The 57,671-nt window shown below is 73.4% G+C and carries 43 protein-coding genes and 1 pseudogene (1 of these 44 running past the window's edge); 22 read left to right on the top strand and 22 right to left on the bottom strand.

What is annotated here, in order from left to right; translation table 11 throughout:
* On the top strand, nt 1–2,820 hold the 3' portion of the coding sequence (locus PV410_RS14495) for a S8 family serine peptidase (protein ID WP_500324584.1). It extends 948 nt beyond the left edge of the window; only the last 2,820 of its 3,768 coding nucleotides appear in the window; its start codon lies off the left edge, out of view; its stop codon occupies nt 2,818–2,820.
* Nucleotides 2,821–3,014: 194 nt separating this feature from the next.
* Nucleotides 3,015–3,806, top strand: coding sequence for a hypothetical protein (locus PV410_RS14490; RefSeq protein WP_500324583.1), 792 nt, complete (start codon nt 3,015–3,017; stop codon nt 3,804–3,806).
* Nucleotides 3,807–3,882: 76 nt separating this feature from the next.
* Here the strand turns inward: PV410_RS14490 and PV410_RS14485 are convergent, their stop codons facing one another.
* Complete coding sequence (locus tag PV410_RS14485; RefSeq protein ID WP_500324581.1) at nt 3,883–6,888, bottom strand: S8 family peptidase; 3,006 nt, start codon at nt 6,886–6,888, stop codon at nt 3,883–3,885.
* Nucleotides 6,889–7,094: 206 nt separating this feature from the next.
* Here PV410_RS14485 and PV410_RS14480 point away from each other — a divergent pair, with 206 nt between their 5' ends.
* A complete protein-coding gene (locus PV410_RS14480) occupies nt 7,095–8,081 on the top strand; it encodes a LuxR C-terminal-related transcriptional regulator (RefSeq protein ID WP_500324579.1) in 987 nt (328 codons plus the stop codon).
* An 84-nt stretch (nt 8,082–8,165) separates the two neighbouring features.
* On the top strand, nt 8,166–8,795 hold the full coding sequence (locus PV410_RS14475; protein WP_500324578.1) for a hypothetical protein: 630 nt from the start codon (nt 8,166–8,168) through the stop codon (nt 8,793–8,795).
* A gap of 97 nt (nt 8,796–8,892) precedes the next feature.
* On the opposite strand, the gene PV410_RS14470 is transcribed toward PV410_RS14475, so the two are convergent.
* From PV410_RS14470 to PV410_RS14440, 7 genes are all read right to left on the bottom strand, one after another.
* A complete protein-coding gene (locus PV410_RS14470) occupies nt 8,893–11,073 on the bottom strand; it encodes an alpha-galactosidase (RefSeq protein WP_500324577.1) in 2,181 nt (726 codons plus the stop codon).
* Nucleotides 11,074–11,163: 90 nt separating this feature from the next.
* A complete protein-coding gene (locus PV410_RS14465) occupies nt 11,164–12,516 on the bottom strand; it encodes an ABC transporter substrate-binding protein (RefSeq protein ID WP_500324575.1) in 1,353 nt (450 codons plus the stop codon).
* Nucleotides 12,513–13,526, bottom strand: a complete 1,014-nt coding sequence (locus PV410_RS14460; protein ID WP_500324573.1) for an acetylxylan esterase — start codon at nt 13,524–13,526, stop codon at nt 12,513–12,515. Before PV410_RS14460 ends, PV410_RS14465 begins: the two co-directional genes overlap by 4 nt.
* On the bottom strand, nt 13,520–15,943 hold the full coding sequence (locus PV410_RS14455) for a glycosyl hydrolase family 95 catalytic domain-containing protein (RefSeq protein ID WP_500324571.1): 2,424 nt from the start codon (nt 15,941–15,943) through the stop codon (nt 13,520–13,522). Before PV410_RS14455 ends, PV410_RS14460 begins: the two co-directional genes overlap by 7 nt.
* 28 nt (nt 15,944–15,971) lie before the next feature.
* On the bottom strand, nt 15,972–16,898 hold the full coding sequence (locus PV410_RS14450) for a carbohydrate ABC transporter permease (protein ID WP_500324569.1): 927 nt from the start codon (nt 16,896–16,898) through the stop codon (nt 15,972–15,974).
* A gap of 12 nt (nt 16,899–16,910) precedes the next feature.
* Nucleotides 16,911–17,954, bottom strand: a complete 1,044-nt coding sequence (locus tag PV410_RS14445) for a carbohydrate ABC transporter permease (RefSeq protein ID WP_500324567.1) — start codon at nt 17,952–17,954, stop codon at nt 16,911–16,913.
* Between the two features lie 71 nt (nt 17,955–18,025).
* Nucleotides 18,026–20,101, bottom strand: a complete 2,076-nt coding sequence (locus tag PV410_RS14440) for an alpha-galactosidase D (RefSeq protein ID WP_500324905.1) — start codon at nt 20,099–20,101, stop codon at nt 18,026–18,028.
* Nucleotides 20,102–20,523: 422 nt separating this feature from the next.
* Between PV410_RS14440 and PV410_RS14435 the strand changes: the two genes are divergently transcribed.
* From PV410_RS14435 to PV410_RS14425, 3 genes are all read left to right on the top strand, one after another.
* The gene (locus tag PV410_RS14435; RefSeq protein WP_500324565.1) at nt 20,524–21,678 is read left to right on the top strand and encodes an ROK family protein; all 1,155 of its coding nucleotides are present in this window, start codon (nt 20,524–20,526) and stop codon (nt 21,676–21,678) included.
* 46 nt (nt 21,679–21,724) lie between these two features.
* A complete protein-coding gene (locus tag PV410_RS14430) occupies nt 21,725–22,813 on the top strand; it encodes a mandelate racemase/muconate lactonizing enzyme family protein (RefSeq protein WP_500324563.1) in 1,089 nt (362 codons plus the stop codon).
* A gap of 596 nt (nt 22,814–23,409) precedes the next feature.
* Nucleotides 23,410–24,042: a hypothetical protein gene (locus tag PV410_RS14425; RefSeq protein ID WP_500324561.1), complete on the top strand. Its 633-nt coding sequence runs from the start codon at nt 23,410–23,412 to the stop codon at nt 24,040–24,042.
* Nucleotides 24,043–24,072: 30 nt separating this feature from the next.
* Here the strand turns inward: PV410_RS14425 and PV410_RS14420 are convergent.
* Nucleotides 24,073–24,891: pseudogene (locus PV410_RS14420) on the bottom strand (DMT family transporter); the annotation flags it as partial.
* Nucleotides 24,892–25,032: 141 nt separating this feature from the next.
* Between PV410_RS14420 and PV410_RS14415 the strand changes: the two are divergent.
* Nucleotides 25,033–25,956 (top strand): LysR family transcriptional regulator, encoded by a 924-nt coding sequence (locus PV410_RS14415; RefSeq protein WP_500324560.1) that lies wholly within the window; start codon nt 25,033–25,035, stop codon nt 25,954–25,956.
* 7 nt (nt 25,957–25,963) lie between these two features.
* Here the strand turns inward: PV410_RS14415 and PV410_RS14410 are convergent, their stop codons facing one another.
* Nucleotides 25,964–26,656 (bottom strand): hypothetical protein, encoded by a 693-nt coding sequence (locus tag PV410_RS14410; protein WP_500324558.1) that lies wholly within the window; start codon nt 26,654–26,656, stop codon nt 25,964–25,966.
* Between PV410_RS14410 and PV410_RS14405 the strand changes: the two genes are divergently transcribed.
* From PV410_RS14405 to PV410_RS14390, 4 genes are all read left to right on the top strand, one after another.
* Nucleotides 26,655–27,299, top strand: coding sequence for a phosphotransferase (locus tag PV410_RS14405; protein ID WP_500324557.1), 645 nt, complete (start codon nt 26,655–26,657; stop codon nt 27,297–27,299). The two genes, PV410_RS14410 and PV410_RS14405, sit on opposite strands and share 2 nt — an antisense overlap.
* The gene (locus PV410_RS14400; RefSeq protein WP_500324555.1) at nt 27,263–27,637 is read left to right on the top strand and encodes a roadblock/LC7 domain-containing protein; all 375 of its coding nucleotides are present in this window, start codon (nt 27,263–27,265) and stop codon (nt 27,635–27,637) included. The genes PV410_RS14405 and PV410_RS14400 overlap by 37 nt, the downstream gene beginning before the upstream one ends.
* A 199-nt stretch (nt 27,638–27,836) precedes the next feature.
* Nucleotides 27,837–28,211, top strand: a complete 375-nt coding sequence (locus tag PV410_RS14395) for an ArsR/SmtB family transcription factor (protein ID WP_500324553.1) — start codon at nt 27,837–27,839, stop codon at nt 28,209–28,211.
* A gap of 45 nt (nt 28,212–28,256) precedes the next feature.
* Nucleotides 28,257–29,543: an ATP-binding protein gene (locus PV410_RS14390; RefSeq protein WP_500324551.1), complete on the top strand. Its 1,287-nt coding sequence runs from the start codon at nt 28,257–28,259 to the stop codon at nt 29,541–29,543.
* 211 nt (nt 29,544–29,754) lie between these two features.
* On the opposite strand, the gene PV410_RS14385 is transcribed toward PV410_RS14390, so the two are convergent.
* From PV410_RS14385 to PV410_RS14365, 5 genes are all read right to left on the bottom strand, one after another.
* The gene (locus PV410_RS14385; protein ID WP_500324549.1) at nt 29,755–31,593 is read right to left on the bottom strand and encodes an alpha-galactosidase D; all 1,839 of its coding nucleotides are present in this window, start codon (nt 31,591–31,593) and stop codon (nt 29,755–29,757) included.
* A 69-nt stretch (nt 31,594–31,662) separates the two neighbouring features.
* On the bottom strand, nt 31,663–32,589 hold the full coding sequence (locus PV410_RS14380; protein ID WP_500324547.1) for a carbohydrate ABC transporter permease: 927 nt from the start codon (nt 32,587–32,589) through the stop codon (nt 31,663–31,665).
* Nucleotides 32,586–33,554 (bottom strand): carbohydrate ABC transporter permease, encoded by a 969-nt coding sequence (locus tag PV410_RS14375; RefSeq protein WP_500324545.1) that lies wholly within the window; start codon nt 33,552–33,554, stop codon nt 32,586–32,588. The genes PV410_RS14380 and PV410_RS14375 overlap by 4 nt, the downstream gene beginning before the upstream one ends.
* Nucleotides 33,555–33,574: 20 nt before the next feature.
* A complete protein-coding gene (locus tag PV410_RS14370) occupies nt 33,575–34,888 on the bottom strand; it encodes an ABC transporter substrate-binding protein (RefSeq protein WP_500324543.1) in 1,314 nt (437 codons plus the stop codon).
* 8 nt (nt 34,889–34,896) lie between these two features.
* Entirely contained in the window at nt 34,897–36,072 is a 1,176-nt protein-coding gene (locus tag PV410_RS14365) for an ROK family transcriptional regulator (protein WP_500324541.1), read from the bottom strand.
* Between the two features lie 179 nt (nt 36,073–36,251).
* Between PV410_RS14365 and PV410_RS14360 the strand changes: the two genes are divergently transcribed.
* From PV410_RS14360 to PV410_RS14350, 3 genes are all read left to right on the top strand, one after another.
* Nucleotides 36,252–38,390, top strand: a complete 2,139-nt coding sequence (locus tag PV410_RS14360) for an alpha-galactosidase (RefSeq protein ID WP_500324539.1) — start codon at nt 36,252–36,254, stop codon at nt 38,388–38,390.
* Nucleotides 38,391–38,587: 197 nt separating this feature from the next.
* Complete coding sequence (locus tag PV410_RS14355) at nt 38,588–42,526, top strand: S8 family serine peptidase (RefSeq protein ID WP_500324538.1); 3,939 nt, start codon at nt 38,588–38,590, stop codon at nt 42,524–42,526.
* A gap of 240 nt (nt 42,527–42,766) precedes the next feature.
* Nucleotides 42,767–42,970, top strand: coding sequence for a cold-shock protein (locus tag PV410_RS14350; protein ID WP_326570877.1), 204 nt, complete (start codon nt 42,767–42,769; stop codon nt 42,968–42,970).
* Between the two features lie 78 nt (nt 42,971–43,048).
* Here the strand turns inward: PV410_RS14350 and PV410_RS14345 are convergent, their stop codons facing one another.
* On the bottom strand, nt 43,049–45,046 hold the full coding sequence (locus PV410_RS14345; protein ID WP_500324536.1) for an AfsR/SARP family transcriptional regulator: 1,998 nt from the start codon (nt 45,044–45,046) through the stop codon (nt 43,049–43,051).
* 136 nt (nt 45,047–45,182) lie between these two features.
* On the opposite strand from PV410_RS14345, the gene PV410_RS14340 reads away from it, so the two are divergent.
* Nucleotides 45,183–46,061 (top strand): alpha/beta fold hydrolase, encoded by an 879-nt coding sequence (locus PV410_RS14340; protein ID WP_500324534.1) that lies wholly within the window; start codon nt 45,183–45,185, stop codon nt 46,059–46,061.
* A gap of 102 nt (nt 46,062–46,163) precedes the next feature.
* On the top strand, nt 46,164–46,787 hold the full coding sequence (locus tag PV410_RS14335) for a DsbA family oxidoreductase (RefSeq protein ID WP_500324532.1): 624 nt from the start codon (nt 46,164–46,166) through the stop codon (nt 46,785–46,787).
* A gap of 20 nt (nt 46,788–46,807) precedes the next feature.
* Here PV410_RS14335 and PV410_RS14330 read toward each other — a convergent pair whose 3' ends face one another.
* The 6 genes from PV410_RS14330 to PV410_RS14305 form a co-directional block, all read right to left on the bottom strand.
* Nucleotides 46,808–46,996, bottom strand: a complete 189-nt coding sequence (locus PV410_RS14330; protein ID WP_500324530.1) for a bleomycin resistance protein — start codon at nt 46,994–46,996, stop codon at nt 46,808–46,810.
* A 724-nt stretch (nt 46,997–47,720) separates the two neighbouring features.
* Nucleotides 47,721–48,149 carry a MarR family winged helix-turn-helix transcriptional regulator gene (locus tag PV410_RS14325; protein WP_500324528.1) on the bottom strand — a complete coding sequence of 143 codons (429 nt, stop codon included), beginning with the start codon at nt 48,147–48,149 and terminating at the stop codon, nt 47,721–47,723.
* A gap of 30 nt (nt 48,150–48,179) precedes the next feature.
* Entirely contained in the window at nt 48,180–50,024 is a 1,845-nt protein-coding gene (gene asnB / locus PV410_RS14320; RefSeq protein WP_500324526.1) for an asparagine synthase (glutamine-hydrolyzing), read from the bottom strand.
* A 150-nt stretch (nt 50,025–50,174) separates the two neighbouring features.
* Nucleotides 50,175–50,909 (bottom strand): polysaccharide deacetylase family protein, encoded by a 735-nt coding sequence (locus tag PV410_RS14315; RefSeq protein WP_500324524.1) that lies wholly within the window; start codon nt 50,907–50,909, stop codon nt 50,175–50,177.
* The gene (locus PV410_RS14310; protein ID WP_500324522.1) at nt 50,906–51,844 is read right to left on the bottom strand and encodes a DMT family transporter; all 939 of its coding nucleotides are present in this window, start codon (nt 51,842–51,844) and stop codon (nt 50,906–50,908) included. Before PV410_RS14310 ends, PV410_RS14315 begins: the two co-directional genes overlap by 4 nt.
* 4 nt (nt 51,845–51,848) lie before the next feature.
* Complete coding sequence (locus tag PV410_RS14305) at nt 51,849–52,682, bottom strand: SDR family NAD(P)-dependent oxidoreductase (RefSeq protein ID WP_500324520.1); 834 nt, start codon at nt 52,680–52,682, stop codon at nt 51,849–51,851.
* Between the two features lie 314 nt (nt 52,683–52,996).
* On the opposite strand from PV410_RS14305, the gene PV410_RS14300 reads away from it, so the two are divergent.
* The 5 genes from PV410_RS14300 (at nt 52,997) to PV410_RS14280 (ending at nt 57,456) form a co-directional block, all read left to right on the top strand.
* A complete protein-coding gene (locus PV410_RS14300; RefSeq protein WP_500324518.1) occupies nt 52,997–54,130 on the top strand; it encodes an MGDG synthase family glycosyltransferase in 1,134 nt (377 codons plus the stop codon).
* A 4-nt stretch (nt 54,131–54,134) separates the two neighbouring features.
* Complete coding sequence (locus PV410_RS14295) at nt 54,135–55,277, top strand: permease (RefSeq protein ID WP_500324516.1); 1,143 nt, start codon at nt 54,135–54,137, stop codon at nt 55,275–55,277.
* A gap of 75 nt (nt 55,278–55,352) precedes the next feature.
* Nucleotides 55,353–55,754 carry a helix-turn-helix domain-containing protein gene (locus PV410_RS14290; RefSeq protein WP_500324514.1) on the top strand — a complete coding sequence of 134 codons (402 nt, stop codon included), beginning with the start codon at nt 55,353–55,355 and terminating at the stop codon, nt 55,752–55,754.
* Between the two features lie 77 nt (nt 55,755–55,831).
* Nucleotides 55,832–56,242 (top strand): VOC family protein, encoded by a 411-nt coding sequence (locus PV410_RS14285; protein WP_500324512.1) that lies wholly within the window; start codon nt 55,832–55,834, stop codon nt 56,240–56,242.
* 143 nt (nt 56,243–56,385) lie between these two features.
* Nucleotides 56,386–57,456, top strand: coding sequence for a trypsin-like serine peptidase (locus PV410_RS14280; RefSeq protein ID WP_500324510.1), 1,071 nt, complete (start codon nt 56,386–56,388; stop codon nt 57,454–57,456).
* Nucleotides 57,457–57,671 lie beyond the last annotated feature (215 nt).

Below are 57,671 nucleotides of genomic sequence, written 5' to 3'. Positions count from 1 at the left end.
GTCCTCAGCAACGCGGGCAGCGGTTCCGACTCCTGGATCATCAGCGGCATGGAGTGGGCCGCCCGCGAGGCCAAGGCCCGCGTGGTCAGCATGAGCCTCGGCAGCGACCAGCCCACCGACGGCACCGACCCGATGAGCCAGGCGGTCAACGAACTCAGCGCCGAGACGGGCGCGTTGTTCACCATAGCCGCCGGCAACGCCGGCCCGTACGAGGGCACCGTGGCCGCGCCCGGCGCCGCCGACGCCGCGCTCACCGTCGGCGCCGTCGACTCCTCCGACGCCATCGCCGACTTCTCCAGTCGCGGCCCCCGTTTCCGGGACGACGCAATGAAGCCGGAGATCACCGCCCCCGGTGTCGACATCCTGGCGGCCCGCTCCCAGTGGGCGCCCTTCGGGACCGGCTCGTACGCCACCCTCAGCGGCACCTCGATGGCCACCCCGCACGTCGCGGGCGTCGCCGCCCTGGTGGCGGCGGAGCACCCGGACTGGAACGGGGCCCGGATCAAGGACGCCCTGGTCTCCACGTCCGTCGCGACCCCGGACATCCCCGCGGACTCGGGCGGCAACGGACGCGTGGACGCGGTGGCCGCCACCGGCGCCACGCTCGTGGCCACCGCCACGGCCGACGCCGGCATCCACCCCCCGGGCGGGGCGTCCGGCGGGACCGTGACCCGTACCGTGGAGTGGGCCAACTCCGCTGACACCGCGGTCACCGTGACCCCGCGCGTGGACGCGCCGGGGGCACCCGAGGGCCTGTTCACCGTGACGGACCGTCAGCTCACCGTGCCCGCCCACGGCACCGCCTCCACCACCGTGACCACCACGCTCGACAAGGCCCCCGCGGGATCCCGCTTCACCGGGCACGTGGAGGGCGTCGTCGACGGCAAGACCGCCACGCGCACCCTGCTCGCGGTCAGCACCCGGGACGAGTACCACCACCTGCGCGTGCACGTCACCGACCGCGCCGGCGACCCGCTGGTCGGCCTGGTGATGTACCAGCGCAAGGGCGACGAGTTCGCGCAGGCCCTCTACACCGACCTCGACGGCGTGCTGGACACCGTCGTCCCGCCGGGCACGTACACCGTCTGGACCTGGGGCGCCGTCCGCGGCGTCCACGGCGAGTCCTCCTTCGGCCGGGCGCTGCTGGCCCGCACCGGCGTCGTGGTGGCGGACGCCGACACCGATGCGACGCTGGACGGGACGAAGCTGCGCAGGACCCAGGTCGTCACGCCGAAGACGTCCACGGACAGCGACATCCGCATGGACTTCAGCCAGTCCTTCAAGGACGGCTCCCCGGCGATCACCGACACCGCGACCGTCGGCGACGGCTTCGACAGCGTGTGGGCGCTGCCCATGCCGAAGGCCTCCGGGGGCGACCTGGCGTACACGGTGCGCTGGCGCATGCAGCAGCCGCTGCTGGCCCTGTCCTCCGGCGACCAGGTCTTCGACGACCTGTGGCTCCAGCCCGGTTCCGGGCGCCCGGCCGAGGGCGCCAAGACCCTGCCCGCCGTGTTCGCGGGCAACGGCACGGCGGCGGAGTACGCGGCCGCCGACGCCAAGGGCAAGGTGGCGGTGGTCCGCTTCGTGGCGGACGACGACGACCGGGTCGCCGCCGCGGCGGCCGACGACCAGTTCACCGCCGCGCAGAAGGCCGGCGTCGCGCTGCTCGTCGTGGTGAACGACCAGAACGGCCGGCTGCGGGAGCCCGTCCGCCGCACCGACCTGGTCATCGCGGGCGTCTCCCGGACCGAGGGCGAGACCCTGATCGGCCGTATCCAGGACAGCCGTACCGGCTCGGTGCCGATGCGCGTCGTCGGCCACGCCGAGACGGACTACCTGTACGACCTGGTGCACACCTGGCACGGCACGATCCCGCAGACGCAGACCTACGCGCCCGCCGAGCACCGACTGGCCAGGGTCGACGTCGGCTTCCGCAACGAACCCGGCACGGAGGTCGACGAGTTCCGCTACGACATCCAGCCCTACCTCGGGGTCAAGGTCGGCGGCACCCGGCTGTCGACGGCGGGCGCCGAGCGCACCGACTGGGTCACCCCGGCCGGTGAGGCGACCTGGATGGAGGAGGCCGCCAACGGCATCCGCTCCATCCAGTTCTCCGGACTGGTCGACTACCCGGCGGGACGCACCACCGACGTCCAGTGGTTCGGCCCCGTCGAGCACCCGCGCCTCAACGAGAGCCAGTGGCTGCCCCGGCGCAGCGGTGACGCGCTCGACGTGACCATCCCGGCCTGGGGCGACGGCGGCCGCGACCACGCGGGTGTGGTCGGGCCGGGCACCACCTCCCAGGTGAACGAGCTCTACCGGGGCGGCGATCTGGTCACCCGCACCGAGGGCGGCTGGCTGGGCGGGGACGTCCCGGCGGCCTCGGGCCGGTACCGGCTGGTGACGTCCACCGAGCGGACGGAGGGGTACCCGTACTCCACCGCGACCCGCACCGAGTGGGGCTTCACCTCCGCGACGCCGCGCACGGACGACCCGCAGGTGCTCCCGCTGCTGCAGCTCGACTACGGGATCCGCACCGACGCGGCCGGCGCCGCGCGACGCGACGCCGAGCTCACGGTCAGCGCTTCCCCGCTGCCGGGTGCGTCGGCCGGGCGGGTCAGCACCGACGCGGTGGAGGTCTCGTACGACGACGGCCGGACGTGGCACAAGCTCGCGCTGCGCGGCGCGGACGACGGCGCCGCCCGGGTCCGTCTGGACGCGCCGCGGCGGGCCGAGTTCCTGTCGCTGCGCGTGCGTGCCTCGGACAAGCGGGGCGACACGGTGACGCAGACGGTGATCCGGGCGACCGGTCTGGCCTGATCCGCGTCCGCACGAAGCGCGGCCGGTCCCTCCGCACGGAGGGGCCGGCCGCGTCGCCGTTGCCCCGGAGCCCCCCTCGTTGCCCTGACCCGGCAGGCCGGCGCGTCCGACGCTGCCGGCTGCGGGCCTGGGCGGCCTTCGGCACGACATGATCGGATGGGCGCGCGGGGGTCGCACGGGGGTGGGGAGACACAGTGGGATCGGCGGAACAGAAGTCACCAGCCGCGATATGGCTGCTGATCGCCGTGACGGCGCTGGCCGTCGGGGTGGCGATGGTCTTCCTGACGCGCGGTGCGCTGGTGCGGGAGCGGGAGTTCCGTGCGGCGCCGCCGTGCGCGTCCGCACCCGTCAAGGTGTCGGACTGCCGGTGGGAGCAACAGTTCACCGTGCGGTCGGTGGACACGCACAGCGGCAAGCGGGAGTCGCCCGAGGCGGAGTTGTCGCTGCCGTCCGGCAAGCCGTGGCACCTGACCTTCCGTTGGCCCGGTCCCGTGCTGTCGCAGTTGGAGCCGGGCGACAAGGTCGTCGGCCTGATCTGGCGGGGGCAGGTCGTCGGGGTACGGAATGCCGCGGGGACGTGGCAGGAGACGAGCGACGGGCCTCTGGAGTGGCCCGAGGACCGCCTCGGCGGCGCGCTCGCCGGCCTCTCGTTCGGCCTGGTGGGGCTCGTCGGGGCGCTGTGGTCGCTGTTCGCGCCGGGGCCGCGTCACGCGAACGCGGCGAAGGCCGTGCGGTGGCACGGCGTCGCCATGGGCGTCACGGCGATCGTGACGCTGTGGGTGCAGGCGGCCAACGACTGGCCGATGTGGTCGATCCCGGCGATCTGGGGACCGCTGGCGCTGGCGCTGCTGGCCTCCGCGGTGGCCTTCGCCGTGGCGGGGCTCCGCGGCGGACTCCACGACGACGCCCCCTCCGCCGCTCGCTCGCGCCGGAAGCCGAAGGGCCTGCCGGGCGGGCCCTTCGGGCCGGGGGCCGTACGTCCTTGATCCGGCCGCCCGGAACGGACCGGTGCCGGCCGGCCCCCTCGTGACGAGGGGGCCGGCGCCGTCGCGTGCGGTCCCGTCAGCCGATGGTGACGAGGGTTCCCGCCGCGTTGGGGTAGCCGATGTAACCGGTGGCGGGACGGTCGGCGGGGACGCCCTTCCACGAGGCGGTCAGCGTCAGCGGGACGCCGGGCTTCGTGGCGAGGTGCTCCGGGGTCACCGTGAAGGTGCCGGCCGTCGTCGGGCTGTCCGGGCCGATCAGGTTGGCCTGGAAGGAGAAGGGGATCTCCGTCAGCTCCGGCTGGCTGCCCAGCGTCACGACGATGGCCAGGTAGGTGCCCGCCTTCATGCTCGGCAGGCTCACCACCGGCCTGGTCTGGTCGAGCGCCAGGTCCCCCACGACGTAAGGCGTCTGGCCGTCGCCCGGGTCGTACGCGAGCAGCAGGGACAGCTTGGCCTCGGGATGGTCCGGGGTCACGAAGAACTGCCCGGCCTGGGTGCCCTCAGGCACCGTGAACGTGAAGTCCTGCTCGGGCTTGTCCGTGGACACCGTGTTGTGGACCGGGGTGGCCGCGACGGGTCCGCGCGGGGTCACCGGGAGGGACGTCGTGCCGGGGGTCACCTGGAAGGAGACGCTGCCGCTGCCGGCGGGACCCGTCACCTGCGCCGGGGCCAGCAGGCTCCACGGGGTGAGGACGACCGGGCTGCGCACGGCGGTGCGGCCGTGCCGCCAGGTGAGGTCGCCGGTCACCGTCTCGCCGGACCTTCCCGTCGTCAGCTGGAAGGTGACGGTGAAGGTGGCCTTCTGCCCGGCCTTGCGGAAGTGCAGCACGGACGGGTGCACGGTGGCCTTGACCCCGGGCACCGAGACGGAGGCCCGGTACGTACCCGGGTCCACGGCGGTGACGGTCCGGGTCACCGTCTGGGAGCCGACCATCTGACCGACGGCGATCGTCGGGTAGTTGAGGTCGCTGGGGTCGACGGCCCTCACACCGCTGCCGGTGTCGACACCGAGCCCCTCCAGGTAGGCGAGCCAGTCCTTCTCCGTGGAGTCGTAGACCAGGCCCGGCTCGAACATGCCGGCCGGCCGCACCTCACCGGCGCCCTGCGCGAACAGGTCGGTGTTCTTCGCGCCGGTCGCCGTCTTCGTGTCGACGGCGGTCGTCATCATGGCGGACTTCACCGCCATCGGGGACCACGTGGGGTGCTCGGCGAGGTAGAGCGCCGCGAGGCCGGCGATGTGCGGGGTCGCCATCGAGGTGCCGGTCATGAAGTCGTAGTCGTGGCCGAAGTTGGAGGCGGGCGCCACGGCCGCGAGGATGCCGACGCCCGGGGCGGCGATGTCGGGCTTGAGCAGGTCGCCGTTGTTCGTGGTCGACGGCCCGCGCGAGGAGAACGGCGCGATCTGCGGGTACGGCTGGCCGGTCGTGCCGCCCGGGAGCAGGCTCACCTCGGCCCCGGTGGTGGCGGCGTACGCCCGGACGTCGGTGGCACCGGGGGTGTTGAGGTGCACCGTGGGCACCGCGTGCAGGTCGCCGTCGGTGTCGAGGTCGCTGACGTTGACCAGGACCATGCCGACGCCGCCGGCCCGCTGCACCTCGTGGGACTTGTCGACGCGCGGGTTGACCCCCCGGTCGCAGACCACGATCGCGCCGGCGGCCTTCGCCGGGTCGAGGGTGCCGTCCTGGCACAGGGCGGCGTCGGTCGTCGAGGCACCGGGGTTCTTCACCTTCTCGGCCAGTACGAGGGGCTTCGGGCCGAGCGGGGAGTCCACGGTGGTGCTTCCGCCGACGTAGGTGTCGCCGTTGCCGAGGCGCACGGTGGCCTCGTAGGGCGCCAGGGTGCTCGCGGCCACCGTGGTCGTCCACGGGGCGACGTTGTCGGCGGAGGAGACCTCGGGACCGGAGTTGCCGGCCGCGGTGGCGACGAAGACGCCCGCGGCCGCGGCGGTGCGGAAGGCCGCCTGGACCGGGGAGTCCGGCGCGGTCTCGACGATCGAGCCCGCGGAGTAGTTGAGGACGTCGACGCCGTCGGCGACCGCCTGGTCGACGGCCGCGACGATGTCGGAGGTCATGCCGCCGCTGTCGCCGGCCGCCTTGCCGGTCCAGAACGCCTTGTAGACGGCGATCGTGGCGGCCGGCGCGACGCCGGAGACCTCGCCGAGCCGGCGCCCCTCGACCGTGACGTCGACGCCGCTGTTGCCCGCCGCGGTGGACGCGGTGTGCGTGCCGTGGCCCTCGCCGTCCCGTGCGGAGACGTAGTCCGCGCGGCGCTCCGGTGGCACGCGGGCCAGCCATGCGTCGCCGAACCAACGGGCGCTGATCAGCTTGCCGTTGCAGGCACCGACGGTGAACTCCTCCCCGGCCTGGCAGGTTCCGGTGAAGGTGCCGCCGTCCGCCTTCCGCATGACAACCTTGTCGCCCTTGCGGTAGGGGCGGTACGGGTCCTTGGCGGTGGGCCGCGCGGTGCCCAGCGGTGCGGCCGTGAAGGAGCGGCTCTCGGGCCAGATGCCGGTGTCGATGTCGCCGACGACGACACCGCGGCCGGCCTTCTTGGCGCCACCGAGGGCGGACCACAGCCCGTGCCGCCCGGTGAGCCCGAGGAAGTCCTGGGAGTTGCGGTCGTCGGAGACCTTGTTGAGGGTGTCGGGCGCGACCGACAGCACGCCGGGGGCCTTGGAGAGTTCCGCCACCTGCGCGGCGGACAGATCGGCGGTGAACCCGTTGGTGACCACCGCGTACTGGCGCTTGATCCTCGCGCCCACCGAGGCGGCCGTGGCGCGCTGGGCCTCGGTGAGGTGCGCGCGGTAGCGCACGGCGTCCGCGTCGGCCAGGTCGACCTTGGCGCCCGGCGCCGGGGCGGTGCCGGGTATGCCGTCGACTCCGCCCCGGTAGGCCGCGATCGGCCGGTCGGCGAGGGTGACGATGTAGCGGCCGGCGGCGAGGTGGCCCGCCACGGGGACCGGCCTGGGACCGGCGGCGGGAGCGGTGGGAGCGGCCTGGGAGGGCACGGCGGACGAAAGGGCCAGTGCGACGGCGGTGGCCGCCACCAGGGCGGCCGGTCTGGTGCGTGACTTCGAGGTCACTTTCGGTCCTCCAGAGGGAAGAGGCCAGGGACATCACTGCGCGTCCGGGCGCGGCGGGGTGCACGGGGCCGATGCGGGACCGCCGCTCCGCGGTACGGGTGTTGGCAACGATTCAAAAGTGAACGGCCCACGGCGGGTTGATGTCCAGATAATCTTGTGGCGTCTTCGGACAGCTGGCGGACCACGCCACCACGAGGAGCGCGTACGTGCTGCAGGCCCTGGGTATCAGCCGGTTCGACGAGGAGGTCTACCGCGCCTTCCTGGCCCGGGCGGACCTCGGTCCCACGGAGTACGCAAGAACCGCCGGGGTCCCTCCGGACCGCGTCCGTCGCGCCGTGGCCCGGCTGGCCGGGCTCGGTCTGCTGCGCCGTGACGGCAGCGGCGGGTACCGCCCCGTGGGTCCCGCCACCGCGCTCACCGCCCTGCTCGACCAGCGGCGGCTGGAGGCCGAGGCGGCCTTCACCGGGCTGCGGTCGGTCGTCGACGACCTCACCGAGGAGTACCGGGCCGGACGGCTGCGCAGCGATCCGGGCAGCCTGGTGGAGGTGCTGTCGGGACGCGACGTGGTCGCGCCGCGCATCGACGAGCTCAACCGCTCGGTCAGCACGCACATCTGGGTCCTCGACAAGCCGCCGTACCTGGACCGCGCGGACGGGCTCCCCCACACCAACGAGGCCGAGAAGGCGTCGACCGCCGCCTGGGCCCGCCGCGGCGTCGACGTCCGCTCGGTCTACTGCCCGGAGTCCATGGAGCGGCCCGGCCGTTTCGAGACGGTGCTGGAGATGGCGGCGCTCGGCGAGCAGGCCCGGATCCTGCCCAGCCTCCCTTTCAAGCTGCACATCATCGACCGCCGGGTGGCCCTCGTCCCTCTGGTCGGCGGGGTCTACGACAGCCTCGCCGTGGTGCACCCCTCGGGTCTGCTGGATGCCCTCATCGAGCTGTACGAGGCGTACTGGGAGCGGGCCGAGCCGATCGGCGCACCGGCACCGGCGGCCGGCGAGGAGGGCCCCACCCCGGAGGAGGTCGCCTTGCTGACGATGCTCCGTGCCGGGCTCAAGGACCAGGCGATCGCCCGTCAGCTGGGGCTGAGCACACGGACGGCGACGCGCCGCATCGCCGCGCTCATGGCACGGCTGGATGCGACGACGCGTTTCCAGGCCGGGGTGGAGGCCGGCGCCCGTGGCTGGATCTGATCCTTCCTGGCGACACATCGCACCGAACCGATCACAAGCGGCCAAGTGCACGCGGAGCGGGCCGAGTCGGGTCACCATCGGTCCATGAACGCATCCGCGACCGCCGCCCTCACCCCGCTCCCCGACGGGGTCTGGTCCACCCTGTCCACCGCCCGCGAGGCGTACCGCGCCGCGGTCCCGGCCGCGTACGACGAGGTGCTGACGGAGGTCACGGAGCGCGCCCGGGACACCGGCAGCCTGGGCAAGACCGACATCGCCGCGCTGGTGGTGTGGAAGCGGCTGCAGGCGAGCACCGCGTGGGTGGTCGAGCTGATGAACCTGCGCGACGCGGAGGTCCGGGCCGTCACCGCCGAGGCCGTGCACGCGGTCCGCGACCAGGACGCCCCGCGCGGCGCGGCCGCCCGCCGCGGCCGCAAGGCCCTGCTCGGCCTGCCCGGCTGCCGCCACGGCGACGCGCTGGCCTCGGCGCTGCTCACGGCCGCCGCGCCGGACCGGATGGCCGTCTACGACCGCCGCGCGCAGTTCGGCCTGGAGCGGCTGGGCTACCAGCTGACGCCGGCGCCCGGCCGTTACGGCCGCTACATGGACCTCCTCGACGACCTCCTCGTCCGCTCCGGCCCCGACGCGGACGGCTGGACCGCCCGCGACGTGGACACGGCCCTGTACTGGCTCGGCCGTCAGGCCACGGCCCCCGGGGACCCGGAGGAGGAGTAGGGGGACCGGCGCGGCGGCGCGTCGCCCGCCTCGGCCGGCCCCTGGTCCCACTGGCCCGACGCCGGAACGCTGTAGGCCGGGCCTCGGAGCCGGCCGCTCAGTCGGCCTGCCGTACCTCGATCAGGAGGGCCTGCTCGGGGTTGAGTTGCGGCATCGGCAGTCCGGCGGCGGTGAGCAGCGTGCCGGGGAGGGTGAGGCGGTCGTCGATCGCCTCGGTGAGCCAGGCCGGGCCGCTTGTCTGGTGGAAGGACGGCAGGCCGATGTCGGTGCGGACGCGCACGCGGTAGCGGAGGGCGGGGGCGAGGCCGGGCAGCGGCACCCGGCCGGACTGGCCCTCGGGGGTGGTCGCCACGCGGGCCCAGCAGTAGAGCGCGGCCGTGGCGTCGTGGGCGACGACGCCGTGCAGCAGCGTCGCGTCCCCCTGGAGGTCGGCGCGGACGGTGCGCCCTCCGTGCAGCAGCGGGCGCAGTTCCCGGTACAGGGCCGTCCACGCGGTGAGCCGGGCCCGTTCCTCCGGGGTGCAGCGGGTGATGTCCTGTTCGATGCCGGGGTGGCCGAAGAGCGCGGTGGCCAGGCGGAAGGTGTCGGAGCCGACGCGTGCGGTGGTGTGGCTGGGGGTGGGGCCCACGTGGGCGCCGACCAGTTCGGGGGGCAGCAGTTGGCCCGTCCAGCGCTGGATGGACTGCCGTTCCACGGGGTCGTTGCAGTCGGAGGCCCACACCCGGTCGGTCCTGGCGAGGATGCCCAGGTCGACGCGGCCGCCGCCGCTGGCGCAGCTCTCGATCTCCAGGGCCGGGTGGCGCTGCCTGAGGGTGTCCAGCAGTCGGTAGAGCGCCTCGACCTGGGCGTGCGCCACCGGGCGGTCGGCCGGGCCGCTCACCGCCTCGTGCACCTCGCGGTTGTGGTCCCACTTGAGGTAGGCGATGCCGTACTCCCCGATCAGGGCGTCCAGCGCTCCCAGCAGGTGGGTGACGACGCCGGGGTGGGAGAGGTCGAGGACGTGCTGGTGGCGGGCCGGTGGGCCGGCGCCGCGCGCGGGGGCGAGGACCCAGTCGGGGTGCTCGCGGGCCAGGTCCGAGTCGAGGTTGACCATCTCGGGTTCGACCCACAGGCCGAACTCCATGCCCAGGGAGCGCACGTGGTCGGCGAGCGGCGCCAGCCCGGCGGGCCACACCTCCCGGTCGACCGTCCAGTCGCCGAGCCCCGCGCGGTCGGAGCGGCGGCCGCGGAACCAGCCGTCGTCCAGCACGAAGCGCTCCACGCCGACCTCGGCCGCGCGGTCGGCGAGCCGCAGGAGGCGTTCCGGGTCGTGGTCGAAGTAGACCGCCTCCCAGCTGTTGAGGATGACCGGGCGCGGGCGGCGCGGGTGACCCGGGCGGTCCCGGAGCAGGGTGTGGAAGCGGTCGGCGAGGCCGTCGAGCCCGGTGCCGGACCAGGCGTAGTGGCAGACGGGCGTGCGGTGGGTGTCGCCGGGTGCGAGCCGGACCTCGCCGGCGCGCAGCAGTTCGCCGCCGCCGAGCACGGCGGCGTGGACGCCGGCGCCCTCGGGCAGTTGCTCGACGAGATAGCGCTGGTCGCCGCTCCACGCGACGTGCAGGCCCCACACCTCGCCCTCGCGGAAGCCGAAACCGGGCACGCCGACGGCCACGAGGTAGGGCGAGTCCAGGCCGGGCTTGCCGCGCCGGACCTCACGGGCGTAGGTGCCGTGGGCGAGGGGGCGGCGCTGCGGGGAGCGTTCGCGGCTCCACTTGCCGGTGAAGTCGAGGATCTCGCCCGCCCGGCGGGGCAGCGGGAGCAGCGCGGTGACCTGCGCGAGGTCGTACGGGGCCGGGTCCGCCGTCCGCTGCCGGGTGATCTCGCTGTGGACGGCGAGCACTCCGGAGGGCTCCAGCCGGTAGGTGATCGTGATGTCGAGCCCCGCCACCGCGTCGGTGAGGGAGACGGCCAGTTCGCCGCCCTCGGCGTCCTGGCGGACGGCGGTGCCCGTCGTGGTCAGGCGGGGGGCGGCGGCACCGCCGTCGAGGTGCCCGTGGTGCGCGGGGGTGCCGGCCCAGCCGTCCGCCTCGGTGGGCCAGACGGTGAAACGGCGCGGGGTGTCGGGGGAGTTGTTGAGCACGGCGGGCTCGGCGGTCAGGCTGAGGGCGGCGAGGTCGTCGGCGGACAGCGGGCCGAGGTCGGCCCCCCAGTGGAGGACCCTGGGCACCGGCTCGGTGAGTTCGACGACGAACGCGGTGCCGGCCGCGCGCAGCGGGACGATCCGCGCGGTGGTGTCTGCCATGAGGGGGGAGTCCTTTCGGTGTGCCCCGCCGCCGGACGGCCCCGGGGTCGGGGCCGTCCGGCGGCGGGGGCTCGGTTCGCTGCCGGTGGCTCAGTTCTTCGCGAGGAGGGTCTTGCTCTGGTCCTGCATGTCCGCGAAGACGGAGTCGTCCTTCTGCCCGGCGAAGTAGGCCTCGAAGAGCGGGTTCAGGGCGTCCTGCACCGCGGCGCCGTTGCCGTAGACCGGGGACGGGTAGAGGACCTTGTCCTTCAGCATGCTGGTGAAGACCGACAGGTCGACGCCGTCACCGGCCAGGGCCTTCGTCGCGGCGTCCATGGAGGCGGGGATGGACGGGAAGAACGTGCCGGTGCGGGCGGCCTTGGACTGGCAGTCCTCGGAGCCCATGTAGGACACCCACTTCCAGGCCAGCTCGGGGTTCTTGGTGCCCGCCCAGATGTTGTTGCCGTTGGAGTTGCTCATCACCGCGCGGGTCTTGCCGTCGGGGCCGTACGGGGGCGCCGCGACGCCGGTCTTGACGCCCGGGATCTTGGCGAAGGTGGAGGCGGACCAGGAACCGCCCATCTCCATCGCCACCTTGTGGGAGGAGAGCAGGTCGACGTCACTGACGCTGGAGGTGAACTCGCCGATCTTCGGCGCGTACCCCTTCTCCGTAAGGGAGCGCGCCCAGTTGAGCGTCTTCACCAGGCGCGGGTCGCCGTAGTTGAAGACCGTGGGCCAGCTCTCCTTGTCGCCGAGCCGCCACCCGGTGCTGGAGGCGAACGGGCTCCAGGAGGTCTGGCCGATGAAGTCCTTGGCCGCGATCTGGCCGAAGCCAAAGGTCTTGACGTGGGTCTTGTCGAAACCGGGCTGGTCGCCGCGGCGCCCCTTCTCGTCGACGGTGAGGTGGGCGATCATCTTGCCGAACTCGCCGCCGTCGTCGGGGTTCCACGTCACGGAGTCGACGTCGCTCTTGCTGTAGCCGGCCTTGGCCAGGGCGTCCTGGTCGTAGTAGAGGCCGGCCGCGGCCCAGTCCAGCGGCAGCGCGTACTGCTTGCCGTCGGTGAACTTCCAGGCGTTCACCCCGACGGAGAAGCGGGACAGGTCGAACTTGTCCTTGGCGATGAAGTCGTCCATCGCCAGCAGCTGGTGCTGGCCTGCGTAGGCCTGGAAGAACTGGACGCTGTTCTGGAAGGCGTCGGGGGCGTTGCCCGCGACGAAGCCGGCGGTCAGCTTGGTGAAGTAGTCGTCGACGTTGTACTGCGAGATCTTGACGGTCGTGCCGGGGTTGGCCTTCTCGAAGTCCGCGGCGCAGGTCTTGTACGCGGCCGCCTGCTTGTCGTCCCAGGTCCACCAGTTGACGGTCTGCGAACCGCCGCCCGCGGAGTCCGAGCCGGAGGAGCAGGCGGACAGCACCGCGGCGAGGGTGAGCGTGGCCCCGAGCGCGACGACTCTGCGAATTCTCATGATTCCTTCTTTCGGGACGGTTCCTGGTGAGGGTGGTGGGACGACGTCTTGAGGAGTGCGCGGAACGCGCTCAGGGCGAGGACCAGGTCCTCGGGGCCGCCGGCGTCGTGGCCGTTGAACTCCCACAGCCGCATCTGCCGGGGCCCGCCGTAGAGGTGGTAGGCGGCGAGGGTGGTGGCCGGCGGGCACACCTCGTCGCGCAGTCCGGCGGAGAACCAGGCGGGCGCGGTGGCACGGCGGGCGAAGGCGAGGCCGTCGAAGTAGCCGAGGGTCCGGAAGGTCTGCTCGACCCGGTCCCGGCGGGCGCCGAGGTAGCCGATGAGCTCCGCGTACGGCTGCTCGCCGGTGAGCCGGGTGGCCTGCCGGACGTCGCACAGGAACGGCGCCTGGAAGTGCGCGGCGCGCAGTCCGGGTACGAGTCCCGCGACCGCCAGGGCGATGCCGCCGCCCTGGCTGGGTCCGGTCACCGCGACGCGGTCGGGGTCGGCGTGCGGCAAGGTGCGCAGGGCCTCCACGGCGCGGACGGCGTCGGTGAAGACGCGGCGGTAGACGTAGGTGTCCTTGTCCTCGATGCCGCGGGTGAGGAACCCGGGGTGCGAGGGGCCGCTGCCGACCGGGTCGCCGGTGGCGCCGCCGCCCGCCCAGGCACCGCCCTGGCCGCGGGTGTCCACCAGCAGGTGGGCGTACCCCGCGGAGGCCCACAGCAGGTCCTCGACGGGGGCGCCGCGTCCGCTGCCGTAGCCGTGGAACTGCACGACCGCGGGCAGGGCGCCGCTGCGGTGGCGCGGCAGCCGCAGCCAGCCGTGCACCGGGTGGCCCCCGAAGCCGGGGAACACCGCGTCGTAGACGTCCACGGTCTCCAGGTCGGTCTCGACCGGGGTGAGCTCCAGCCGGGGCTCGTGGACGCGGGCGGCGTCCAGGGTGTCCTTCCAGAAGGCGTCGAAGTCGGCGGGCTCGCGGTAGCTGCTGCGGTAGGCCCACAGCTCGGGGACGTCGTTCTCGGTCAGCACGGCCGGGCCTCCCCGCACGGGGTGAGGTCGGCGTCGAGGGTGACGGCGGTGCCGGTGGCGACGTGCACCCGGACGGCGCGGTCGCGGTGGCGGACCGTCACCGGTTCGGCGTTGTCCCCGGCGTGCCGGCGCAGCGTCACGGAGGTGAGGGCGCCGTCGCGCCAGGCGAAGTCGGCGGCCAGGCCGCCGCGGCAGCGCAGGTCGGCGGCCTCGCCGTCGGGCCACTGCGCCGGGAGCGCGGGGAGCAGGTGGACGGTGCCGTCGTGGCTCTGCAGCACCATCTCGGTGAGCGCGGCCATGAAGCCGTAGTTGCCGTCGATCTGGAACGGCGGGTGGGTGGAGAAGAGGTTGGGGAGCAGGCCGCCCCACTCCGAGCCGTCGACGGGCGCGTCGGTGTCCGGGTCGCCGTCGAACGGGCGGGTCGCCTCCAGGAGGAGCGAGCGGGCCGTGGCGGCGTCGCGCAGCCGGGCGCGCAGGGCGATCTTCCACGCCCAGGACCAGCCCATCGCGCCGGGTCCGCGGCGGTCCAGCAGGGCCGTCGCGGCGGCGGCGAGTTCCGGGGTGCGGTCCGGGTCGACCTGGCCGAGCGGGTGGACGGTGACCATCTGGGACAGGTGGCGGTGCCGGGGGTCCTGTTCGGGGAGGTCGTCGGCCCACTCCTGCAGCCAGCCGCCCGCGGCGGTCCGCGGCGGGTGCAGCTTCGGCAGCGCGTCGGCGATGCGGCCGTCCAGCGGGGTGTCGATGCCGAGGAGCGCGGCGGTGCGCGCGGTGCGCTCGAGGACGGCCCGGGTGAGGGCCATGTCCATCGCGGAGGAGCGGGTGAGCGAGGCCATGGAGCCGTCGGGGGTGAGGTAGTGGTTCTCGGGCGAGGTGGAGGGGAGGGTGTCCAGCCGGCCGGTGCCGTCGTCCACCAGCCAGTCGAGCAGGAACTCGGCGCAGCCGCTGAGCAGCGGCCAGGCGCGTTCGCGCAGGAAGGCGGTGTCCTGGGTGAACTCCCAGTGGTCCCACAGGTGCTGGGCCAGCCAGGCGCCGCCCATCTGCCAGATCGCCCAGGACGCGGCGCCGTGGCCCCTGCCGACGGGCAGGGCCCAGCCCCACATGTCGGTGTTGTGGTGGGCGACCCAGCCGCGGGCGCCGTACAGCTGCTCGGCGACGTCCCGGCCGTGTCCGGCGACGCGGTCCAGGAGGTCGAACAGCGGCTCGTGGCAGGGGCCGAGGCCGGCGGCCTCCGCGCCCCAGTAGTTCATCTGGGTGTTGATGTTGATGGTGTAGTTCGACGACCAGGCCGGGCGAAGGTCGGCGTTCCAGATGCCCTGGAGGTTGGCGGGCGGGCCGGCGTGCGGCCGGGAGGCGGAGGCCAGGAGGTAGCGGCCGAGCTGGAACAGCACGGTCGCGGTGAGGAGTTCGTCGTCGCCGGAGAGGATGTCGCGGGCAACGTCGTAGGTGCCCGAGCGGCGCGGTCCGATGCGCAGCGAGGTGCCGCCGAGGAGTGCGCGCAGGTCGCTCTCGTGGGCCTTGAGCAGGTCCTCGGTGCCGCGTTCGGCGGCCCGGGCGGCGCTGTCCGCGGCGGAGCCGAGGTGGGCGGCGCGGTCGGCGGGGGCGTCGAGGCCCCGCCAGTGACGCAGCGCCCCGGTGGAGCTCGCCACCACCGCGAGGAGCCGGGTGGCGCCGGTGACGCGGAGGGCTGCGCCGTCGGCGGTGACCTCCCCGTCGGTGGCCACCCGCAGGGCGATCGCGCCGAAGGGGTCGTAGCCGTCGACGGGGCCGTCCGCGTACCGCAGCGGCTCCGGTACGTCCGGTTCGTGGGCGGGTGCCCCGTCGACGGGGATCTCCACGCCGAGGACGACCCCTTCGGGGCCGGCGGTGCGGTGCACCTCCCGGAGGGGGGTGGTGAGTTCCAGGCGCAGGTCCACGGTGCCGCCCCGCGCGGCCAGGTCGGTGCACAGGGTCCCGTCGGCGGCGCCGGCCCAGGTCCGGCGGCGGACCGAGATCCCGCAGGACAGGTCGAAGGCGTCCTCGGCGATCCCGCTGTCGAGGTTGAGGGTGCGGCCCCGGTACGTGGCGTCCTGCGCCCCGGACACCGTCAGCCACAGGTCGGCGTAGGGCAGGTACTCCTGGCTGTACGGGCCCTCGAAGGCCATCAGGAGTTCCTCGGCGCGGTGCGGGTCGCCGGCGCGGAGCGCGTCGCGGACCTCCGCGAGCCGCCGCGGGCCGGCGCCGGCGGCGACGACGTCGGCGAGCGCCTTCGCCGGTCCGCCGGGGGTGCCGGACCACACGGTGGAGTCGTTGATCTGGATCCGGGCACGGTGGGTGCCGCCGAAGACCATCGCGCCGAGCCGGCCGTTGCCGACCGGGGCGGCCTCGTTCCAGTCGGCCGCGGGCGCGGGCCAGCCGAGCAGCAGGTCAGTGGGGTTCATGGGGTGCCGTCCTGGTGCGCGTGCGGGGTCACTTGAGCCCGGAGAAGCCGATGGAGTTGACGATCCGCTTGCCGAAGGCGAGGAAGAGCAGCAGCATCGGCAGCGCCGCGATCAGGGAGGCGGCCATCAACCCGGCCCAGTCGGGGGCGGCCTGCGGCGAGGACTGCTTGAAGACGCCGAGGGCGAGCGTCAGCGGCTGCACACTGGCGTCGTTGGTGACCAGCAGCGGCCACATGTAGTCGTTCCAGGCGTTGACGAACATCAGCAGCGACACGGTGGCGATCGGCGCGGCCGACATCGGCAGGATGATGCGGTAGAGGATCCGCAGCGGTCCCGCGCCGTCGATGATCGCGGCCTCTTCGATCTCGCTGCTCAGGCCGAGCATGAACTGCCGCAGGAAGAACACCGTGAACGCCTGGAAGAGCCCGCCGGGGAGGATGAGACCGGCGAAGGTGTTGGTGAGGCCGACGTCCTTGATGAACACGAAGTTCGGCAGCAGCGTGAAGACGCTCGGCACCATCAGCGCGCTGATGAGGACGCCGAACACCAGGTTGCGGCCGCGCCAGTGCAGCCGGGAGAAGGCGTAGGCCGCGCAGGAGGAGAACAGCACGATGAGCACGGTCTGCACTGACGCGTAGATCAGCGAGTTGCGCAGGTACAGCGCGATGTCGAGGGACGCGCCCGAGCCGCCCTGGGCCTGGGCCTCGGCGATGGAGGCCAGGCCCAGCGCCCGCTTGAAGGCGCCGAAGGTGAAGCCGACGGGCAGCGGCGAGGAGGGGTCGGTGGCCAGCCGGTAGTTGTTGGACAGCGCGGTGCGCACGATCCAGTAGAAGGGGAAGAGGGTGATCAGCGACACGAGGCCGAGGTAGGCCCAGGCCACGATCCGGCCGGGGGTCGCCTTGCGGGTACGGGGGCGCCGCACGGTCTTCGTACGGGGTGCCAGGGTGACCGTCATCGGGGGCCTCCTTCAGTTCAGGTCGGATTCGTCGGCCCGCGCGAGCCGGAGCTGGGTGAAGGTGACCGTGATGAGCAGGACGAACAGGGCCAGCGACATGGTCGCGGCGTAGCCGAAGTCGAACTGGCGGAAGGCCTTGTCGTAGATGTACATCTGCAGCACGTTCGAGGCGTTGGCGGGGCCGCCCCTGGTCGTGACGGCGACGATGTCGAAGACCTGGAAGGCGTTGATCACCGTCAGGACGACCACCATCACGAGGATCGGCCGCAGCAGCGGCACGGTCAGCCGGCGGAACATCTGGAACTCGCTCGCGCCGTCCACCCGGCCGGCCTCGTAGATGGTGGACGGGATGGTCTGCAGCCCCGCGAAGATCAGCAGGGAGTAGTAGCCCATCCACTTCCAGACGCTGATGGCGGCGAGCGAGGGGATGGCCCACGGACCGCTGCCGAAGAACAGGACCGGGTGGCCGATGACGTGGTCGAGCACGATGTTGATGACGCCGAGGTGCGGGTCGAGCATCCACTGCCACACCAGGGCAGCGATGACGTTGGAGATGAGGAAGGGCAGCAGCATCACGCCGCGCAGCATCGAGGAGTCGGTGACGCGGTGCAGCACGACCGCGGTCACCAGGGAGATCAGGGTGCCGAAGACGACGGACAGGACCACGAACCAGAGGGTGACGAGGAGGGAGTGCCAGAAGACCCCGTCGCCGAACATCTCGTGGAAGTTGGCCAGTCCCACCCAGCGCGGCGGTGTGAGGACGTGGAACTCGGTGAAGCCGAGGTAGATGCCGCGCAGGGTCGGGTAGGCGTAGAAGATCGTGAACCCCACCACGGCGGGCAGGATCAGCAGCAGCGCGACCGGCAGGTCCCGCCGCCTGGCCGCCGCGGACCGGGTCGCGGTCACGCGCCCGGGCCTGCGGCCGCCGGTGTGCTTGCGCGCCTTCAGCGGCCCGCGGGTCCCGGGGGTGGAAGAGGCCGTGGTGGCCCCCGCGCCGGCTGCGCCGGACGGTGGTGCCACCGGCGTCGTGTGGTTGTCCTGCGATGTGACCACCACGGCACTCTCCTTTGCGTGCGTCGGGTCGGACGGGTGGATGGGACGGTGCCCGATGCCGGACCGGCCGTCGGTCAGACGGAGATCCGGTCGACGTCGGAGACGTAGTCGGACGGGTTGCCGAAGGCGATCGTGTTGGCCCCGGCCTTCAGGTGGACGGGCACGGTGACCGACCGCGGGCGGCCCCAGTCGTTGTCGTTGCCGCCGTGCAACGGGAGCTGGAAGGCGGTGCCGTTGACGGTGACCACGGCCGTGCGCCCCGAGGAGCCGTCGGTGAAGTCCACCTCCATCAGGTAGGTGCCGTCCTTCGGCGCCGTCACGTCCTTGATCGTCACGGAGGCGTCGCCGCCCAGGTTGCCGACCTTCTTGCCGCCGGAGCACCGGGAGCAGTCACCGACGCTCGCGTTGCCGGTGCGGGGGTTGCCGGACGCCTCGGCCTCGTAGGAGGTGGGCCCGTCGGCCGCGGGGGTGGTGAGGGGGACGGCGTTGCTCGGCGCGGACGTACGGCCGCGGCCGTCGCGGGCGACCACGGTGAAGGCGTACCCGGTGGCGGCCTGCAGCCCGGTGACGGTGGCGGAGGTGCCGTCCACCGTGGCGACCTTGGCGGCGCCCGCGTACACGTCGTAACCGGTGGTGGCGGTGCCGGTGTTCACCGCGTCCCAGGTGAGCGAGACGCTGCCGGCCGTGGACGCGGCGGCGCGCACGCCGAGCGGGACACCGGGCTTTCCGGTGACGTTCGCCGGGGTGACGCGCAGCAGCCGGGAACCGTGCGGCGGCAGGTTGTCGGTGAAGCCGTCGGCGACCTTGCCGAGGTTCTTGCGGCTCCACAGGTCACGGACGGCGGGCTTGCCGCTGATGCCCAGCTCGCTCCAGTCGGCGGTCACGTCGGAGTAGCCCTTGCCGAGGTTGAACAGGGCCACCGTGTAGCTGCCGTCGGCGTTGCGGGCGTACCAGACCTGCTGCGGGCTGTCCTGGCTGAGCGGCTTGGCCGGGTTGCCGGCCTGGTCGACGGCGATGACCTCGTCGTTGGTGAGCAGCGACAGACCGTACGGGTCGAGCTTGGTGAGGTCGTCGCCGATGTAGAGCGGGGCGCTCTCGATGGCCCAGAGCGTCATGTGGCTCTGCCGCTCGACCTCGTTGAGGCCGTCGAGCGGGCCGGCGCCGACGTCGAGGGAGTCGAGGTTGTTCCAGTGCCCCGGCCCGGCGTCGTCGATCCAGGGGACGACGTCGTTCCACCGCTGCTTGACCGAGTTGTTCCAGGTCACGAGGGTGTCGCAGTAGCACTCGACGTCGGTGTCCACGCGCCAGCCGTTGGAGTTCTCCTTCCAGACGTCGGCCTTGTCGTGGCTGAGCGACCAGGAGAGGATGAACTGGATGGGGCGGCCGGTCCGCTGCAGCGCGGCGTGCCAGGTCTTGACGTCGGGCACGTTGTCGTGCGCCGCGTCGCCCTGGTTGGAGCCGGGCCCGACACCGTCCATCTTCAGGAAGTCCACGCCCCAGCCCGCCAGTTGGTCGGCGACGGACTGGATGTACTTCTCGGTGCACGGGCTGGCGAAGTTCAGCTGGTAGGAGACGTTGTCCCAGCCGCTGGTCTTGCGCAGGTCGGGGTAGACGATGTCCTTGGTCGTGCACCCCGGCGCGCCGTGGATCGGCGTCTTGCCGTCGTTGTACGTGTCGATGTACAGGCCCACCGCCAGGTAGAGCCCGAACTTCAGTCCCTTGGCGTGCAGTTGGTCGCCGAGCCACTTCATGCCGTGCGGGAACTTCACGGGGTCCGCGACGGGGCGGCCGTACTCGTCGGAGAGGCTCTTGTTCGTCTCGCTGCCGACGTTCCAGCCGGCGTCGACGTTGACGTACTCGTAGCCGTGCCGCTTCAGCTTGGAGGCCAGGATGTCGGCCTGCTGCAGCACATGGGGCTCGGTGAGCCAGGACCCGCCGTAGCCGGGGAAGTTGGTCGACTCCAGGCTCCAGCTGCTCCACCCCATGTAGGGCTTGGCGGCCACCACGGGGGCGGCCTGGGATCCGGCGGCCTCCGCCTGGGACGCGGAGGAGGCGGAGGACGCGGGCGCGGCGGGCGACGCGGCGGCGGGTACGGCGAGGGCCGTGGCGAGCGCGGTGGCGGCGAGCGCGGGCAGGGCGGCCCTGCGCATGCCGCCGGGCCGACGCGGCACGGGCCATCTGAGACGTGCGAGTACAGCTGAACGAGCCATGGGGGCACTCCATCCCGGCGCGACGGCGTCCGCTTCGAGTGGGCAGGGGGTACGGGAGGCAGGGGGCGTCCTCGGTGGCGGTCGTCCCGGAACACCACCGAGGGCGGGCGTGCTGCGACCGGGGGGAGGCTCCGGTCGCGCTCCTCGGCGGGGGGGCGCTTCGTCCGCTCCGGGCGAGGAGTGCGGCGAATGTAGCCAGGGTTTCCTTCCAGCGTCAACATATTCGGCGACAAAAATCCGATGTCTGCAGCGCCAAGCTGCGGTCTTCGCCGGAAAATCTTCACCAGAATCCGAACCTCCCCACCCAAAGATGGGATGAGTGGGCCCTTCCTTACTTTCCCTTGGAAAGGTATGGTCCGGCCATGAGTCTTGCCGACCAGCCCCCCGCCGCCGTCCTGGTCTTCCAGACCCTGCTCGTCCACGGCCCCCTCACCCGGGCCGAGATCGGGCGGCGCACGGGCCTGTCGGCGGGCGCGGTGACCAAGGCCGCCACTCCCCTGCTGGCGGACGGCTGGATCACCGAACTCGGCAGGCCGGCCGGGGAGCGGGCCAGCGGCCGTCCCGCGACGCCGATGGCCGTCCGCGCCGACCGCGCGCGGTTCGTCGGCGTGAAGGTGACCGGCGACGAACTCATCGGCGTGCTCACCGACCTGACCGCCCGGCCGCTGGCCTCCCGGCGCGCCGCGCTGGACTCCCGCGACGTGGGGACCGTGGTGCTGGCGATCTCCCGGCTCATCGGGCAGTTGCGCGCCGCCGCGGGTGCGGAGGGGGACGACGCCGTCCACAGCGTCGGCGTCACGATCTCCGGCGACGTGGACGGGCAGACCGGCACCGTGCAGTATTCGCCGTTCCTCGACTGGCGCCGTGTGCCGCTCGCGCAGCTGGTCGAGTCGGCGTCCGGCATCCCGACGGTGATCGAGAACGACGTGCGCGCGTTGACCGTCGCCGAGCAGTGGTTCGGCGCCGGGGTGGGGCTGTCCTCGTTCGCCCTGGTCACGGTGGGCGCGGGCATCGGCTGCGGGCTGTCCATCGGCGGCCGGGTGGTGTCGGGGGCCCACGGGGTGTCCGGCGAGGTGGGGCACCTTCCCGTCGGCGGCACCGACCGCACCTGCACCTGCGGCAACACCGGGTGCGTGGAGACGGTGGCCTCCACGCACGCCATCACCGAGCAGGCCCGGCAGGCCACCGGCGACCCCGCGCTGACGATGGAGGAGGCCGTACGGCTGGCGCACACCGACAACGCCGCCGTCCGCGCGGTCTTCTCCCGCGCCGGGCACGTGATGGGTCTGGCGATGGCGTCGGTGGCCAACCTCATCGGCCCGGAACGCATCATCATCTCCGGCGAGGGCGTGGCCTCGTACGACCTGTTCGCCGACCAGATCCGGCAGACCTTCGCCGACCACGCTTTCGGGGCCGCGGCCGACTGCGACCTCGTCGTGCGTCCGCTGCCCTTCGAGGAGTGGGCGCGCGGCGGCGCGGCCGTCGCCGCGCAGCGGGTCTTCGCCCCCGCGAAGTGACCTCCCCCTGTGTGAACCCCCCTCCCCCGGAAGGCTGGTCGCCGACATGAGCCGGATCACGAAGGCCGAGTGCCGGATGGTCTTCCTCGAACCCGAGGTGCTGCGCACCGACGCCCTGCAGACCTTCGTCCGCCAGGAGACGGTCCTGGTCTCCCTCACCACGGACGACGGCCTCACGGGCACGGGGTACGCGTACACCATCGGCACGGGCGGCAGTTCGGTGCTCGCCCTGCTCCGCGACCACCTGGTGCCGCTGCTCACGGGCGCGGACGCCCGCTCCGTCGAGGCGCTGTGGCAGCGGCTGCTGTCGGTCACCCGGGCCACCTCGGTCGGGGCCATCACCTCCCTGGCGCTGGCCGCGGTCGACACCGCCCTGTGGGACCTGCGGTGCCTGCGCGCCGGCGAACCCCTCTGGCGGCTCGCGGGCGGCGCGCACGAGCGGCTGCCGCTGTACGACACCGAGGGCGGCTGGCTGCACCTGACGCCCGACGAACTCGCCGCCGGCGCGCTGCGGGCGAAGGAGCGCGGGCTGCGCGGCGCGAAGGTCAAGGTCGGCAAGCCCACCGTGGGCGAGGACGTGGAACGGCTGGCGGCGGTCCGCGCCGCGGTCGGGCCGGACTGGGTGCTCATGGTGGACGCGAACCAGTCGATGACGGGCGCCGAGGCGATCCGCCGGGCGCGCGCGTACGAGCCGTACGACCTCGCCTGGTTCGAGGAACCGCTGCCCGCGGACGACCTGTCCGGGCACGTCCGGCTGGCCGCCTCGACCTCGATCCCGGTCGCGGTCGGCGAGTCGCTCTACGGCGTGGGCCGGTTCGCCGAGTACCTGGCCGCGGGCGCGGCGGGCATCGTCCAGGTCGACGTGGCGCGCGTCGGCGGGATCACCCCGTGGCTGAAGGCGGCGCACACCGCGGAGGCCTTCAACGTCCAGGTGGCCCCGCACTTCCTGATGGAACTCCACACGAGCCTGGCCTGCGCGGTGCCCCCGGGCATGTACGTCGAGCACATCCCGCAGCTCGACGCCATCACCCGCACCCCCCTGACGGTCGTCGACGGCCACGTCGTGCCGCCCGAGACCCCGGGGCTCGGCATCGACTGGGACGAGGACGCCATCGAGGCCCTGCGGGTGGCGTGACCGGGCCGGGCTTCCGAGAGCGCCGGCCGAGGCTGCGTCCGGCCCGGCTCACCTACGGTGTCACCCGTCGCTGCCGCACGCCCGCACGGCCCCGCACCGGCAGTGCCGTCCCGGCACCGGCCACGGCCTCGGGCGAGCGCGGCCGTTCGGCCGGCCGTACCTCCGACACCCGGCCCCACCCTCACCGCAGCCGGTCGGCACGATCCCCACCGGCGTGGCCTCGCATCGGCCACGGCGCCGGCCAAGCGCCCGCAAGCCGCCCCAACCTGCGGCGCGATGCCCGCCGTTCGACACGGCTCACCGCCGACACCCGGCCTCACCCGTCGCCTCAGCCGTCGGGACGCCTCGCCCGCAGCGCCCGAACCCGCCGCCGTGGGCCCGCATCGCCCGGTACCCCCCAGGGTCGGCGATCGCGACGGCAGCAGTCAGGCGGGATGCGCTGGACCGGGCTGCCGACCACCACCGCGGCGTCCCGGCCGCCGCCCGGAATCGGCCACCACATGGGGCGAGCGCCCGCGGGCCGCCCCGACGCGCGCCGGACCCACCCGCCGGAAAACGGGAGGCGGCCCGGTCGGGGGCCGGGGCAGACTCGGGCGGTGATCGTCGTGCAGCCCGTGCTGGAACTGGGGACCGCGGACGGCTTCGCCCTCTGGCCGGTGGCCGAGCGGGAGCCGTTCACCTTCATGCCGCTCCACGGCGCGTTGGCACCCCCCGAGGTCGGCGCGGCCGTGATGACCATCGCCGCGTACAACGATGCCCGGAGGGACGACGACGCCCCGCCCGCCCGGCCCGGCGACCCGGTCGAGGACTTCCTGCGGGGGCTGCTGACCGGGGAGGACGTCCAGGCACCGGGCGGACTGCAGGTGACCGGCACCGCCGGCGACCTGGAGGTGGTACGCCCGGGCTGCTGCAGCGGGCTGGAGGACTGGCGCGAGTGGATCGGCGTCCTCGACGGCACCGGCGACGCGTGGCTCGGCCACGACCCCTCACCGCTCGCCGAACGGCGCGGAGACGTCATCCGGTTGACCGTCGACGCGGGGCGGGACGACAGCCCGGTGTTCGAGGTCGACGTCGACGTGCTGCGGCGCGGGATCGCGGACGCCGAGCGGGACCTGGCGGCCTTCCTCCGTGCCGCTGCCGACTGGGCGGCCGTGCGTCTGGCCGGGCACGCCTGCGCGGTCGTCACCGCCCTCGCCCGTGGCGTCGGCATGCCGCCGCCACGGGCGTAGGCGCAGCCCCCGCGACCGCGTGAGCCCGACCCCGATGAGGACGACCAGCATGCCGGCCACCACCCGGGCGCCCACCGACTCGTCGAGGACGAGCGCGCCGAGCCCCACCGACACGACGGGGAGGAGGTAGCCGACGGTTGCCGCGTCCGTCGCACCCTCGTCGGCGATGATGCGCACCGTCAGGTAGAAGGTGACGCCCGTGCACAGGACGCCGAGGGCGAGCACCGCGACGGTCGAGCGCAGGGTCACCGCGGTCCCGGTGATGCCGGTGACGAGCAGGGCCGGCACGCTCAGCGCGGTCGCGGCGGTCAACTGGCCCGCGGCGAGCGGGAGTGCGCCCGCACCCGTGGGGATGAGCCTGCGCCCCATGTAGGCGAAGGCGAACGCGTAGCTCGCGGCCGCACCCAGCAGGGCCAGGGCGCCCCAGCTCGCGAGGCCCGACCGGTGCCAGGGGGCGAAGATCAGAAGAACACCCGCGAACCCGGCGAGGAGGCCGCCGAGCCGGGGTCCGCGAACGGCGCGTCGTCCCGCGCCCAGGGCGAGACCGATGAGCAGGGACCACAACGGCGTCGTGGCGTTGAGGACGCCCGCCACCCCGGAGTCGACGCTCTGCTCGCCGACGCTGAAGAGGAGGAACGGCAGCGCGTTGCAGAGGAGGGCCGCCACCGTGAGACGGCTCCAGAGGAGCCTCCCCCGCGGCAGGCGCAGGCCCGCGCGGCGGCAGAGCACGAGCAGCAGGGCCGCGCCGCAGGCGCAGCGCAGGAAGGTGACCCAGGCGGGCGGCAGTCCCTCCAGCGCGATCTTGATCCACAGGAAGGTCGACCCCCACAACAGGGCCAGCACCGCCATCCGCAGCAGCGCCCTCACGCCGCCTCCGCCACCGGGCACGCCGGCCTCCCGTCGTCTCGCGTCACCGTCCCCCACGACGCTCCCCCACCCGTCCTGGTGGCACAAGCGAAGGTTCACGCACGTACCGTTAAGCTGAGCTACATGCTCGACGTGCGCCGCATGCAGGTCCTCCGGGCGGTGGTGACCAGCGGGTCGGTCACCGCGGCCGCCACTCACCTCGGTTACACACCCTCGGCCGTCAGCCAGCAGATCGCCGTCCTGGAGAGGCAGGCCGGGGTCCCGCTGCTCGAACGGGTGGGGCGCGGGGTGCAGCCGACGCCCGCCGGGCTGCTGCTCACCGAGTACGCCGCCCGCATCGGCAGGGAGGTGGCCGAGGCCGAGACGGCGCTGGCCGATCTGCGCGCGGGCCGCACCGGCAGTCTGACGGTCCGTTACTTCCCGACGGCGGGTGCCGACCTGGTGGCCCCGGCCGTCGCGCGGCTGCGCCGCGAGCACCCCGGGGTGCGGATCGACCTCGGCCTGGTCGACCCCGGCGATCCGCTGCCGGAGGTGGAGAAGGGCCGCGCGGACCTCGCGATCGTGGTGCGGCCGCGCGGGCAGGGCCGTGAGGGGCTGCGCCTGGTGCACCTGCGGGACGACCCCTACCGTGCGGTCCTCCCCAAGGGCCACCGCCTCGCCGCGAAGCGGGTGCTCGATCTCACCGACCTCGCGGGTGAGCCGTGGGTGGGCAGCGAGTCCCCGGACGGCTCGTGCCTGGAGCTGATCCTCCGGGCGTGCGCCGCGGCCGGCTTCAGCCCCGCCGTCGTGGTGCAGAGCGAGGACTACGCCACCGCGCAGGGGTTCGTGGCCGCCGGGCTGGGGGTGAGCCTGCTGCCGCTGGCCGCGCTGGCGCACCACCACCCCGGGGTCGCCGTACGGAAGGTGCGCGGCCCGGAGCCCGTCCGGGCGGTCCACGCCGCGGTCCGGGAGACGTCGCTGCGGCAGCCGGCACTGCGGGGGCTGCTCGACGCGCTGCGCGACGTCGCCCGGGGCACGGCGGGCACTGCCCGGCCCGTGCGCCCTTGACCTGCCGTCAGGCGGTGCCCCGCGGATAGCCGATGCCCGCGATGTCCTCGGCCAGACCGTCGAGCGTCACCTCCGCGTTCAGCCTCGCGACGACCTCCGGAGTGAGCGGGCGCAGCGCGTGGACATGGCGCACGGCGTCCAGGTCCACCGGCACCTCGTAGTACTCCTCGGCGAAGGCGCGGAACGCCTCGGGGGACCGGTCGGTCAGCAGACGGAACAGGTACGACGCGCCGTCGGCGTCCTCGCGGTCCTCCGGCAGGTCGACGGACCCGTGCCGCCACGCGTCGTCCCCGGCTGCGCGCCACAGGCAGACGGTCGCGACCGGCACGCCGTCCTCATCGCAGAACGCCGGCTCCTCGACGTACGGACGGAAGGCCTCGGGGACCTCGTCGACGATCCCCGGCCAGGGCTCGTGGTCCTCCGAACCGTAGGGGCTGACGGGGGACTCGTGGTCGAAGCCGCGAATGAAGGCCCCGGCCGCGCAGAACACGATCGCGTACTCGTCTCCCGACCCGTTGCGCAGGGAGGCCATCTCCTCCCCCGTGTCCCACACGGCGTCGAAGGAGTGGTACCGCATCTCCCACTCGGGGCTGAGGATCGCGTCGAGCATCGCCAGCGCGCGGCAGTGGTCGCGCAGTTCGGCGATGGAGGGCAGTCGGGGGGCAACGTCATGAACGGTCACGCGCACATCCAAGCCCATGGCTCCGGCGTCCCCCACCCGGGGCTCCCCGCGTCCGCGGAATTCCGGTGCCGCGCACGCCCCCGGTGCTGCTGAGCACGGTCGCGCGGGACCACTTCGGAAGGCGGACATGCCCCCACGCACCCTGAGCGGCGACCAGGCAGGGATCGAGGCTGCGCTGGTACGCCGGCTGCTGCACGCGCGGTTCCCCCACTGGGCGGACCTCCCGCTCACCCCCACCGGGTCGGCCGGCACCTCCAACGTCATGTACCGCCTGGACAGCGACACGGTCGTACGGCTGCCCAGGACCGCGGGGACCGCGAACGACGTGGACGAGGAGCACGAGTGGCTGCCGCGGCTCGCGCCGCGGCTCCCGGCGCCCGTCCCCGCGCCCCCGGCAAGGGCGCTCCCGTCGCCGGCTACGCCGCTGCGCGCCGAGGTCGACGCGGCGGCGGCCGGCGCGGCGTGGGGGGGCGGCGCATCCTACCCGGGGGCTCCGGTCCGCTCCCCGGCATCGCCGATTCCCCCACGGGGCCCGTCACGTTCAGTAGCTTCTCCGTCACCAACCGGGGCGGCGACGCGCGGACGCGCGGACGCCTGGAGAGCGACGGCAAGGAGCGGACGCCGATGGCGAATGTGGAGACCTCCCTCAAGGAGACGATGACGTCGATCGAGGGCAGCGTGGGCGCTGCCCTGGTCGACTACACCAGTGGCATGGCGCTGGGCACGATCGGTGGCGGCAAGGACCTCGACCTGACCGTCGCGGCCGCCGGCAACACCGACGTGATCCGCGCCAAGGCCCGGACGATGAAGGAACTGGGCATCAAGGAGGAGATCGAGGACGTCCTGATCACCATGAACACGCAGTACCACCTGGTCCGGCTGCTCAAGAGCCGCGACGGCAACGGCCTGTTCCTCTACCTCGTGCTCGACCGTCGCAACGCCAACCTCGCGATGGCCCGCCACCGCCTCCGGCGCATCGAGGCCGACCTCGAGCTGTAGCCGCCGTTCCTCCCTCGGGGCTCCGTGCGCCCGGGAATTGAAGAATCCTTCAATTCGGCACATCCTGATCCGCACAAGCACGGCGGTGCACGGGCCCCGGAAGGGGAAGGATTGGACGCAGTGTCGCGCCGGCGGCAGCGGGAGCGGCCGCCGGCGCGTACGGGAAGGGCCGTCGGAGACCGGGCAGGAGCGACACACGATGCAGGTACCCCTGTACCAGGCCAAGGCCGAGTTCTTCCGCATGCTCGGGCACCCCGTGCGGATCAGGGTCCTCGAGCTGCTCCAGAACGGCCCGGTGCCGGTACGGGACCTGCTGAACGAGATCGAGATCGAGCCCTCCAACCTGTCCCAGCAGCTCGCGGTGCTGCGCCGGTCCGGCATCGTGGTGTCGATCCGCGAGGGCTCCACCGTCAGCTACGCCCTCGCCGGCGGGGACGTCGCCGAACTCCTGCGCGCGGCCCGCCGCATCCTCACCGAACTCCTCGCGGGGCAGACCGAACTGCTCGCCGAACTCCGCCAGGCCGACGCCCCGCCCGGGCGCGCGCAGGAACAGGTCGGCCACCCCGCCGGCTGAGCGCTCCGGCGCCACCTGGGCCAGAATGGTCGGGAGGTGAGCTCGATGACGCCTTGGCGGGTACGTGATCTGGAGGAAGGCGACCTGGACCAGGTCGTGCGCATCTGGGAGGAGTCGCGCGACACGACCGAGGACCCCGCGGTGACCCTGGCGGAGGTGGTCGGCGCGCTGCGCGCGGGAGCGCCCGCCGTGGTGGCCATGGTCGGTGACCGGGTCGTGGGGGCGGCGGTGTCCTCGACGGCCCAGGAGCGCGCCTGGGTGCTGCGGCTGGCCATCGCCCGGCAGTGGCGCCACCACGGGATGGGCTCGGCGCTGCTGGCGGCCCTGGAGGACAGTCTGAGCCAGGCGGGGATGCGCCGGATCGGAGCACTGCTGCCCGAGGGCGAGGTCGGTGAGCAGGCGTTCCGGAACTCCGGGTACTCCTTCCGCCCCGGGCTCGGTTACTTCGAGAAGCTGCTGTCGGCCGACTCCGCGCAGGACACCCTGCTCGACCAGCTCGGCGGGGCGGTCCCTGAGCAAGGGCTGTGGGACCGCATCGCGGGCATGACCGCGGAGAAGGCGCTCATCGAGCGGCGGCTGGTGCTGCCGCTGGAGAACCCCGGGGTCGCGGAGCGCTACCACCTGGTGCCGCCGCGTGCGGTGGTCCTCTTCGGTCCGCCGGGCACCGGCAAGACGACGTTCGCCAAGGCCGTGGCCTCCCGGCTGGCGTGGCCGTTCATCGAGGTGCTCCCGTACCAGCTGGCCGAGGACGCGCACGGCGTGGCCGACGGACTGCGGCGGCTCTTCGCCCGGGTCGAGCACCTGGAGCAGGTGGTGCTCTTCTTCGACGAGGCGGAGGAGATCGCCTCGGAGCGGCAGGACCCGTCCACCCTGGCCCACCGGGTGACCAACGAGCTCCTCAAGCTCATCCCGCAGTTCCGGCGCGGCGAGCGCCGGCTGCTGATCTGCGCGACCAACGCGGTGCGCTCGCTGGACCCGGCCTTCCTGCGGCCGGGCCGCTTCGACTTCCTGATCCCGGTCGGCCCGCCCGACCCCGCGGCCCGCCGGGCGATCTGGATCCGCTACATCGGTCCGGACCGGGTGGCGGACATCGACCTGGACGCGCTGGTCGAGGCGAGCGACCGCTTCACACCGGCGGACATCGAGTACGCGGCGCAGGCCGCCGCGCAGACCGCCTTCGAACGGCACCTGGCGACGGACCCGCGCAGCACGGCGGACCTGACGCACCGCACCGAGGACTACCTGCAGGCGGTCGCCCGTACCCGCGCCACCCTCACGACCGAGGACATCCGCGCCTTCGACCACGACCTGCGCTCCGCCGCCCGCGTGTGAGGCACGTGGGGCGCGGCGGAAGGGGGGTGGACGCTCCGCGCCGCGTTCGTGGCCGAAACCGGCGGACATCGGCGATGCCCGGGCGACGGCCCCCCTCGGAGCCCTATGGTGACCGTGGGCCGGCAGATGCGCGCTCCCCCGTCCGTGTCTGCCGGCCCACCTTGTCTTCCGCCCGCCGTGGGGCCCGGCGCGTGCCGGGCCCCACGGGGTGTCAGGACAGCTCGGGCACGTCGATCCGGTCGATGTCCGGGGCGTAACCGTCGGCGCTGTCGAAGGTGATGGTGTTGGCGCCCGCCTTCAGCGTGACGGGAAGGCTGACCGCCTCGACGGTGCCCCAGTCGCCCGTGGACGGGAACGTGCGGGCGGTGGCGCCGCCACCGTTGGCGGAGACCCGGACCGTGCGGGCGTCACCGCTCACGTAGGCGACCTTGATCATGTAGGTGCCGGCCTTCTTCACCACGACGTCGTTGAAGCGGAGCGAGCCCCCGAGGTAGAGGTTGCCGGCCTTCCTACCGCCGGAGCAGGCACCGCAGTCGGCGAGGGAGGCGTTGCCGGCCAGGGTGTTGCCCGCGGCCTCCGCCTCGTAGCCGGTCATGGGCTGGACCGGGCCGTGCGGGGTGACGGTGAACAGGCGCGAGCCGTGCGCGGGAAGGGACTTGGTGACCTTGCCCCGGTGGGAGCCGAGGTCCTCGTGGTTCCACAGGTCGCGGACCGAGGCGCGGCCGGCGAAGCCGAGCGAGGTCCAGTCGGCGGTCACGGCGGCGGGGGCGTCGCCGAGGTTGAACAGGGCGACGGTGTAGCTGCCGTCGGCGTTCTCAGCGGCCCAGACCTGCTGGTCGCCCACGGGGGTGACCGGGCGGGCCGGCGGGGTGCTCGACTGGTCGAGGGCGATGACCTCGCGGTTGGTCAGCAGGGACAGCCCGTAGTCGTCGAGGCGGGTGAGGTCGTCACCGGTGTAGAGCGGGGACTTGGCGATGGCCCACAGCGTCATGTAGGTCTGCCGCTCGGCCTTGGTGAGGCCGTCCATCCGGCCGTTGCCGACGTCGAGGGAGTCGAGGTCGTTCCAGCCGCCGGGGCCGCCGTGCCGGCTCCAGGCGGCCGCGTCGGCGAAGCGGTCGTCGACGGAGTTCTCCCAGGAGACGAGGGTGTCGCAGTAGCACTCGACGTCGGTGTCGATCCGCCAGCCGTTGGAGTACTTCTTCCAGTCGGCGACGTGGCCGATGTCCAGCGACCAGGACAGCTCGAGGTGGATGGGGCGGCCGGTGGCGGCGATGGCCTTCTGCCAGGCGGCGATGTCGGCGCGGTTGTCGTAGTTGTCACCGCTCTTGAAGGAGCCGGGACCGACGCCGTCGATCTTCAGGAAGTCGTATCCCCAGTCGGCGATCATCCGCGCCTGGGAGTCGACGTACTTCTGCGCGCAGGGGTTCGAGAAGTCGATCTTGTAGGAGCTGTCCCAGCCGTTGGTGGTGCGCAGGTCGTCGTAGACGATGTCGGCGGTGGTGCAGTCGGTGGTGTTCCAGATCGGCACCTTGCCGTCGCCGTACCCCTCCTTCTCCAGGCCGACCGGCAGGTAGATGCCGGCCTTGAGGCCCTTGGCGTGGACGTGGTCGGCGACCGCCTTCATGCCGCGCGGGAAGCGCCCGGGGTCGGGGGTCTGCCGGCCGTACGCGTCGAACTCGGGCTTCCAGGACTGGTCGCGCCACCAGCCGGCGTCGAGGTTGACGTAGTTGTAGCCGTACTTCTTGAGCTTGGCGGCCATGGCGTCGGCCTGCTTGAGGACGTTCGCCTCGGTCAGGTAGCTGTAGTCGCCCGTGGGGTTGAGCCCGGGGTACTTCGAGGACTGCATGCTCCAGCTCGACCAGCCCATGTAGGGCTTGGCGGCGACCTGGTGCGCGGTGACGGCGGTGGTCCCGGCCGTCGCGGCGGGCACGCCGTCGGGGCCGGTCGCCCCGGCCGCGGGGACGGCGGCCGACACGCCGGCGGTGAGGGCCAGGACGAGCAGGGTCCTGGCGGCGGTCGAGGACAGGGCGGAGCGCGAGGGTGACCGCATGGGTCGGGCCTCCTGGGGGTGGGGGGTACGGCGGGTGCGGTGCGGGTGTGCGTGCCGGGCCCGGCGAGGTCAGCCCTTGCCGGAGCCGATGGTCAGGCCGCTGATGAACTGCCGCTGGAGCGCGAAGTACACGAGCAGGGTGGGGACGGCGGTCATCAGGGCACCGGCGGCGATGAGGTTGGGGTTGGTGAAGTACTGGCCCTGCAGGTTGGCCAGGGCGGAGGTGATGGGGCGCTTGTCACCCGTCTCGATGAGGGCGAGCGGCCAGAAGAAGTCGTTGTAGATCCAGATCGACTCCAGGGTGGCGAGCGCGGCGAAGGCCGGCCGGCACAGCGGCAGGATGATCTGGAAGAACTGCCGCCACACCTGGGCGCCGTCGACGAGGGCGGCCTCGGAGATCTCCCCGGGGATCGTCTTCATGTAGTTGCTCAGCACGAAGGTGCAGAAGCCGCACTGGTAGGCGATGTGGATGGCGATGATGCCCCAGGCCGAGTTGTACAGCAGCAGCGAGTCGCTCATCCACGCCGGGAGCGGTACCAGCAGGTAGAGCCGGTAGAGCGGGGTGATGAGCACCTGCGCGGGCAGCAGGTTGCCCGCGGTGAAGAGCATCAGCAGCGCGATGTTCCAGCGGAAGTCGAAGCGGGAGACGAAGAAGGCGACCGCCGCGGAGAACAACAGGGTGCCCAGGACGGACGGGACGGTGATGAGGACCGAGTTCCAGAAGAAGTGCGGCATGCCGGACTGGTTCCAGGCGTCGGTGTAGTTCTGCAGGCTGATCCCGCGGGGCCAGGACAGGTAGCCGTGCTTGCTGGTGTCCGCGTAGGGGCGCAGCGAGGTGTAGACGGCCCACAGCAGCGGCAGCAGCCACAGCAGCGCGATCGTGGCGAGCATCAGGTGCCGGCCGGTCTGCCGCGGGGGCTTGGAGGCCCCGCCGCCGCGCGAGGCCTCGCGGCGGGGGCGGGCCGGGGTGACGGGCGGGGTGGCGGTCGTGGTCACCGGTCCTCCTTGCGGAAGTTCTGGACGAGGAAGGTCCCGATGGCGGCGAGGGAGACCAGGAGCAGGACGACCGCGAGGGCGGAGCCGTAACCGATGTGGCTGGACTCGCCGATGATGTTGTCGGTGATCAGCAGCGACAGCAGTTCCATGCCGGGCTTGCTGCCAACGCCGCCGCCGAGCACGTAGACGACGTCGAAGGCCCGCAGGGACTCCATGACGGTGACGACCAGGATGATGACGTTGACCGGCTTGAGGGCGGGGAAGACAACCTTCAGGAAGGTCTGGCGGCCGTTGGCGCCGTCGAGCGCGGCGGCCTCCTTCAGGGCCGGGTCGAAGCCCTTCAGCCCGGCCAGGTAGAGGATCATGATGTAGCCGGTGTGCCGCCAGGCCGAGGCGACCAGGACGGCCCACAGGTTGAGGTCGGGGTCGCCCAGCCAGTCGACGTGGTGGCCGGGGGCCACCGCGCCCAGGATGCCGTCCAGCAGGCCCGTGTCGGGGTTGTAGATGATCTCCCAGATCAGGCCGACCACGGCCAGGGAGAGCACCATCGGCAGGAAGATCGCCGTCTGGTAGACCCGGGTGAAGCGGAGCTTCCGGTCGAGCTGGTAGGCGAGGAAGATCCCGAACGGGGTGGGCAGCAGCGCCGTGAAGAGCAGCCAGATGACGTTGTGCCGCACCGCGGGCCAGAACGGCGGGTAGTTGGTGAGGATCTGGTGGTAGTTGTCGAGCCCGACCCAGTGGATGTCGGACAGGTAGATGCCGTCCCAGCTGGTGAAGGACAGGCCCATGGAGGCCAGTGCCGGGAGCCAGACGAAGACCAGGAGGGCCAGGAGCGGGACGCCGACGACGGCCGCCAGGAAGAGCCGGTCACCGGCGCCGAGCCGGCGGGGGCGGCGCCGGGGCGCCCCGGTGGCGGGGGCCTGCGGCGTGGGGGCGGAGGGTGCGGTGGGGGACGCGGAGGGCACGGTGAACCTTCCCGGTCCGGTCAGGAGGTGAAGAAGCGCGAGCGCTGCGACTCGATGCGCTTCAGCAGGGCCGAGCCGTCGTCGGGGTGGCCGAGCCATTGGGTGAGTCCGGGCAGGACGACCGTGGAGATGAACCCGGGGTCGCTGTCGCGGTCGGCGAACTGGGTGATGTGCTTGGCGGAGGCGATGAGTTCGGCGGACTTCTTCTGCAGCGGGTTGTAGGAGCCGGTGTCGGCCTGCGCGTGGACGGCCACGTTGCTGGGGTCGACACCCATGTAGAGGCCCTCGGCCTCGGCGCTGCCGAGGAACTCCAGGAGCTTCTTGGCGCCCTTCTCGTTCTTGGGGCGGCGGCTGAGCATGAAGCCGTCCGTGGGCGCCTCGACGGCGTCCTGCCCGTTGACCGGGTCGATCTCGGGGAAGGGGAAGAAGTCGATGTCGGAGCGGAGCGCCTCGTCGGTGACCTGCTGGCCGAGGAAGAGGCCGATGACCGCCATGCCGGACTTCTTGTCCAGCAGCGACTGGGCCGCGTCCTGCCACGAACGTCCGCCGGCGCCCTGCTGGTAGTACGGGCTGATCTCGCGCCACAGGTCGAGGGTGGCGACGGCGCGCTTGTCGGTCCAGGAGACCTCGCCGCGCATCAGGGACATGTGGAAGTCGTAGCCGTTGGCCCGCAGGTTGAGGTAGTCGAAGGCGCCGAGGATGCTCCAGGCGTCGCCGCCCCCGTAGCCGGAGGCGATCGGGGAGAGGCCGTCCTTCTTCATCCGCTTGGCGAGCGCGGTGAACTCGGACCAGGTGCGCGGGACGGTGTAGCCGCGCTCCTGGAAGAGGCTCTTCCGGTAGAAGACGCCCCAGGGGTAGTTGTAGAGCGGGACGAAGTAGAACTTGCCGTCCTCGCCGCGGGAGAGCTGCTTGGTGGCCTCGCTGAAGCCGCCGCCTATCTTCTCCCACACGTCGTCGAGGGGGGTGGCGAGGCCCTTCTTGGCGAAGTACTGCATGCGGTAACCGGCGAACCAGGTGAAGACGTCGTCCGGAGTGCCCTGCAGGTAGCTGGAGATGCCCTTCTGGAAGCTGTCGTGGTCGACGGTGTTGGTCTTGACCGTCAGCCCGCTGTCCTTGGTGAAGGCCTTGGTCACCGCCGCGTAGGCGGACTTGGGCGTGGCGTCGGCCCCGTTGGACCCGAAGGTCACCGTCTTGGGGTCGGCCGCCGCTCCCCCGCCGCAGGCGGTGAGGAGGGGGGCGGCGAGCGCCGCGGCTCCGAGCCCGAACAGCCCGCCGACCACGGTGCGGCGGCTGGGCTGAGGCGCGGTCAGGACGGTGCGGCTCTGCAGCGTCATCGCTACTCCTAGTACGTGTCTGATCTGATGAAGGACTGGATCGCGGTGGCCGCGGCCCCGCGCGCCCATTCCTCGAAGGGCAGCGGACGGGTCCGCAGGTCGCACTGCCCGGCGGTGCCGAAGGCGGAGGCGGCGAAGGCCTCGAGGATCTGGTCGGCGAACAGGTCGTGGGCCACCAGGCCCTCGCCCGAGATGATCACGCGCTCCGGGCCGAAGAGGTTGGCCACCGAGCCGATGGCCCGGCCGATCGCCTCGCCGGCCCGCGCGTACACCTCCCTGGCCCCCGGGTCGCCGCCGTGGGCCAGTCGCAGTGCCTCGGCGGCGTCGGCCACGGGGGTTCCCGTCGCCTCGCGGACCGCGCGCACGATCGCCGGGTCCGCGGCGATCGCCTCCACGCACCCGCGGTTGCCGCAGTGGCACAGCGGTCCCGCCGGGTCGATGGACAGGTGCCCGATCTCGCCGGCCACCCCGTACGCGCCCGAGACCACCCGCCCGTGCACCACGAGACCGCAGCCGATGCCCGCGCCGACCGTCACCACGGCGAAGTCGGACAGGCCCACCCCGGCGCCGAACCACTGCTCGGCGACGGTGAGCGCCCTGACGTCGTTGTCGACGGTGACGGGCAGGCCGGTGGTCATCCCCGCCAGCTCGGCCAGCGGGATGTCCCGCCAGTCGAGGAAGGGCGAGTAGCGCACCAGGCCGCCGGCCCGGTCCACGTCACCGGAGACCGCGATGCCCAGGCCGCTGACGGGGACGCCGAAACCGTCGGCCTCCGCCAGCAGTTCGTGCACCAGTGCCGCCGCCGACGCCAGGACGGCCCCGGGGTCGGGGGCGGCCAGCGGCACGTGGCGGGAGGTGCGGATCCGGCAGCAGAGGTCGGTGAGCACACCGATGATCTCGTCGCCGGTGATCTTGAGGCCGATGAACAGCGCCCGGCCGCCGTCCACCCGTACGGGGTTGGCCGGCCGTCCCAGGGAGGGACGCGCCTCCTCGTCCACGTCCTCGACCAGGTACCCGGCCTCGATCAGCGGCCGGACCGCCTTGGTGACCGCGGCCGCTGACAGCCCGGCACGCTTGGCGATCTCGGTGCGGGTGAGCGGACCGTGGCACAGGACGGTGGTGAAGATCTGGGAGGCGGCCGGCGTGTGGGCCGGGAACGCCTCCCCCGGCGGGATCGAGGACATGGCCGGGAACCTAGGTGGGTTCTTTTCTGCTGTCAATAAAAGAAGCAAGACTCCTCGGAAGTAGACCAAGTGAGGGCCCCTCAACTGGAAAAGGTCGGACCAGAGTGGGTGTTGACATGTGATCCAAGGTAAGGATTGGCTGCCGCCTGTCTCCTGGCGCGACCCGAACGTGAGGACCCATGCCCGTGATCTCCCATGCCCCGGACACCGGGATCTGGCTGCTGAGCACCCCGCGCACGTCGTACGCACTGCGCATCGACGCGACCGGTGCCCCCTGCCACGTCGCCTGGGGCCCGCGGCTGACCCTGCAGGAGGCGGCCGAACTCGCCGTCCCGCCGGGACCGGACGCGAGCAGCTTCGAGGGCCGTTCGCCGGTGAGCGAGGAACTCCCCGTCGACGGCGGGGCCCGCTTCGGGGTACCGTCCCTCCAGGTCCGCCTCCCCGACGGGAGCAGGGGCTTCGAGTGGCAGCCGACGGGTCATGACGTGCGGGAACCCGCGCCCGGTGTGCACGAGTTGGCGCTGCGGTTCCGCGACCGCGTCCACCCGCTGGAGGTCACCCTCCACTACCGTCTCCACGACGACAGCGACGTCATCGAGCGGCGCACCGTCCTGCGCAACGCGGGCGAGCACGCCCTCACGGTGCTCCGCGCCGACTCCGCCGCCTGGAGCCTGCCGCCGCTGCCCGACTACCGGCTCAGCCACGTCACCGGCCAGTGGTCCGCGGAGAGCCAACTGCGCCGGGAGCGGCTGCCGTACGGCGAGACCGTGCTGACCAGCCGCCGCGGCATCACCAGCCACCACGCCAACCCGTGGGTGATGGTCGACGCAGGTGACGCCGGCGAGACCCACGGCCGGGTGTGGAGCGCCGCCCTGGCCTGGAGCGGCAGTTGGCGTGTCACCGCGCAGCGCACCCCGGACGGGCGCGCCGGCTTCACGGGGGGTGCGGGACACGACGGTACGAACGTGCCGCTGACCCCGGGCGAGGAGTACACCACGCCCACCTTCGCGGGCCTGTACACCGGCGGGGGCTTCGGCGCGGCCAGTCGCGCCTGGCACGCGTACACCCTGGCCCACGTCCTGCCGCACCCGCGGGAGACGGCTCCGGTGCTCTACAACTCCTGGGAGGCCACCGGCTTCGACGTCGACGAGCCCGGCCAGGCGGCGCTCGCCGCCCGGGCCGCGGCGCTCGGCGTGGAGCTGTACGTCGTCGACGACGGGTGGTTCGGGGCACGGCGCGACGACCGCGCGGGCCTCGGCGACTGGACCCCGGCCGCCGACCGCTTCCCCTCCGGGCTGGCCCCCCTGGCCGACCGGGTGCACCGGCTCGGGATGCGCTTCGGCCTGTGGGTGGAACCGGAGATGGTCAACCCGGACAGCGACCTGTACCGCGAGCACCCCGACTGGGTGCTGCACGTCCCGCACCGGAACCGGACCGAGCTGCGCAACCAGCTGGTCCTCAACTTCGCACGGCAGGACGTCGCCGACTGGGCGTACGGCTGGCTCACCCGGCTCGTCGCGGAGAACGGCGTCGACTTCCTCAAGTGGGACATGAACCGCGCCTTCAGCGAGGCCGGCTGGCCCGGACGCGACGACGGCGCGGACCGGCTGTGGACGCGGTACGTGCACCACCTCTACGGGGTGATCGACCGGCTCCGCGCCGACCATCCGCAGTTGCGGATCGAGTCCTGCAGCGGCGGCGGCGGCCGGGTGGACCTCGGCATCCTCTCCCGCACCGACCAGGCGTGGCCCTCCGACAACACCGACGCCGCCGACCGCGTGTCGATCCAGCACGGCTACGGCCAGGTCTACCCCGCGCGCACCATGGCCGCCTGGGTGACCGACGTCCCGAACCAGCTCACGCACCGCACGGTGCCGCTGCGCTTCCGCTTCCACGTCGCGATGGCCGGGCTGCTCGGCATCGGCGGTGACCTCACCCGCTGGTCCGAGGAGGAACTGGCCGCCGGGGCGGAGCTGGTGGCCGAGTACAAGCGGGTCCGTCACCTCGTCCAGCACGGAGCGCTGCACCGGCTGCGCGGTCCCGGGGACGACGGCCCCACCGTCGTGGAGTACGCCGCGCACGACGGCAGCGAGGCGCTGGTGCTCGCCTGGCAGCGCGTCCAGCGGCACGGCGGCCCGCGGGGACCGGTGCGGCTGGGCGGCCTCACCGCCGGGGCCCGCTACCGCGACACGCGTACGGGGACCGTGCACCACGCGGCGGTGCTCGGCGGGTACGGGCTCGTGCTCGATCTGCCGCCCGGCGACTGGGCCAGTTCGGCGGTGCACCTGGTGCGCGTCGCCGAGCACGAGGGCGCCTGACCGTCCCGCCGGGCCGTGCCGCACCCCGCGCATGTGGGCAACTGCACAAACCCGCAGCTGCGGGAGCTTGTCCGGTGTGACGTGGCAGCGTCAAGGTGAGCTCCGTCCGCCCGTCCCGAAGACCCGCCGGCCCTCTGCACGTTCCTCACCCGATCACCGAAGGGCGTTGCATGTCCCACCGCTTCAGACGAGCGCGTTTGACGGCGCTCGCCGCCCTGTTGTCCACGATCGCCGCGCCTTCCGTCGCCCACGCCGCGGATCCGGACGCCCCGGCGTCCCGGGCCGCGGCCCACGCGGCCCCCGCGGCACACACCCTCACCCTCGACGACGGCTCGGTGCTGCACTGGTCCGACGACGGGTCAGGCACCCTGACCCGCAAGGACGGCACCACCCGGGCCTTCCCCGTGGCGGGCACGAAGGGCCGCAGCGCGTTCGGCGGCTCCCTGACCCCGTCCGCCGAGATCCTCCAGCGCCGGGCCGACGCCGCCGCGCTCACGCCGTACAGCGTGGGCGGCGCCACCGGCGGCGGCTCCGCGGTGCGCCCCCGGACCATGAACTCAGGCGCCGTCCCGCTCCCGAAGGCGGTCCGCGAGGCCGTCGACGGCATCGGCGACCGGAGCGCGGCCCGCACCGCCGCCCCCTCCGCCGCCAAGGACCTGCCCACCAACGAGGGCCTGACGACGTCCTTCCAGTCCTACCTCAACGCGGGCGGCGTCAACGCGGTCGGCGCCTTCCGGGACACCGCGAGGTACCTCCGCGCGCTGCCCGGTCAGGGCCAGGTCATCACCAACGTGTCGCTGGGGGACCTCACCGACCAGGGCATGGCCGACGCGGGCGACGAGTACGTGCGCCTCAACGGCCCCACCACGGTGCTCCGCGACGGCAAGCGCTACCTCGACTTCCCCTCCCTGCCGCTCATACCGACCTACACCAGCGACAACAAGGGCCGCCTCGACGCGGCCGGCGCCATCGAGGGCCAGGACCCCAACCTCGCCGAAGTGCTGCTCGACTTCTCGATGATGGCCCCGCTGCCGCACGACCGGCAGCGCCCGGAGGCCACCGGCAGCGGCGCCACCGACCTGCTGGGCATCGCGCCCGGCGCGCAGTACCGGCTCGTGATCCCCGAGGAGCCCTCGGCCACCGGCATCGCGGCCGCGCTGCGGGCCGCGGCCGCCCAGAAGCCCCGGCCGGACGTCATCACGGCGAGCCTCGGCTTCGGCACGGACGGCTCGATCGGCTTCCCCTCGCGGTGGCTGGAGGACGACCCGGAGATCAGGGACACCCTGCGCGCCATCGTGGACTCGGGGATCGTCGTGGTCGTGTCGTCCAACGACGGCACCCGCCTGGGCCTGCCGGTGTCGGTCGGCCCCGACGGCGGCAGCACCCCGACCGACGTGACGTCGAGCAGCCGCGCGCAGACGTCGATCGACGACGTCGCCCCCACCACCACCCCCACCCTGGTCCGTGACACCGGGGTGATCGCCGCCGGCGGCACCACCGTCGACGACACCCTGAGCTCGGACGACGTACGCACCGCCGTCTACCCGACCACCCGCTACAACGGCTCCGCCGGCTACTCCTCGGGGTTCGGCACCCGGATCGACCTGGCGGCGCCCGGCGACAACCTGCCCTCGCTGATCCACACACCGGACGGTCCGGGCGTGGTGCTCAACGGCGGCACCTCGGCCTCGGCCCCGATGATCGCCGCTGCGGCGGCCAACGTGCTGGCGGCCGCCGAGGCGACCGGGCAGAAGCTCAGCCCGCGTGAGGTCCGGAAGCTGCTGGTGGACACCGGCCGCCCGATCGCCCAGCCCCCGCAGGCCGACCGGGAACTGCGCATGGGCCCCCAGCTGGACGTGACAGCGGCGGTGGAGAAGGTGCTCGCCAAGCGCCATTCCCTCACCCCGGCCGCGGTACGGCTGTCCGTCGCCGAGCGCCAGCTGCTGTCGGTGAGCCCGACCACCGCCTTCGTCGAGGCCACCGATCCCTCCGCGATCGACCTGGCGGGCCCCGCCGACGCCTGGGGCAACCCGTCCGGGCAGAACGCGGTCTCGCCCATCACCTTCGGCCTCGACCTCACCGGCGGGCACCGGAAGCTGACGTACCGTCTGCGCGTCGGTGAGCACGGCACGATCCCGTCCGCCGGCCCGAGCCTGCGCGTCCTGCCGCGCGAGCTGCTGGCCGCCGCCGGCCTGCCCCTCGCCTCCGGCGAAGCGCGCACCGTACAGGTGACGTTCGAGGCCCTCGACGGCCACAAGGTAGTGGCCTCGACCGGTCAGCGGCTCACCTTCGGCGCGGCCGACGGCACCTATGTGCAGCCGAAGGCCCCGACCGCGCCCGGCTCGTCCCCGCTGGGCAAGTCCGTCACCGTGCACTACGACCTCACCGGCCTGCGGGACGCGACCGCCCCCAAGCTGGTGCTCTCCTCGGTCGGCCACTGGACGCCCTTCACCACCAGCGACAAGTGGCGTGCCCAGTGGCGCACCCCGCTCACCGGCACCAAGGGCACGGTGACCATCCCCGCCTCCGCCTTCGCGCCGGGTGGCGCCGGGCTCTACGGCATCGGCGTCACGCTCTACGACGGCCAGGTCTTCGGGGACTTCCGCGCACTGCGCGTCGGACCCGGCGCCGACCAGCGGCCGCAGGCACCGCTGCTGGGGCAGGGGAAGTCCGCCACGGCGCACGCCGTCGAACTGACCCGGGCGGAGCCGCGGTTGACGGTCTCCTGGGACGCCTCCTCGGCTCCGCACGCCGACGGCGCGGCCATCGAGTTCCTCACCCCGGCACCCACCCTGTACGGGGCTCTCAACACCGCCACCAACCAGAACGGCAGCGGCCGCGACGACAACGGCGTCGACCACGCCTCCACCCTCTTCCGGGCCCTGCCGTCGGTGAAGGGCCGGACCGTGCTCGACCTCAAGGCCCTCGGCCTGCCGACCGGACTGCAGTACCCGGTCCGGGTCCTGCCCACGCGGGCGGGCAAGCCCGTCGGACAGGCCTCGCCCACGTCGTTCGTGCAGTACCTCGACGGCGACACGGTCTCCGGCACCCTGGAGAACATCGAGGTCAGCGGGGGCACGGCGCTGCTCGCCACCGATGACTTCGCCGAGGGCGACGACGGCTGGATCCACCTGGAGGGCTCGGCCACCACCGCGTACTCGCTCTCCGAGGGAACCCTCGGCACCACGGTGTCCCGCCAGACCGGCACCTCGATGATGCAGGAGGTCCTGGGGGCCGACCCCGGCACGGGACACACCCTGATCGGCCACCGGCCGTTCGACGGCGGTGTGCTCCCCGAGGTCGACCTGCGCGACACGAAGACCGGTGCGCGCGTGAGGCTCAGCACCCTCGACCCGGGCACCGGCTCGACGTCGGTGTACTTCCAGGGCGGAGCCGTCGACCCGGCCCGGCACCGGGCGGCCGTGACGACCTTCGACGGGGTCTCGGGCGTGGCCTCGCTGTGGACCGTCGACATGGCCACCGGCAAGATCTCCGCGCCGATCCCGCTCAACGCGGACAACCCGGGGCGGGCCTTCGGCAACGTCTCCGTCGACGCCTCGACCGGCACGTTCTTCGTGGCCACCACCGGCACCATGGGGCCCTGCCTGTCCGGGCGCGTCCCCTACTGGGCGGTGTCGGTCGACCCCGGCACCCGCGAGGTGTCGCCGCTGACCACCATGCCGGCCTGCACCGCCGGGCTCCTGCCCGACGGCAAGGGCGACCGGGTGTACGTCGCCGCCGGACCCGCCACCCCCAGCTACACCACGGGCGAGTTCCCGACCGGCACCTGGCGTTCGGCCGATCAGAAGTCCCTGGCCACCTCCGCGCCGGCCGACCTCGGCACCCGGGGCGTCATGTGGCCGGTGCTCGACACCCGGCACCACGTCGCCCTCGTCGCCCACCTGTACGAGGAGGCCACCACCGGCGACAACAACGCCCTCAGCGAGATCACCGTCCTCGACCCCGACACCGGGAAGGTGCTCGCCCGGCACCCCGTCGCCAACCTCGTCAACTCCACACTGAGCACGTCCAACTTCGACTTCACCAGCCGGCGCGGCCTGTTCCTCGACCCCGCCACGCGTACCGTCTTCCTGGTGAACCCCTGGGCCAACGGCCTCCAGCGGTTCACCTACTGACCGGACACCTACGGGGCCGGGTCCGCCACGACCGGTGGCGGACCCGGCCCCGTGGTCGTCCGACGACGCCTGTGCTAGGTTGATCGCGTTGCAGTTTTGGTACCCATGAACTTTACGTGCACCTGCCGGGATGTGACCGACAGGTGCATTTTTTGTTTTCCGGTTGTCCCGGAGGGGTCATTGCGGCGACGGAGGTCCGCAAAGTGCGGGCTTCATGTACTGCTCCCGAAGGAGATTCCCATGGCGACCGGCACCGTGAAGTGGTTCAACTCGGAAAAGGGCTTCGGCTTCATCGAGCAGGACGGCGGCGGCGCCGACGTCTTCGCTCACTACTCCAACATCGCCACCCAGGGCTTCCGTGAGCTCCAGGAGGGCCAGAAGGTGAGCTTCGACGTCACGCAGGGCCAGAAGGGCCCGCAGGCCGAGAACATCCTCCCCATCTGACCCACCGGGGATGTAAGGGGCCGGCACCTCACGGGGTGCCGGCCCTTCCTCTTTCGGGGCCGTGCGGGCACGCCGGGTCTACGGGGCGAGCGCGGCGGTGACGGCGGCCAGGTACCGGTCCACCGGACCCGCGGTGAGCAGACCGCTGCCCGCGCCCGCGAGTTCCCCGGCGGCGGGGAGCAGGCGGGCGTGGAGCGCCTCCAGGACGTCGCGGGCGCCGAGCCCGACGGCGAGCACGGACTGCACGCAGCACAGGGCCTCGTACATCAGGTCGGGGGGTGGCTCGGGCAGGGCCCGCAGGGCCGCCAGGGCCTCGGCACGGCGGCCGGCGCGCAGCAGGACGAAGGGTTGGGCCCACGGCCGGTACGGCCCCCACTCCGCCGCGGGGTCGACACGCTCGGCGATCCGCGCCGCCGGGACGCTGCCGTCGGCCAGGTCGAGGCAGAGCAGCGCGAGCGGCAGCAGACCCCGTTCCACACCCGGCATCCCGGCGCCCTCCAGGCGTGCGGCGGCGGCCCGGTAGGCGGCCCCAGCCCGCGGCCCGCCCCCGGAGGCGGCCGTCCGCAGGGCCCGGTACCACTGCGTGAACACGCCGGCCAGGGGCAGTTCGTGGCGTTCGGCCAGGACGTCGACCGCGGCGGCGTGCACGTCGGCCGCGGGGAGGTCGGCGAGCGCGCTGCGGGCCTGTACCCGGATCAGGTGACCGAGCACCTCGTACGTCGTCAGCCCGTGCCGCCGGGCCAGCGCCACCAGTTCGGCGCCGATCGCGTCCCGCCGCGGCGCGAGGCCCGCCCGGGCGCAGGTCTGCATGAACACCCCGTTGAGCGCGAAGGCGAGGAGCGCCGGGTCGTCGAGCCGGCGGGCCGTCTCCTCGGCCTGCCGGGCCGCAAGCGGTCCGCGGGCGGAGCGGATGCCGCGCGTCTCCACCGCGATCGTGGCCAGCAGGCGGCAGCGTGCGGTCTCGTGCGCGGCGTCGGCTGGCAGGGCGGCCAGGGTGCGCTCGGCGACGGCGACGATACGGCGGGCCTGCTCCGGGTCGTCGCTGCGGGTCCAGATCGCGGGGACGTCGTAGGCACCGATCACCCGGGCGGTCAGCTCCGGGTCGCCGGACTCCTCCGCCGCGGCGACGGCCGCCAGGCGGTGCTCCCGGGTGGCCTCCAGGCCGCCGCCCCCGGTCAGCGCGAGATTGCGGAGGAGGCCGACCGTCGACTCCAGCCGTGCGCGGGCCCCGGCGGCGACCGTGCGGTCATACGCCTGGGCCGCCCGGGCCCACACCCGGGCGGCCGCGTCGCCCGGGCCGGCGGGCGCGGGCGCCGGCGGGTCCAGGCGCGGGTCCTGGGCGAGCATGTCCGCCTCCAGACGGCGCAGCGCCGCTCCCGGGTCGAGCCCCAGTCCCCGGGCCAGCATCGCGCGGGCCCGGCGCAGCACGGCGAGCGCGTCCCCCTGACGGCCCGACCGGTACAGCGCGAGCGCCAGCAGCCGCCAGGCGTCCTCCCGCCACGGATGCGCGATCAGGTGCGCGTCCAGGTCGGGCACCGCCTCGGCGGCAAGGCCCAGCTCCAGCCGGGCCTCCGCCCGCCGTTCCACCGCCCGCAGCCGCAGTTCGGCGAGGCGGGAACGCTCGCCGCGGGCCCACTCCCGGTCGGCGTACTCGCCGTACGAGGGACCGCGCCACAGGTCCAGCGCCTCCTCGAGCCGCGTCAGCGCCGCCGCGGGCGGCAGTGCCGCGGCGGCGTCGACGGCGGCCTCGAACCGCCAGGCGTCCACGCTGTCCGGGTCCGCCCGCAGCGCGTACCCGGTGCCCGCGGTGACCAGCAGCCGGGCGGGGGCGCGGGGCGGCCGCTCCGGTTCCAGCTCGCGGCGCAGCGCCCCGACGAAGGTCTGCACGGCCCCGACGGCGCCGGCCGGGGGTTCGTCCCACAGGTCCGCCACCAGGCGGGTCACCGGTACGACACGCCGGCGCGCCACCACCAGCCGCGCCAGCACCTCCCGGTGCCGGGGGCCCTTGAGCGCCAGTGCGCGACCGTCGCCGTCCCAGGCGACGACCGGCCCGAGCACACCGAAAGCGACCCGCACCCTGCCCACCTCTCCGGCCGTCCTCCCCGCAGCCACGGTACGCGCTGACCGGATGCTGATCCGCGGGCGGGAGGCTCGGGGCGTCCGCCACCGGCGGGCACGTCACTCCCCCACCACCGAACGAGAGCAGCGCACCATGACACCGGTCGTCCCCGGCTTCGCCTACCACCGCGTCCCCGTCGCCGACGGCGTCGCCCTCAACGTCGCCGTCGGCGGCTCGGGCAGCCCCGTCGTACTCCTGCACGGCTTCCCGCAGACCCACCTCATGTGGCGCCACGTCGCCGCCGACCTGGCCGCCGACCACACCGTGATCTGCCCCGACCTGCGTGGTTACGGTGCCAGCGACAAACCGGCCCCCGCGGGACCCGCCACGTACGCCAAGCGCACCATGGCCGCGGACGTCGTCGCGCTGGCCCGCGCGCTCGGTCACGACCGCTTCGCGCTCGCCGGCCACGACCGCGGTGCGCTGGTCGCCTTCCGCGCCGGGCTCGACCATCCCGACGCGGTCAGCCGGCTGGCCGTACTCGACGTGCTGCCCACCCTGGACATGTGGGACGTCCTGCGCGGCGCCGACGCCGCCGTGGGCTTCCACCTGTACCTGATGGCCCAGCCCCCGGGCCTGCCCGAGCAGATGATCGCCGCCGCCCCGGACGCCTTCTTCGGGCACTTCCTCGACGCGTGGAACCGGTCCCCGGAGACCTTCCCGCCCGCCGTGCGCGCCGCCTACCTCGACGCCTGCCGCGCGGCCGTCCCCTCGATCGTGGCCGACTACCGCGCCTCGGCGACCGTCGACGCCGACCACGACCGGGCCGACCGGGCCGCGGGCCGGCGGCTCCGGATGCCGGTCGCGGTCCTCCAGCAGGACTGGGGCGCCGCCCTCGGCTACGACGCCCGCGCTCTCTGGCAGGCCTGGGCCCCCGACCTGACGCACACCACCGTCGGTTGCGGCCACTTCATGGCGGAGGAGGACCCGGGACTCGTCGCGTCGGCCCTGCGGGCACTCGTCGCCTCCTGAGCCCCGGAAAACGGTCGAGGCCCGAGGCGGGAAGAACCTCGGAAGCGACTTACGTTACAGATATCAGTGGTAACGAATCTCGCGAACCGTGAGGAGCACCAGATGATCGTCACCTCCGCCCCCGGGCCCTGCTCGCCGCCGCGCACCGCGACCGCCGAGCACTGGTTCGACTTCATCTGCCCCTACTGCTACGTGGCCCAGGACCGCACCCGGATCCTCCGCGAGCACGGCATCCGCGTGGTCGGGCACGCGCTGCGGATCCACCCTTGGACGGGGCCCAGCGGCAGCCCTCCCGGCCGGCGCACGGACCCCGCGTACGCGCTCCTCGCCCACGAGGCCGAGGCGGCGGGCCTGCCGCTGCGCCGGACGGACCGCGGCACCCACTCGCGCCCCGCGCTGGAGGCCCACGAATGGCTCGCCGCGAGCGACCGCGAGGCCGCCGGCCGCTTCGCCGCCGCGGTGTTCGCGGCCAACTTCGCCGACGGCCTCGACATCGAGTCCCGGGAGCTGCTGGTCTCCCTCGCCGAGGAGGCCGGGGGCGACGCGAAGGGGCTGCGCGCGGCCTGGGGTTCCGCGGCGATGACCGACGCGCTGGCCGCGTCGGAGTTGCTCGCCTGGCGGTACGGCGTCCACGCCACACCCACCTGGGTCTCCCGACGTCACGGGATCGCCGGACTGCAGCCCCCGCAGCGGTTCCGCGACTGGGCCGCGGCGCTCGCCCGGTGAGGAGCGGCCGGCGAGTCGGCCTAGCCCAGCAGCGCCTGCATGTGGGCCGCGGCCTCACGGGCGGCCTCGTCGGGGGTACGGCCCTGCTCACGGGCGAACAGGTAGGCGGCGTACCAGTCCCACCAGTGGTGCTCCGGGGCGGTCGCCTCGTACGCGCCGTGGCGCTCCTCGGTCTCGTGCAGGAGCCCGGCCAGGGTCGGGACGTCCATGGCGGCACCTCCTCGGTCGTGCGGCCCGGAATCCCACGGTCCGCGAGGACGGTGGGATTCCGCAACCCGGGCGCCGTCAGCGCATCGAGCGGCTCCGGCTGCTCCCACACGGCGAGTGACCGCCCTCGGGGAGCGGGTTGCACCGGACGAGGTTCGGGCGACCTGCTCCGCCCGGCTCCCGGGGGCCCGGTAGAGCTCGTCGGGGAAGACGCCGACGGCGACGGGGACCCTGCTGGGCCGGCTCGACCAGCTGACCGGACCCCAGCGGGACGCGCCGCCCCTTCGCGCAGCCCGAAGTGGAGGCCGCGACGCGCGCGTGCCGGTACGAGGACCTGGGTTTCCTGGATGGACGCTGTTCGAGCTGATCGAGGCGGCCGCCCGCAGCGGCCGGCCGGAGGCCGCCGCCGGGGCGCTGGAACGCCTCGCCGAGCGCACCCGGGCCGGCGGCAGCGAGTGGGCCCTGGGCGTCGAGACTTGCGCACGCGCGCTGCTCGACGAGTCCGTCATCTCGACCACGACCAGCTCCCCACCCCGACGTCCGGACGCACACACTAGCCGCGGTCGATCAAGGACCGGCCATGTCCGGGGGCGCAGGCCGTTGACGACCAGGTCGGTGACGCGGCGGCCCCGGTCCCGGCCGCTCGACGCCGACGCGCCAGAGGAAGCCCATCAACGGCAGCACGTCACCTTGGGTGACCACCTGGTAATCCGCGCCGTCCGGGTGTCAGTCGCGGTCCGTCAGGCGGCGCAGCAGACGACCTGCCTCGAGGACCTTGCGCACGTCCTCCGGCGGCAGGGTGCCCAGGCGCGCGGCGAGGGCCTCGGCCTCGCCGCGGGCCATCCGCACGAGTTCCCGCCGGCCCGGCGCGGTCATGACCACCCGTGTGGCACGGCCGTCGGCCGGGTCGGGTTCGCGGCGGACCAGCCCGGCCGCCTCCAGTTGCGTCACCGCGGCGGTGATCGTGGGCTGGGTGCAGGCGGCCCGCTCGGCGAGGACGCCGACGCGCGAGGGACCGTACTGGTTCAGCAGGGCGAGGACGATGAGCGGGGTCGGCTGGACCCTCGGCTCGGGGCGGGCGCGGCGCAGCAGCCGCACCAGGCGGTGCAGGGACACCACGAAGTCCAGGGCGTCTTCCTCACCGACCGCCGCCATCGTCGGCCCCCTCGCGTGGTCTCCGTCGGGTCAGGGGATCCCGATCGTGGGCGAGTACAGGTCCATCCACAGCGCCAGGTCGAGGGCGCGTTCCAGGCCGTGCCGGGCGGCGTGCGTGCTGACCGGGGTGTCGGTCCTGACCGCGTCCTCCAGCCAGGTCCGGCTGACCAGGTCGAACACCGGGTGCGTGGGCTTGGCCAGCAGGTCCTTGGCGTTCTCCTGGAGCGCGACGAAGTACTTGGGGTCCTGGGTGGAGGGGTACGGGCTCTTCACCCGGTCGTAGACCGAGCGGGGCAGCACGTCCGCGGTGGCCTCGCGCAGCAGGCTCTTCTCCCTGCCGTCGAAGGACTTCAGCGACCAGGGCGCGTTGTAGACGTACTGGACCAGGCGGTGGTCGCAGAACGGGACCCTGACCTCCAGGCCGTTGGCCATGCTCGCCCGGTCCTTGCGGTCGAGGAGGATGCGCACGAAGCGGGTGAGGTGGAGGTGGCTGATGACGCGCATCCGGTACTCGAAGTCGCTCTCGCCGTCGAGGCGTTCGACGCCGGCGACCGCGCGGCGGTAGCCGTCGTGGACGTAGCCCTCCAGGTCCAGGGACTTGGCCACCTGCTCGGTGAGGATGTTGCCGTCGTCGCCGAACTCCGTCGTGAACCGCACCAGCCAGGGGAAGGTGTCGGCCCTGCGGGCCTCCTCGTCGAAGAACTGGCGGTAGCCGCCGAAGACCTCGTCGGCCGACTCTCCGGAAAGGGCGACGGTCGAGTGCTGCCGGATGGCCTTGAACAGCAGGTAGAGGGAGGAGTCCATGTCGCCGAGCCCGGCCGGGATGTCACGGGCGCGGATCACCCTGGCCCGCACGTCCGGATCGGCGAGCTGGCCGGAGTCGAGGACGATGTCCTGGTGCTCGGTCCCGCAGAGATCGGCGACGTCGTGGACGAACGGGGTGTCGGGCGTCCCGCGCAGGCTGTCGGGGACGAAGTGCTCGGTCTGGCCGACGAAGTCGACCGCGAAGCTGCGCACCTTCTCGCCCTGGTCGGCGAGTTGCCGCGCCGCGATCGCCGTCATCGCCGAGGAGTCCAGGCCGCCGGAGAGCAGGGTGCAGCGCGGCACGTCGGAGACGAGTTGACGCCGCACGATGTCCTCGAGCAGCTCGCGCACGCGCGCGATCGAGGTCTCCTTGTCGTCGGTGTGCGGCTCGGTCCGCAGCGCCCAGTAGACGTGGGTGCGGATGCCGCCCCGTCCGACGGTGACGACGGTGCCGGGCTCGACCTCGCGCATGCCGTCCCAGATCGCGTGACCGGGTGTCTTGACGAAGGCGAAGAGCTCCCGCAGCCCGTCCAGGGTGACGTGGCGGGGGACGAGCGGGTTGGCCAGGATCGCCTTGGGCTCGGACCCGAACAGCACGCCGTCGTCGGTCGGGTAGTAGTAGAACGGCTTGATCCCCATCCTGTCGCGGATCATGACGAGCTTCTGCTCGCGGCTGTCCCAGATGGCGAAGGCGTACATGCCGTTGAGCCGTTCCGCCACGCCCTCCCCCCACTCCAGGTAGCCGCGCAGCACCACTTCGGTGTCGGAGGTGGTGGTGAAGCGGTGGCCGCGCACGGTCAGTTCCTTGCGCAGTTCGGTGAAGTTGTAGGCCTCACCCGAGTACACCATCGCCACCGCGCCGCCCTCGGGTGCCTCGGCGCTCATCGGCTGCCGGCCGCCCGGCAGGTCGATGATCGCGAGCCTGCGGTGTCCGAGCGCGGCGGGTCCGTCGACCCACGTGCCGCGGTCGTCAGGCCCACGGCAGGCCATCGTCTCGGTCATCGCGTCGACCGTTTCCTGCTCGTTCCCCAGGTCCCTGCGGAACGAGATCCATCCGGCGATTCCGCACATGCGTATGCCTCCGGGCTATCGCTGTGCCCGTCCGTCGTTCGCGACGTCACGGATCGGGTTGGCCCTGGCCGGCTCCGCGGCGCGGTTGTCACTCTCGGTGATATGTATCGGGCACCTATCTATCGAGTGTCCGTCGGCTCCGGTCGACCGTCAAACGCCCGCGCCGACGCCGTGCTCCACGAGGGGACCGACCGTCAGACCGGTGTCCCGGCATGCCGTGACCAGGGCGGGAAGCGCCGCGAGGGTGGCGCGCCAGGAACCCGGGGCGGAGGCGTGGTCGCTGTCGTGGAGCAGGACGGTGGCGCCCGCGCGCAGATCGGGCCGGAGGGTCGCCAGTACGGACTCCCCGGTGGCGCCGGTGCTCCAGTCGCGGCCCCAGGCGCTCCACAGGACCGGGGTCAGGCCGGTGCACGCGGCCGCCGCCCAGCGTCCTCCGGTGAGGATGCCGTACGGAGGGCGGTACCAGACCGGTGCGGCGCCGCAGGCGTCGTGGACCGCCCGGACGGCGCGGGCCAGGTCGGCCCGGTCGCGGGCGGGACCGGGCAGCCACGGGCGGTCGTGGGTCCAGCCGTGGACGGCGATCTCGTGGCCGCGCCGGACGGCCTCGCGCACGATCCGGGGGTGGCCGCCCACCCGCGCGCCCAGGACGAAGAAGGTGGCCCGGACCGAGAGTTCGTCGAGGGCGTCCAGGAAGCGCGGGGTGGAGACCGGATCGGGCCCGTCGTCGAAGGTGAGGGCCACGTGGTCGGGGCGTCCGAGGCCGGCCAGGGCGGGGAAGGCCCGGCGGCGCAGCCCGGGCAGCCAGGTGGCGGCCGGGACGATGTGGCCGGCCACCAGGACGCCCCCCGCCAGCGCCGCCCGCCGGACGTCGCCGCCGCGCCTCATCCCGGCCCCCCGTGGACGGTACGGTGACGGCCCTCCGGGGCGCCCGGACGCTTCCCGCGCGGCACGTCCCAGCCGCCGGCCACGGCGGGCGAGCGGGACAGGCCGACGGCTCCGGCGGCCATCAGGGCGACGCCCGCCGCCTCGGGCACCACGTGCGCCCCGAGCGCGATCCGTTCCCCGAAGAGCACCCAGCCCAGCGCCACGCTCACCACCGCGTCCCCGATGGTGAGCGCCGGCTGGGACGCCGCGAGGCTGCCGGCCCGCAGGGTGACCTGGAGGAGCAGCAGGCTGAGCAGGCCGACCGCGCCCACCGCGTACAGCTGCCAGGAGGCGAACACCCGCGGCAGGCCCTCGGGGATGCGACCCGTGACGTCCTTGATCAGCGCCGCCGTGCAGGCGAAGCAGGCGGCCGTGGCGCACCCCAGGACGCAGGCCCGCGCACCGCCGCTCAGCGCCCGCCCGACGAGCCACAGGACGAGCACCAGCAGCGCCAGCGGCACACCGGCGCGCGGCCAGGTGCCCGGCAGGGCCTGCGCCTGCCCGCCGGACGGCGTCGCGGCACCGAGGAACAGGGCCAGTCCCCCGGCCAGCGCCAGGAACCACAACCAGGTCCCGGGGTCGGGCCGGCGGGAGAACGCCAGGCTCCCCGCCATCAGGGTGAACAGCAGCTCGGTGGCCATGAGCGGCTGCACCACCGACAGTTGCCCCACCCCCAGGGCACTGGCCTGCAGGGCCCCTGAGACCACGAGCGCCGCCATCCCGGCCGCCCAGAAGGGGCGCCGGACCAGTCGCAGCAGGTGCCGCAGCCGCCCGCGCAGACCGTGCCCGGCGCCCTCTTCCTCCTGCTGCTGGAGGGCGGCGCGCCGCTGCAAAGCGGAGGCCGCGCCGTTGGCGAGGGCCGCCAGCAGTGCCAGCACGACGGTCAGGGCGGGCACCGCGTCATCCGTACTTGCCCGCGAGACGCCGGTAGACCCAGGGCAGGACGCCGCGCACGGCGACCGGGATCCGCAGCCAGCGGGGGACGTACACCTCGTCCCGTCCCTTGCGGACCGCGTCGGTCACCACCCGGGCGACCCGCTCGGCGGGCATCGGGCGGGGCCGGGAGCGGGTGTACGCCACGCCCCGCGTCGCGAAGAACGGGGTGTCGACGACGCCCGGGATGACATGGGTGATGCGCACCCCGCTGCCGGCCAGCTCGTAGCGGAGCGAGTCGGCGAAGGCGCCGAGCGCCGCCTTGGCCGCGGAGTACACGGCCTCGTCGCGGACACCGACGCTGCCCGCGAAGGAGCCGATCAGCACGATGTGGCCGCTGCGCCGGGCCAGCATGCCCGGGAGCACCCGGCGGACCAGCTCCATCGCCGCGACGACGTCCACCATGAAGATCCGCTCGATCACCCCCTGCGGCATCGAGGCGAAGGGACCGGCCCAGCCGATGCCCGCCCCGGCCACCAGCAGGTCGACCCGGCCGCCCGTCACGAGGGCGGCGTCGCGCACCAGCCGCCCGGTGCCCTGCGGGTCCTCCAGGTCCGCGGGGAGCGCGGTCCCGGAGGTCCGCTCCGCGACCGCCCGCAGACGCTGGTGGTCGCGGCCGCTGACCAGCAACCGCCATCCCTCGGCGGCGAGGCGGTCGGCGACCGCGGCCCCGATGCCCGAGGACGCCCCGGTCACCAGCGCGACCGGGGCCGGTCCGCCGGCCGGGTCCGCCGGGTCGCGCACGGGCTTGCCGCGTACCGCCTTGCCACCGGAGACCGCTTGGGGAGGGTGAGAGGTCATGGCATCGCTTTCTGTCCCTGCCGCTGCTTTCCGTCCCTGCCGCTGCAGCTGCCGCCCGGGATGGCCGGTGCGGCTCCCCCCGGGGCACGTCCCCCCTCCGGTCTCAGTAAACCGCCCGATCGCCGGACCGGCTCTGTGGGCGACCCTCCCGGGAGGCAGGGGGCGGGGGTCGCCCCGTGATGCGGGCCATTCGTTTCAAGACGGGGCAAATCGGTTAGACCCGAGTAGTCCGCAACTGGTGTACGAGGTGATCACGTGCCGGATGTGCCCGCAGCAGCGCCGCCCGTCCCCTCCCGGCGGGACGTGGTGCCGCGGTGACGCACACCGGGCGGGCGGGCCGTGCGCCCCGGCGCTTCCTCGTGCTCAGCGCCGCCATGGGCGCCGGTCACGACGCCGTCGCCGACGAACTCGTCGCACGGCTCACCGCCCGCGGCGGGCAGGCCCGCAGGGCCGACGTGCTGGAACTCCTCCCCGCGCACGCCGGCGCGGCGCTGCGGGCCTTCTACCGCGCCACGGTCCTGCACCTCCCGGTGCTCTACGCGGGCATCTACGCGACGTTCCTGCGCCCCGGCGGGTCACGCCGCACGCCCGGCCCGGCCGGGCTGGCCGGACTCGCCGAGCGCGGGCTCGCCGAACTCGTCCGGCGCGAGCGGCCCGGGCTGGTCGTCCCGGTGTTCCACCTGGCGGCGCAGCTCACCGGCGGGATGCGGGCCCGCGGAACGCTCGCGGTGCCCAGCGCGGTGGTGGTCACGGACTTCGACGTGCACAGCCAGTGGCTCCACCCCGGCAACGACCTTTACTGCTGCCTCACCGAAAGCGCCGCCCGCCGGGTGCGGGAGGCCACCGGCCGCCCGGCCGCCGCCACCGGTCCCCTGGTCGCGTCCCGCTTCCTGGCGCCCGCCCCGGACGCCGGGCCCTGGCACCGGGTGTTCCGTTCCCGGGCGCCGGACCGGCCGGTCGTCCTGCTCTCCGCGGGTGCCTGGGGCGCCGGCACGCACCTGGCGGACACGGCCGCCCTGCTCGCGCGGGCCGGTTTCCTTCCGGTGGCGCTGTGCGGCGAGAACCGGCGGCTGCGGGCCCGGCTCTCCCGCGTCCCCGGGGCGCTCGCGCTGGGCTGGGAGCGGGACATGCCCGCGCTGATGAGCGCGGCGGACGCGCTGGTGGACAACGCCGCGGGGCAGACCGCGCTCGAAGCACTGGCCATGGGACTGCCCGTCGTCGGCTACCGCCCCATCCCGGGCCACGGCAAGGCCGGGGCGCACCAGATGGCGGCGCTCGGTCTGACCCGCTTCGCCACCGATCCCTGGACGCTGATCGACGTCCTGGACGGCCTCACCCGTCCGCGCCGCCCGCGCCGCACCCCCTCCCCGGCCGCCGCCGCGCTCTTCGCCCCGGACACCGCGGCGCACCTGATGGAGGCGTGCGAACCGGCCCCGGTCGCGGTCTGACCGCATGGACGCCGTCCTCCACGCCCTGTCCCTCACGGGCGCCATGACCTGGGACATCACCTGGGCGCTGATCCTCGGTTTCGCGTTGTCCGCGGTCGTCCAGGCCGTGGCCCGCAAGCAGGGCGTCGTCGGCCTGCTCGGCGACGACCGGCCCCGGACGCTGGTGATCGCCGCGGGCCTGGGCGCGGCGTCCTCGTCCTGCTCCTACGCCGCCGTCGCCCTCGCCCGCTCGCTCTTCCGCAAGGGGGCGAGCTTCACGGCGGCGATGGCCTTCGAGATCGCCTCCACCAACCTCGTGGTCGAACTCGGCGTCCTGCTGGCCCTGCTCATGGGCTGGCAGTTCACGGCGGCGGAGTTCGTCGGCGGGCCGGTCATGATCGTCGTCCTCGCGCTGCTCTTCCGGCGCCTGCTCCGGCCGGACCTGCTGCGGGAGGCCCGTGCCCAGGCCGACCGCGGGCTCGCCGGGTCCATGGAGGGGCACGCGGCGATGGACATGTCCGTGCGCCGCGAGGGCCCGTTCCTGCGGCGCCTGCTGTCCCCCGAGGGCTTCACCGCCACGTCGCACGTCTTCGTGATGGAGTGGGCGGCGATCCTGCGCGACCTCGTGCTCGGCCTGCTGATCGCCGGCGCCGTCGCCGCCTGGGTGCCGGACTCCTTCTGGCAGGCCTTCTTCTTCGAGGGGCATCCGCTCGCCGCGAAGCTGTGGGGCCCGCTGATCGGGCCGCTCGTCGCCATGGCCTCGTTCGTCTGCTCCGTCGGCAACGTGCCCCTCGCGGTGGTCCTGTGGACCGGCGGCATCAGTTTCGGCGGCGTGGTGTCGTTCATCTTCGCCGACCTGCTGATCCTGCCGATCCTCACCATCTACCGGAAGTACTACGGCCGCCGCACGGCCCTGCTGGTCCTGTGGACCTTCTACGTCGCCATGGCCGTCGCCGGCTACGTCGTCGAGGTGCTCTTCGGCACGCTCGGTCTGATCCCCGACCGGTCGAGCGCCCACGTCCCCGGCGGCGGCGTCCACTGGGACTACACCACCTGGCTCAACATCGCCTTCCTCGCGCTGGCGGCCGTGCTGCTGGCCCGCTTCCTCGGTACGGGCGGCCGGCGGATGCTGCGGATGATGGGCGGCGCACCGGCGGGCGGGCACTGAGGCGTCCGCACGGGTCCCTGGACGACCCCGCCCGCCGTCCCGGAACGGCGACTTTCCGCCGAACCGTGTGGTCTCATGGGCGGCGTGAGCCGCGCCGCAGAAGAGACCAACCGCCGGATGCTCCGGGCACGGGACGCGATGGACCGTGCCTACGCGCAGCCGCTGGACGTGCCGGCGCTGGCCCGGATCGCCCATGTGTCGCAGGCGCACTTCACCCGCACCTTCCGGGCCACCTTCGGGGAGACGCCGCACCGCTACCTGCAGCGCCGCCGCGTGGAGCGGGCGATGTTCCTGCTGCGGGAGAGCGACCGCAGCGTGACGGACATCTGCTTCGAGGTCGGCTTCGGCAGCCCGGGGACCTTCAGCCGCACCTTCCGCGACATCGTGGGCACGTCGCCGCGGGCGTACCGCAAGCAGGCGACGGCCATGGACGTGCCGACGTGCTTCGCGAAGGCGTGGATGCGGCCGCGTGCCTGATCGCGGGCCGAGCAGGCCGAGCAGGGTGAGCAGTTTTGGATAAGTTTCCGCCCGGCCCGGCCAGTAGCGTGATGCACATGTTCAACGCCATCACGCACTCGCAGATCTACGTCCTGGACCAGGACGAGGCCCTCGACTTCTACGTCGGCAAGCTCGGCCTGGAGGTGAACGCGGACGTCGACCTGGGCTTCATGCGCTGGCTCACGGTGAACGTCCCCGGCCACCCGGAGCGCCAGATCCTGCTGGAGAAGCCGGGCCCGCCGGCGATGTCCGAGGAGACCGCGCAGCAGGTCCGCGAACTGGTCGCCAAGGGCGCCACGGGCGGCCACCTGATCTTCAGCACCGACGACTGCCGCAAGACCTACGAGAAGCTCCGGGACCTGGGCGTGGAGTTCACCGAGGAGCCGACCGAGCGCCCGTACGGGATCGACTGCGGCCTGCGCGACCCCTTCGGCAACAGCATCCGCTTCACCCAGCCGAAGGCCTGAACCGCGGCCGCCGGCAGGCGCTCGCGACCGGTCCCAACCGACTGCCCCTCCCGGACGTCTGTATCGCACGTCCTTCTGCCCGCAGGCCCGTGTCACCGGCACGCGGCCTGCGGGGCAGTGCGATCGACGTCCCGAGGAGCAGCATGCCGTCACGTCAGGTACCCCCTTCCGCGCACCTCCACCGGCCGCTTCTGGCGGCCGCCCTCGTCGCCGCGGCCGTGCTCGTCACGGCCCCGGAGGCGTCGGCAGCCGGCGCCGTCCAGCCGTCCACGACCGCCGTGGCCGTCCGTGACCAGGCGGTCACCCGGGCCGAGCGGCAGGCGGTCCTCGGCTACTGGACGCCGGAGCGGATCGCGGCGCTGACCGAGCCCTCGTCGGGCAACCCGCCCGAGGGCGGTCCCGACGGCGCCCCGTGGACGGGGCGGAGCGCCCTCGGCCGTACGGTGGGCCGGCTGTTCTTCACCGACCACGGCGAGGACTCCAGTTGCACCGCCACCGTCGTCGACAGCGCCAACGGCAGCACCGTGGTCACCGCGGGGCACTGCGTGAACAACACCGACCTCGTCGGTGAGGACAACCAGTGGACGCGGAACGTGCTGTTCGTGCCCGGCTACCGCGACGGACGGGCGCCCTACGGGAAGTTCACCGGCCGGCTGGGGGTCGTCGCCCCGACCTGGCTGGAGAACGACCAGCAGCACGGTGAGCTCTACGGCGCCTACGACCAGGCGTTCGTGGTCCTCAACACGGACGCGCGGGGCCGGACCGTCCGGACCGCGGTCGGCGCGGCGCAGAGGATCGGCTTCGACCGGCCCGGCGACCGCAGGGTCCACCAGTTCGGATACCCCCGCGCCGTCTCGGACCCGGAGCGTGAGGGCCTTCCCGAGTACACCGGCGAGCGGCTCGCCTACTGCACCGGACGGGCCCAGCAGGTCGTCGGCACCCCCGAATACCCCGCGGCGAAGGGGCTGTGGGGGACCGAGTGCATCATGGGCGGTGGCTCCAGCGGGGGCCCGCGGATAGCCGGTCTCGACCCGGAGTCCGGTCTGGGCACGGTCGTCGGCGACAACTCCGAGGGCAGCCGGCTCGACGCCGCGGGCAACGCCTGCGACCCCTGGGATCCGGCCCCGGGCTGCACACGGCACCTGGTGGGCCCGCAGTTCACCTCCGCCGTCACCTGGCCGCTCTACCAACGCGCCCAGCACAGCGCCCGCTGAGCGACGCCCACCCCGGCGCCTCCCGGCCGCGGCCGGGAGGCGCCGTCCCGCCTGCCCCCTCAACGGCGGCCGGGGCCAGGTGTGTTGCACCCGGAACCGGTGACGGCCGGGCCCTTACTGATCGTTTCAGAATGAGATCGGCGTGTCGGCTGGCAGTCAATGATCTTCATCGGCAGGGTCTGCGGAGTGTCCGATGATCTTGTCCCTGATGACTT

Source organism: Streptomyces sp. PA03-5A (assembly GCF_033792725.1).
Taxonomy (GTDB): domain Bacteria; phylum Actinomycetota; class Actinomycetes; order Streptomycetales; family Streptomycetaceae; genus Actinacidiphila.
This window is presented reverse-complemented; position numbering and strand designations above follow the sequence as displayed.

Excerpts from the sequence above, each read along its gene's own strand:
- PV410_RS14475 (WP_500324578.1), top strand. The coding sequence starts at position 8,166 with ATGAACGCATCCGCGACCGCCGCCCTCACCCCGCTCCCCGACGGGGTC.
- PV410_RS14470 (WP_500324577.1), bottom strand. The coding sequence starts at position 11,073 with ATGGCAGACACCACCGCGCGGATCGTCCCGCTGCGCGCGGCCGGCACC.
- PV410_RS14465 (WP_500324575.1), bottom strand. The coding sequence starts at position 12,516 with ATGAGAATTCGCAGAGTCGTCGCGCTCGGGGCCACGCTCACCCTCGCC.
- PV410_RS14455 (WP_500324571.1), bottom strand. The coding sequence starts at position 15,943 with ATGAACCCCACTGACCTGCTGCTCGGCTGGCCCGCGCCCGCGGCCGAC.
- PV410_RS14450 (WP_500324569.1), bottom strand. The coding sequence starts at position 16,898 with ATGACGGTCACCCTGGCACCCCGTACGAAGACCGTGCGGCGCCCCCGT.
- PV410_RS14440 (WP_500324905.1), bottom strand. The coding sequence starts at position 20,101 with ATGCGCAGGGCCGCCCTGCCCGCGCTCGCCGCCACCGCGCTCGCCACG.
- PV410_RS14435 (WP_500324565.1), top strand. The coding sequence starts at position 20,524 with ATGAGTCTTGCCGACCAGCCCCCCGCCGCCGTCCTGGTCTTCCAGACC.
- PV410_RS14430 (WP_500324563.1), top strand. The coding sequence starts at position 21,725 with ATGAGCCGGATCACGAAGGCCGAGTGCCGGATGGTCTTCCTCGAACCC.
- PV410_RS14415 (WP_500324560.1), top strand. The coding sequence starts at position 25,033 with ATGCTCGACGTGCGCCGCATGCAGGTCCTCCGGGCGGTGGTGACCAGC.
- PV410_RS14405 (WP_500324557.1), top strand. The coding sequence starts at position 26,655 with ATGGCTCCGGCGTCCCCCACCCGGGGCTCCCCGCGTCCGCGGAATTCC.
- PV410_RS14410 (WP_500324558.1), bottom strand. The coding sequence starts at position 26,656 with ATGGGCTTGGATGTGCGCGTGACCGTTCATGACGTTGCCCCCCGACTG.
- PV410_RS14400 (WP_500324555.1), top strand. The coding sequence starts at position 27,263 with ATGGCGAATGTGGAGACCTCCCTCAAGGAGACGATGACGTCGATCGAG.
- PV410_RS14395 (WP_500324553.1), top strand. The coding sequence starts at position 27,837 with ATGCAGGTACCCCTGTACCAGGCCAAGGCCGAGTTCTTCCGCATGCTC.
- PV410_RS14390 (WP_500324551.1), top strand. The coding sequence starts at position 28,257 with ATGACGCCTTGGCGGGTACGTGATCTGGAGGAAGGCGACCTGGACCAG.
- PV410_RS14385 (WP_500324549.1), bottom strand. The coding sequence starts at position 31,593 with ATGCGGTCACCCTCGCGCTCCGCCCTGTCCTCGACCGCCGCCAGGACC.
- PV410_RS14370 (WP_500324543.1), bottom strand. The coding sequence starts at position 34,888 with ATGACGCTGCAGAGCCGCACCGTCCTGACCGCGCCTCAGCCCAGCCGC.
- PV410_RS14365 (WP_500324541.1), bottom strand. The coding sequence starts at position 36,072 with ATGTCCTCGATCCCGCCGGGGGAGGCGTTCCCGGCCCACACGCCGGCC.
- PV410_RS14360 (WP_500324539.1), top strand. The coding sequence starts at position 36,252 with ATGCCCGTGATCTCCCATGCCCCGGACACCGGGATCTGGCTGCTGAGC.
- PV410_RS14350 (WP_326570877.1), top strand. The coding sequence starts at position 42,767 with ATGGCGACCGGCACCGTGAAGTGGTTCAACTCGGAAAAGGGCTTCGGC.
- PV410_RS14340 (WP_500324534.1), top strand. The coding sequence starts at position 45,183 with ATGACACCGGTCGTCCCCGGCTTCGCCTACCACCGCGTCCCCGTCGCC.
- PV410_RS14335 (WP_500324532.1), top strand. The coding sequence starts at position 46,164 with ATGATCGTCACCTCCGCCCCCGGGCCCTGCTCGCCGCCGCGCACCGCG.
- PV410_RS14330 (WP_500324530.1), bottom strand. The coding sequence starts at position 46,996 with ATGGACGTCCCGACCCTGGCCGGGCTCCTGCACGAGACCGAGGAGCGC.
- PV410_RS14325 (WP_500324528.1), bottom strand. The coding sequence starts at position 48,149 with ATGGCGGCGGTCGGTGAGGAAGACGCCCTGGACTTCGTGGTGTCCCTG.
- asnB (WP_500324526.1), bottom strand. The coding sequence starts at position 50,024 with ATGTGCGGAATCGCCGGATGGATCTCGTTCCGCAGGGACCTGGGGAAC.
- PV410_RS14315 (WP_500324524.1), bottom strand. The coding sequence starts at position 50,909 with ATGAGGCGCGGCGGCGACGTCCGGCGGGCGGCGCTGGCGGGGGGCGTC.
- PV410_RS14305 (WP_500324520.1), bottom strand. The coding sequence starts at position 52,682 with ATGACCTCTCACCCTCCCCAAGCGGTCTCCGGTGGCAAGGCGGTACGC.
- PV410_RS14295 (WP_500324516.1), top strand. The coding sequence starts at position 54,135 with ATGGACGCCGTCCTCCACGCCCTGTCCCTCACGGGCGCCATGACCTGG.
- PV410_RS14290 (WP_500324514.1), top strand. The coding sequence starts at position 55,353 with ATGGGCGGCGTGAGCCGCGCCGCAGAAGAGACCAACCGCCGGATGCTC.
- PV410_RS14285 (WP_500324512.1), top strand. The coding sequence starts at position 55,832 with ATGTTCAACGCCATCACGCACTCGCAGATCTACGTCCTGGACCAGGAC.
- PV410_RS14280 (WP_500324510.1), top strand. The coding sequence starts at position 56,386 with ATGCCGTCACGTCAGGTACCCCCTTCCGCGCACCTCCACCGGCCGCTT.